This window comes from Massilia sp. (genome assembly GCF_046293535.1).
In the GTDB taxonomy this organism is placed as follows: Bacteria; Pseudomonadota; Gammaproteobacteria; order Burkholderiales; family Burkholderiaceae_D; genus Telluria.
In genome coordinates this window covers 29192-86862 of record NZ_JBKBOV010000005.1, presented here as the reverse complement: position 1 = coordinate 86862, position 57671 = coordinate 29192, and the positions used below count along the sequence as shown (strand labels likewise).

48 protein-coding genes and 1 pseudogene (1 of these 49 cut by a window edge) are annotated in these 57671 nt (G+C 66.5%); 30 read left to right on the top strand and 19 right to left on the bottom strand.

Annotated elements, in window-relative coordinates; genetic code table 11:
* On the bottom strand, positions 1-560 hold the beginning of the coding sequence (locus ACK4S9_RS04585) for a Do family serine endopeptidase (RefSeq protein ID WP_409722089.1). It extends 964 nt beyond the left edge of the window; the window shows 560 of its 1524 coding nt (coding positions 1-560); it begins with the start codon at positions 558-560; its stop codon lies beyond the left edge, outside the window.
* A 272-nt stretch (positions 561-832) separates the two neighbouring features.
* On the bottom strand, positions 833-1291 hold the full coding sequence (locus tag ACK4S9_RS04580) for an Hsp20 family protein (protein ID WP_409722087.1): 459 nt from the start codon (positions 1289-1291) through the stop codon (positions 833-835).
* A 259-nt stretch (positions 1292-1550) separates the two neighbouring features.
* Between ACK4S9_RS04580 and ACK4S9_RS04575 the strand changes: the two genes are divergently transcribed.
* Positions 1551-2666, top strand: a complete 1116-nt coding sequence (locus ACK4S9_RS04575; RefSeq protein ID WP_409722084.1) for a metallophosphoesterase — start codon at positions 1551-1553, stop codon at positions 2664-2666.
* Positions 2667-2820: 154 nt separating this feature from the next.
* On the opposite strand, the gene ACK4S9_RS04570 is transcribed toward ACK4S9_RS04575, so the two are convergent.
* Positions 2821-3189, bottom strand: a complete 369-nt coding sequence (locus ACK4S9_RS04570; protein ID WP_409722081.1) for a hypothetical protein — start codon at positions 3187-3189, stop codon at positions 2821-2823.
* Positions 3190-3234: 45 nt separating this feature from the next.
* Complete coding sequence (locus ACK4S9_RS04565) at positions 3235-5619, bottom strand: EAL domain-containing protein (protein ID WP_409722078.1); 2385 nt, start codon at positions 5617-5619, stop codon at positions 3235-3237.
* A gap of 190 nt (positions 5620-5809) precedes the next feature.
* Between ACK4S9_RS04565 and arfB the strand changes: the two genes are divergently transcribed.
* Positions 5810-6205 carry an alternative ribosome rescue aminoacyl-tRNA hydrolase ArfB gene (gene arfB / locus ACK4S9_RS04560; protein ID WP_409722300.1) on the top strand — a complete coding sequence of 132 codons (396 nt, stop codon included), beginning with the start codon at positions 5810-5812 and terminating at the stop codon, positions 6203-6205.
* A gap of 70 nt (positions 6206-6275) precedes the next feature.
* Positions 6276-6995 carry a GNAT family N-acetyltransferase gene (locus ACK4S9_RS04555; RefSeq protein WP_409722075.1) on the top strand — a complete coding sequence of 240 codons (720 nt, stop codon included), beginning with the start codon at positions 6276-6278 and terminating at the stop codon, positions 6993-6995.
* Between the two features lie 23 nt (positions 6996-7018).
* On the opposite strand, the gene ACK4S9_RS04550 is transcribed toward ACK4S9_RS04555, so the two are convergent.
* The 3 genes from ACK4S9_RS04550 to imuA form a co-directional block, all read right to left on the bottom strand.
* Positions 7019-7471, bottom strand: coding sequence for a response regulator (locus ACK4S9_RS04550; RefSeq protein ID WP_409722072.1), 453 nt, complete (start codon positions 7469-7471; stop codon positions 7019-7021).
* Positions 7472-7622: 151 nt separating this feature from the next.
* Positions 7623-9164, bottom strand: a complete 1542-nt coding sequence (locus tag ACK4S9_RS04545) for a Y-family DNA polymerase (protein WP_409722069.1) — start codon at positions 9162-9164, stop codon at positions 7623-7625.
* Positions 9094-9795 (bottom strand): translesion DNA synthesis-associated protein ImuA, encoded by a 702-nt coding sequence (imuA, locus tag ACK4S9_RS04540; protein WP_409722066.1) that lies wholly within the window; start codon positions 9793-9795, stop codon positions 9094-9096. The genes ACK4S9_RS04545 and imuA overlap by 71 nt, the downstream gene beginning before the upstream one ends.
* 263 nt (positions 9796-10058) lie before the next feature.
* Between imuA and ACK4S9_RS04535 the strand changes: the two genes are divergently transcribed.
* Entirely contained in the window at positions 10059-11297 is a 1239-nt protein-coding gene (locus ACK4S9_RS04535) for a putative Na+/H+ antiporter (protein WP_409722063.1), read from the top strand.
* Between the two features lie 13 nt (positions 11298-11310).
* Positions 11311-11727 carry a type VII toxin-antitoxin system HepT family RNase toxin gene (hepT, locus tag ACK4S9_RS04530; RefSeq protein WP_409722060.1) on the top strand — a complete coding sequence of 139 codons (417 nt, stop codon included), beginning with the start codon at positions 11311-11313 and terminating at the stop codon, positions 11725-11727.
* On the opposite strand, the gene ACK4S9_RS04525 is transcribed toward hepT, so the two are convergent.
* Entirely contained in the window at positions 11728-12816 is a 1089-nt protein-coding gene (locus ACK4S9_RS04525) for an endonuclease/exonuclease/phosphatase family protein (protein ID WP_409722057.1), read from the bottom strand. It abuts the gene before it with no gap.
* A gap of 224 nt (positions 12817-13040) precedes the next feature.
* Between ACK4S9_RS04525 and ACK4S9_RS04520 the strand changes: the two genes are divergently transcribed.
* The 3 genes from ACK4S9_RS04520 to ACK4S9_RS04510 all read left to right on the top strand — a co-directional run bounded on the left by ACK4S9_RS04520 (position 13041) and on the right by ACK4S9_RS04510 (position 14751).
* The gene (locus ACK4S9_RS04520; protein ID WP_409722054.1) at positions 13041-13193 is read left to right on the top strand and encodes a hypothetical protein; all 153 of its coding nucleotides are present in this window, start codon (positions 13041-13043) and stop codon (positions 13191-13193) included.
* Between the two features lie 175 nt (positions 13194-13368).
* Entirely contained in the window at positions 13369-13833 is a 465-nt protein-coding gene (locus ACK4S9_RS04515; protein ID WP_409722052.1) for a hypothetical protein, read from the top strand.
* Positions 13834-13836: 3 nt separating this feature from the next.
* Positions 13837-14751 (top strand): DUF2145 domain-containing protein, encoded by a 915-nt coding sequence (locus ACK4S9_RS04510; protein ID WP_409722049.1) that lies wholly within the window; start codon positions 13837-13839, stop codon positions 14749-14751.
* A gap of 180 nt (positions 14752-14931) precedes the next feature.
* On the opposite strand, the gene ACK4S9_RS04505 is transcribed toward ACK4S9_RS04510, so the two are convergent.
* Positions 14932-15180 (bottom strand): hypothetical protein, encoded by a 249-nt coding sequence (locus tag ACK4S9_RS04505; protein WP_409722046.1) that lies wholly within the window; start codon positions 15178-15180, stop codon positions 14932-14934.
* 313 nt (positions 15181-15493) lie between these two features.
* Here ACK4S9_RS04505 and ACK4S9_RS04500 point away from each other — a divergent pair, with 313 nt between their 5' ends.
* Entirely contained in the window at positions 15494-17011 is a 1518-nt protein-coding gene (locus tag ACK4S9_RS04500; protein ID WP_409722043.1) for a BCCT family transporter, read from the top strand.
* A 124-nt stretch (positions 17012-17135) separates the two neighbouring features.
* Here the strand turns inward: ACK4S9_RS04500 and ACK4S9_RS04495 are convergent, their stop codons facing one another.
* A complete protein-coding gene (locus tag ACK4S9_RS04495; RefSeq protein WP_409722040.1) occupies positions 17136-18329 on the bottom strand; it encodes an NYN domain-containing protein in 1194 nt (397 codons plus the stop codon).
* 334 nt (positions 18330-18663) lie between these two features.
* On the opposite strand from ACK4S9_RS04495, the gene ACK4S9_RS04490 reads away from it, so the two are divergent.
* From ACK4S9_RS04490 to ACK4S9_RS04480, 3 genes are read left to right on the top strand one after another with little or no spacing between them, the layout of a single operon-like run.
* The gene (locus ACK4S9_RS04490; RefSeq protein ID WP_409722038.1) at positions 18664-19272 is read left to right on the top strand and encodes a DUF2760 domain-containing protein; all 609 of its coding nucleotides are present in this window, start codon (positions 18664-18666) and stop codon (positions 19270-19272) included.
* On the top strand, positions 19269-21131 hold the full coding sequence (locus ACK4S9_RS04485) for an Hsp70 family protein (protein WP_409722035.1): 1863 nt from the start codon (positions 19269-19271) through the stop codon (positions 21129-21131). The genes ACK4S9_RS04490 and ACK4S9_RS04485 overlap by 4 nt, the downstream gene beginning before the upstream one ends.
* A gap of 7 nt (positions 21132-21138) precedes the next feature.
* Positions 21139-23943: an Hsp70 family protein gene (locus ACK4S9_RS04480; RefSeq protein WP_409722032.1), complete on the top strand. Its 2805-nt coding sequence runs from the start codon at positions 21139-21141 to the stop codon at positions 23941-23943.
* A 287-nt stretch (positions 23944-24230) separates the two neighbouring features.
* Here ACK4S9_RS04480 and ACK4S9_RS04475 read toward each other — a convergent pair whose 3' ends face one another.
* Positions 24231-24845 (bottom strand): TetR/AcrR family transcriptional regulator, encoded by a 615-nt coding sequence (locus ACK4S9_RS04475; protein WP_409722029.1) that lies wholly within the window; start codon positions 24843-24845, stop codon positions 24231-24233.
* 161 nt (positions 24846-25006) lie between these two features.
* Between ACK4S9_RS04475 and ACK4S9_RS04470 the strand changes: the two genes are divergently transcribed.
* Positions 25007-26041: an SDR family oxidoreductase gene (locus tag ACK4S9_RS04470; RefSeq protein ID WP_409722026.1), complete on the top strand. Its 1035-nt coding sequence runs from the start codon at positions 25007-25009 to the stop codon at positions 26039-26041.
* A gap of 355 nt (positions 26042-26396) precedes the next feature.
* Positions 26397-27071 carry a PRC-barrel domain-containing protein gene (locus ACK4S9_RS04465; protein ID WP_409722023.1) on the top strand — a complete coding sequence of 225 codons (675 nt, stop codon included), beginning with the start codon at positions 26397-26399 and terminating at the stop codon, positions 27069-27071.
* Positions 27072-27232: 161 nt separating this feature from the next.
* On the opposite strand, the gene hrpA is transcribed toward ACK4S9_RS04465, so the two are convergent.
* On the bottom strand, positions 27233-31399 hold the full coding sequence (gene hrpA, locus ACK4S9_RS04460; RefSeq protein ID WP_409722020.1) for an ATP-dependent RNA helicase HrpA: 4167 nt from the start codon (positions 31397-31399) through the stop codon (positions 27233-27235).
* A gap of 55 nt (positions 31400-31454) precedes the next feature.
* Here hrpA and argA point away from each other — a divergent pair, with 55 nt between their 5' ends.
* Together argA and ACK4S9_RS04450 are read left to right on the top strand one after the other, a co-directional pair.
* Positions 31455-32768, top strand: coding sequence for an amino-acid N-acetyltransferase (argA, locus tag ACK4S9_RS04455; RefSeq protein WP_409722017.1), 1314 nt, complete (start codon positions 31455-31457; stop codon positions 32766-32768).
* Between the two features lie 54 nt (positions 32769-32822).
* A complete protein-coding gene (locus tag ACK4S9_RS04450; protein WP_409722015.1) occupies positions 32823-33098 on the top strand; it encodes an oxidative damage protection protein in 276 nt (91 codons plus the stop codon).
* 136 nt (positions 33099-33234) lie between these two features.
* Here ACK4S9_RS04450 and ACK4S9_RS04445 read toward each other — a convergent pair whose 3' ends face one another.
* Both ACK4S9_RS04445 and rpiA read right to left on the bottom strand, forming a co-directional pair.
* Positions 33235-33567 carry a hypothetical protein gene (locus ACK4S9_RS04445; protein ID WP_409722013.1) on the bottom strand — a complete coding sequence of 111 codons (333 nt, stop codon included), beginning with the start codon at positions 33565-33567 and terminating at the stop codon, positions 33235-33237.
* Positions 33568-33582: 15 nt separating this feature from the next.
* Positions 33583-34260, bottom strand: a complete 678-nt coding sequence (rpiA, locus tag ACK4S9_RS04440; protein WP_409722011.1) for a ribose-5-phosphate isomerase RpiA — start codon at positions 34258-34260, stop codon at positions 33583-33585.
* A 166-nt stretch (positions 34261-34426) separates the two neighbouring features.
* Here rpiA and ACK4S9_RS04435 point away from each other — a divergent pair, with 166 nt between their 5' ends.
* From ACK4S9_RS04435 to ACK4S9_RS04415, 5 genes are all read left to right on the top strand, one after another.
* Entirely contained in the window at positions 34427-35656 is a 1230-nt protein-coding gene (locus ACK4S9_RS04435) for an efflux RND transporter periplasmic adaptor subunit (protein ID WP_409722008.1), read from the top strand.
* A complete protein-coding gene (locus ACK4S9_RS04430) occupies positions 35653-36411 on the top strand; it encodes an ABC transporter ATP-binding protein (RefSeq protein WP_409722005.1) in 759 nt (252 codons plus the stop codon). The genes ACK4S9_RS04435 and ACK4S9_RS04430 overlap by 4 nt, the downstream gene beginning before the upstream one ends.
* The gene (locus ACK4S9_RS04425) at positions 36408-37631 is read left to right on the top strand and encodes an ABC transporter permease (protein WP_409722002.1); all 1224 of its coding nucleotides are present in this window, start codon (positions 36408-36410) and stop codon (positions 37629-37631) included. The genes ACK4S9_RS04430 and ACK4S9_RS04425 overlap by 4 nt, the downstream gene beginning before the upstream one ends.
* A gap of 2 nt (positions 37632-37633) precedes the next feature.
* Complete coding sequence (locus tag ACK4S9_RS04420) at positions 37634-38443, top strand: hypothetical protein (RefSeq protein ID WP_409721999.1); 810 nt, start codon at positions 37634-37636, stop codon at positions 38441-38443.
* Positions 38444-38666: 223 nt separating this feature from the next.
* Positions 38667-40307: a methyl-accepting chemotaxis protein gene (locus ACK4S9_RS04415; RefSeq protein WP_409721996.1), complete on the top strand. Its 1641-nt coding sequence runs from the start codon at positions 38667-38669 to the stop codon at positions 40305-40307.
* A gap of 2 nt (positions 40308-40309) precedes the next feature.
* Here the strand turns inward: ACK4S9_RS04415 and ACK4S9_RS04410 are convergent, their stop codons facing one another.
* From ACK4S9_RS04410 to edd, 3 genes are read right to left on the bottom strand one after another with little or no spacing between them, the layout of a single operon-like run.
* Complete coding sequence (locus ACK4S9_RS04410; protein ID WP_409721993.1) at positions 40310-40822, bottom strand: Rhs element Vgr protein; 513 nt, start codon at positions 40820-40822, stop codon at positions 40310-40312.
* 55 nt (positions 40823-40877) lie between these two features.
* The gene (gene eda, locus ACK4S9_RS04405) at positions 40878-41501 is read right to left on the bottom strand and encodes a bifunctional 4-hydroxy-2-oxoglutarate aldolase/2-dehydro-3-deoxy-phosphogluconate aldolase (protein WP_409721990.1); all 624 of its coding nucleotides are present in this window, start codon (positions 41499-41501) and stop codon (positions 40878-40880) included.
* A complete protein-coding gene (edd, locus tag ACK4S9_RS04400; protein WP_409721987.1) occupies positions 41498-43417 on the bottom strand; it encodes a phosphogluconate dehydratase in 1920 nt (639 codons plus the stop codon). Before edd ends, eda begins: the two co-directional genes overlap by 4 nt.
* A 312-nt stretch (positions 43418-43729) precedes the next feature.
* Between edd and pgi the strand changes: the two genes are divergently transcribed.
* From pgi to tal, 6 genes are all read left to right on the top strand, one after another.
* Positions 43730-45385: a glucose-6-phosphate isomerase gene (pgi, locus tag ACK4S9_RS04395; protein WP_409721984.1), complete on the top strand. Its 1656-nt coding sequence runs from the start codon at positions 43730-43732 to the stop codon at positions 45383-45385.
* 18 nt (positions 45386-45403) lie between these two features.
* Positions 45404-46303, top strand: coding sequence for an SMP-30/gluconolactonase/LRE family protein (locus ACK4S9_RS04390; RefSeq protein WP_409721981.1), 900 nt, complete (start codon positions 45404-45406; stop codon positions 46301-46303).
* A 264-nt stretch (positions 46304-46567) separates the two neighbouring features.
* Positions 46568-48037, top strand: a complete 1470-nt coding sequence (zwf, locus tag ACK4S9_RS04385; protein ID WP_409721978.1) for a glucose-6-phosphate dehydrogenase — start codon at positions 46568-46570, stop codon at positions 48035-48037.
* Between the two features lie 15 nt (positions 48038-48052).
* Positions 48053-48907 (top strand): SIS domain-containing protein, encoded by an 855-nt coding sequence (locus ACK4S9_RS04380; protein WP_409721975.1) that lies wholly within the window; start codon positions 48053-48055, stop codon positions 48905-48907.
* Between the two features lie 178 nt (positions 48908-49085).
* Positions 49086-49586, top strand: coding sequence for a GAF domain-containing protein (locus tag ACK4S9_RS04375; RefSeq protein WP_409721973.1), 501 nt, complete (start codon positions 49086-49088; stop codon positions 49584-49586).
* Positions 49587-49740: 154 nt separating this feature from the next.
* The gene (gene tal / locus ACK4S9_RS04370; protein ID WP_409721970.1) at positions 49741-50673 is read left to right on the top strand and encodes a transaldolase; all 933 of its coding nucleotides are present in this window, start codon (positions 49741-49743) and stop codon (positions 50671-50673) included.
* A gap of 138 nt (positions 50674-50811) precedes the next feature.
* On the opposite strand, the gene ACK4S9_RS04365 is transcribed toward tal, so the two are convergent.
* Entirely contained in the window at positions 50812-51306 is a 495-nt protein-coding gene (locus ACK4S9_RS04365; protein ID WP_409722298.1) for a TetR family transcriptional regulator, read from the bottom strand.
* Positions 51307-51432, bottom strand: a pseudogene (locus tag ACK4S9_RS04360) (TetR family transcriptional regulator); the annotation flags it as partial.
* 153 nt (positions 51433-51585) lie between these two features.
* Here ACK4S9_RS04360 and ACK4S9_RS04355 point away from each other — a divergent pair.
* The 3 genes from ACK4S9_RS04355 to ACK4S9_RS04345 are packed head-to-tail and all read left to right on the top strand — an operon-like array spanning position 51586 to position 57515.
* The gene (locus ACK4S9_RS04355; RefSeq protein WP_409721967.1) at positions 51586-52896 is read left to right on the top strand and encodes an efflux RND transporter periplasmic adaptor subunit; all 1311 of its coding nucleotides are present in this window, start codon (positions 51586-51588) and stop codon (positions 52894-52896) included.
* A 30-nt stretch (positions 52897-52926) separates the two neighbouring features.
* A complete protein-coding gene (locus tag ACK4S9_RS04350) occupies positions 52927-56088 on the top strand; it encodes an efflux RND transporter permease subunit (RefSeq protein WP_409721963.1) in 3162 nt (1053 codons plus the stop codon).
* Positions 56089-56096: 8 nt separating this feature from the next.
* Positions 56097-57515, top strand: a complete 1419-nt coding sequence (locus ACK4S9_RS04345) for an efflux transporter outer membrane subunit (RefSeq protein WP_409721961.1) — start codon at positions 56097-56099, stop codon at positions 57513-57515.
* Positions 57516-57671: the final 156 nt, after the last annotated feature.

The window sequence follows — 57671 nt, the reverse complement described above, 5'->3', positions numbered from 1 at the left end:
ATCTTCAGCACGGCCACGTCGGTGCGCGGGTCGGCGCCCACGACCTTGGCGCGGAATTCGCGGCGGTCGTGCAGCTTGACGGTCACTTCGTCGGCGCCTTGCACGACGTGGGCGTTGGTCAGGATGACGCCGTCCGGGCTTACGATGAAGCCCGATCCGGCGCCGAAAACGGGCGCTCCACGACCGCTGCCGCGCGGGTCCTGGAACTGTCGGAAGAATTCGTAGAACGGGTGGCGCGGGTCGAGCTGGGGCACGCCGCCGCGGTTCGCGGTCTTGGTGCTGCCGACCACCTGGATGTTGACCACCGCCTTGCCGTTCTGGGCGGCGATGCGGGTGAAGTCGGGCAGGGTCACCGTGCCCGCAGGCTGAGGGGCGGCGGCAGGCGCGGGGGCGGCCACGGCTGCAGGCGCCGCCGCTGCTGCGGCAGCCGCGGTTTCGGCTGCCACGTTGTTATGGTTGACGGCAAGTGCACCGACCGCTCCGCCGACGACGCCCGCGGCACACAGGGCCAGCGTGAGGCGTTTGGCAGTGATGGCAGTGACGGCACCTTCGTTACGCATGTATGTGCTCCTGATGAAAATGGTTGACCGATGATGTGTCTTATCGATGGGCTTATCTTCCCAAAGCTGGCTTAGACCATGCTTAAGCAGGCAACTTCCGGCCTTACGCCACTCTTAAACATTAGTAGGGTGGACGGCTATGCCGTCCGCGCGTTCAGCTCCGGCATGATCCGACACGGCGCATCCGAAGAACAGAAGCCCATCGTCAAAAAGGGCGCCCCGCGGGACGCCCTTCCTTCAAACTACTACCTTGTACTCAGGCGTCCGGCACCTCAGGCAGCGCTACGCTGTTCCAGCTGCTGCACGTTGTGGGTGTTGCCGTTGGCGTCGCCAATGGCGATCTTGCGCGGCTTGAACGCTTCCGGCACTTCGCGCACCAGTTCGATGGTGAGCATGCCGTTGTCGAAGGATGCGCTGGTGACCTTCACGTGGTTCGCCAGCTGGAAGCGCTGCTCGAAATCGCGGGCGGCGATGCCACGGTGCAGGAAGGTACGCTGGGTCTCGTCCTTCTGCTTGCGGCCGGTGACGTGCAGGGTGTCGCGCTCGGTCACGATTTCCACTTCGTCGCGGGTGAAGCCGGCCAGCGCCATCACGATGCGGTAATTGTCTTCGCTCACCAGTTCGATGTTGTACGGCGGGTAGCTCGGCTCGGCGCGCTGCTCGAGCAGGCTGGCCAGGCGATCGAAGCCGATGGCGGAACGGTACAGGGGAGTCAGATCGAAAGTACGCATGATGAATATCCTTTCAAAATTAAGCGATATATGTTGCCGGACCTCATCGTGAGCATCCGGTGACTCCAATCTAGTGCCATGCCAAGCCAGTTTCAAGACATACGAAATACGGTTTTTAAAGCAATTTTGCAAATATTATTTGCAACTTGTTTTACCCCTGAAACCTTGTCTCGTTTACAAGTCCGGTCCGTGCCGCATGCGCACGGGTTTTGCCGATTTGCGCTAAGGTAAGCGCCTTCGGCCACCAGCACCCGCATCCATGTTTTCGATCGTCCTCAATATCGTCGGTACCCTCTTCCACCTGTACGTCGCCGCCCGCCTGTATTCGCTCGACGCGGTGCGTTCGCGCATCCCGCGGCGCGTCTGGTGGATCGGCGCCTTCCTGGTCTGGCTGTTGTACTTCGCCGGGGTACACATCGGCGACCAGGCCCTCGACTGGCGCTGGTGGCCGGGACAGTTCGCGCTGACCTGGCTGGGCATCACCTTCATCATGTCGCTATGCCTGCTGGCGGCGGACATCCTGGGCGGCTTCGGCCTGTGGTGGCGTGCGCATACGCAGAAGCTGCGCGCGCTGGGCGCCGCCGCCGGCGTGCTGTTAGCAAGCCTCGCCATCTTCCAAGGCATGCGTGCGCCCGTCGTCGTCGACCAGGAGGTCGTCATGAAGGACCTGCCGAAGGCGCTGGACGGCACCGCCATCGTGGCCGTCAGCGACATCCACCTGGGCGCCCAGCGCCGCTCCGAATGGCTGGCGGCGCGCGTCGAGCAGATCAACGCATTGCAGCCGGCCGCGGTCCTGCTGCTGGGCGACCAGGTCGAGGACGAGCCGATCGGCGAGCCGCAGTTGGCCCCTACCCTGCGCGCCTTGAAAGCGCCGTGGGGCGTGTGGGCGGTGACGGGCAACCACGAGTTCTATGGCGACCTTGACACCACCGTGCGCGAATTCGAGGAAGGCGGCGTGCGCTGGCTGCGCGACCGCCGGGTGGAGCTGGCCCCGGGCCTGGTGCTGGCAGGGATCGAGGACATCGGCCGGGCCATGCGCAACGGGGGCGAGATCACCGCCGGCCTGGCACGCACCATTCCGGCACCGACGGGCGCCGCCACCATCCTGATGTCGCACATTCCGGCCGCCCCGATCATCGAGGAGGCCAGCGCGCGCGGCGTCGACCTGATGCTGTCCGGGCACACCCACGGCGGCCAGATCTGGCCCTTCAGCTATGCGGTGCAGAAACGCTTCGCGAAGTACATCGGCGCCTACGACGTGGACGGCATGACGCTGTACGTGACGCGCGGCGCCGGCAGCTGGGGTCCGCGCATGCGCCTGTGGCGGCCGGGCGAGATCATCCGGCTGACGCTCAGATCTCCCACTGCAGCTTGAGCGTCAGCGACTTGCTGCGGTTTCCCCACCAGCGGCATCTTCTCGTCCACGTAGCCAGCCGAGACGACCCGGCCGTGGCGCCACTGGTAGCGGTACAGCAGCGAACGGTGCACCTGGCGCTCGTTCCACGCTTCCAGCAGGCCGACGTCGATCGTCACGTTGCCGCCGGGTCCGACGCGATCGGCATCGACAGCGGCCAGCGTACCTCCATGCTGTAGCCGTCGGGCAGGCGCACGACGGCGGCTTCGACCGGGAAATCCGGACCGAGGTCGGATTCGTCGTCGCTGGCGCGGTGCAGGCCGTCGCTGAGCGCGCCGGCCAGGTTGACCCGGACGAACTGGGCGGCGCGTCCGTGGCCGGCCGGTGCGCGCCGCGCGCAGGCCGCGGCGCTCGTCGGCAGCCGCGGCTTCGGCGCAAAACAGGGCGGACAGGAGCAAAGCGGGCAGGCGATACGGAAGGCAGGACACGATCGGGCAAGGGCGCGGTACGAAAGGCGCGCGAGTGCAGCATGCCATTCCGGCAAGGCAGCCGTTCTTCCGGTCTGCCATTGGGGAGAGTGTGCGCCGCCTCAATCAGGCAGGCGCGTGTCCCTGACGATCATTTCCTGCAGCAGGTCGCGCGGCAACGCCGGGCTGAAGTAAAAGCCCTGCATCTGGTCGCATTCGTGCTCGCGCAGGAAGGCGATCTGCTCGCGCGTCTCCACGCCTTCGGCCACGACCTTGAGCTTGAGGTTGTGGCCGAGCGCGATGATGGCGCGCGTGATGACCAGATGGCCGTCGTGGCCGACGTCGCCCAGGAAGGAGCGGTCGATCTTGATGGCGTCGACCGGGAATTTCTGCAGGTAGCTCAGGCTCGAATACCCGGTGCCGAAATCGTCGATCGACAGGCGCACTCCCAGGGCCTTGAGCTGGCCCAGCGCTTCCAGCGCGTCGTGAGGGTGGTCCATCAACTGGCTCTCGGTCACCTCGAGTTCGAGCGAACGCGGGTCGACGCCATGGCGGCGCAGGGTCGCGCCGAGGCGCTCGGCGAACTGGCGCTGGCGCAGCTGGCGCGCCGACAGGTTCACCGCGATGACGAAGTCCTTCGCGCCGAGTGCTTCCATGGCCTTGAGCGCGCCGCAGGCCTCGTCGATGACCCAGTCGCCCAGCGGCACGATCAGGCCGGTTTCCTCGGCGACGGGAATGAAGCGCTCGGGCGGAATCAGGCCGTCGACCGGATGGCGCCAGCGCACCAGGGCCTCGGCCCCCACCACTTTGCCGCTGCGCAGGTCCACCTTCGGCTGGTAGTCGAGCACCATCTCGTGCTCGCGGATCGCGCGGCTCAGGTTCGCCTCCAGCATCAGGTGCTCGTGCACGATCTGGTTCAGGTCGGCGGAATAGAACTGGAAGTTGTTCTTGCCGAGGGTCTTGGCGTGGTACATGGCGGCGTCGGCCGCGCGCATGATCTTCTCGGGATTGTCGCCGTCGTCGGGGAAGATGCTGACGCCGATGCTGGTGCCCGGCAGGATGTCCTGGTCCTTCACCTGTACCTTCGCCATGACGCTGCGGCGGATGCGCTCGATCAGTTCGGCGATGTGTTCGTGGCTGGCCGGCTTGCAGATGACGAGGACGAATTCGTCGCCGCCCATGCGTGCGATGGTGTCGTTCTCGCGCATGTTCTCGCGCAGGCGCTGGGCGACTTCGCGCAGCACCGCGTCGCCGGCGGCGTGGCCGAAGTTGTCGTTGATGTGCTTGAAGTTGTCGAGGTCGAGGAAGGCCAGCGCCACCATGCAGCCTTCGCGCCGGGCCGCGTCGATGGCCTGGCGCAGCCGCTCCTGCAGCAGCGTGCGGTTGGCCAGGCCGGTAAGCGGGTCGTGGTGGGCCATGTGGTGCAGGCGGCGCTCGTAGTGGCGGGCCTCGGTGATGTCGTTGATGACGCCGACAAAGTGCGTGATCTCGCCGTCGCCGTTCGAGACCGGATCGATGCGCAGGTCATTCCAGAACACCTCGCCGTTCTTGCGCTTGTTGCGCAGCACCACGCGCACGCCCTCCTTGCGCCGCAGCGCCGCGCGGATGCGGTCGCGCTCGTCCTCGTCGCAGCCCGGAATCGCCATGAAGCGCGGGTCCTGGCCCCGGATCTCGGCCAGCGGGTAGCCGGTGATGCGCTCGAAGGCCGGATTGACGTACTCGATGTGGTGCTCGCCCTCTTCGCAGCGGGTGATGACGATGGCGTTCAGGCTCGAGTAGATGGCGCGCTCGCGCACCCGCAGGCCGGTTTCGGCCTGCTTGCGCGCCGTGATGTCCATGCCGGTGCCGAACACGACCGGTACGTTGCCCAGGTGGGCAAGCGAGCAGCGGAACAGGTAGGGCGTGCGCTTGCCGTGCCTGCCGACCAGTTCGGCCTCGTGCGTGGAGCCGCCGCCGTCGAAGGCGGCGAGGATCTTGTCGACGATGAGGGGACGTTCCTTCTCGTCGAAGAAAGTCTTGACGTTGGAGGCGGGCAGCTCCTCGGCATCCATCTCGAGCGCTTCCTCGAGCTGGTGGTTCCACAGCAGCAGGTGGCCGCTCTGGTCGATCACGTAGAACACGCAGGGCAGCGACTCGAGGATGTCGGCCACCGGCAGGTCCTGGATCAGGGCATAGCGCGCCGGGAACTGGGCGGTGCGCGCGATCAGGATGACGCTGAAGCTGCCGGGCGACTCGGTGTCGAAGGACTGCGGCGCGACCGTGATGCGTACCGGCAGGCGCCGGCCATCGGCCGTGTGCAGGATGCCCGAATTCTCGGCGTCGGCGCGCTCGGCCATGCGGGGGCTGGCTCCGGAAGGGTCGTCGAACTCGACGATGCGCTCCAGGGTCATGCCCTGGATCTCGGCGGCGCCATAGCCGGCCAGTTTCTCGCAGGCCTTGTTCCAGCTCGTGACGGTGCCGGCTGCATCGACGACGAACACGGCAAGGGGCAGGGGCGACAGGTTCAAGGCTCCTCCGGGATGGCCGCGCAGCCGTGTGCGCGGCATGCAGCGGGCACGTAAATACATGATAGCGTAGCAAGCAATGCTGGGCCACACGAAATGTATGGCGTGCGGCAAGATCGCTGTGGAAGCAGCTCCCTTGCCCTTACAATGCCGCGTGGCCGCTGTGGCCGCGGCAATGCTTTACAGGTGGGACATGGCGGTCATCGATCCGGCGGAAGTCGAATTCAGCGCGATCCGGGCCCAGGGGCCGGGCGGACAGAATGTGAACAAGGTGTCGTGTGCGGTGCATGCGCGCTTCGACGTGGCGGCCTCGTCCCTGCCGGCCGCCGTCAAGGAACGCCTGCTGGCCCTGCGCGACGCCCGCATCACGCAGGAAGGCGTCATCGTCCTCAAGGCGCAGGGTTCGCGCAGCCTGGAACAGAACAAGCTGGACGCGCTGCAGCGCCTGCAGGCCCTGGTCGACCAGGCCGCCGTCGTCCCGCAGGTGCGCCGCCCGACCCGGCCGACGCGCGGATCGCAGCTGCGCCGGCTCGATGCCAAGGCGCGCAGCGGGCGGCTCAAGGCCCTGCGCGGCAAGGTCGGCGAGTAGGCGGGGAATCGCGACAGCACCGGCGGGGGGCGTTATCATCTTCTCATCTACCGAGCGAGAGACGCCAGCCATGTCCCTGTCCCCTGCCCTGCATGCCGCCCTCGACCGACCGGTCTGGTCGGCCCTCGAAGGCGGCCACCGCCCCCTGGCCCTCGGCGGCCCGCTGGCCAGGCGCTATCCGCGCGAGATCGGTCCGTTCGCGGCAATCGCCGACGAAGCGCTGGCCGCAAGCAGTCCTGCGGCCTGGGAGGCGCTGGCGGCGCTGCTGCAGCCCGGCGAGGCGATCATGCTGGTCACGCTAGAGGCGCCGTGCCCGGCCGGGGCGCAGGCCTGCGGGCTCATGTTGACGCCGCTCGACCCGGTGCTGCAGATGGTGGCCACGCGCCCGCCCGCGGCAGCCACGCTGCCCTTCGCGGTGCTGGGCGAGGCCGATGCCGAAGAGATGCGCCTGCTTGCCGGGCTGACCAATCCGGGGCCGTTCGCGCGGCGCACCCACGAGCTGGGCGAATTCCTCGGCATCCGTGACGGCGGGCAACTGGCGGCGATGGCGGGAGAACGGATGCGCCCGCATGGCGCGGTCGAGGTGAGCGCGGTGTGCGTCCACCCCGAGCATCGCGGCAAGGCCTATGCCCGCCACCTGCTGGCCGAACGCACGCGCCGCATCATGGCGGGCGGGCGCCAGCCCTTCCTGCACGTCTATCCCGCCAACACGGGGGCAATCGCCCTGTACGCATCGCTGGGCTACGTCGTGCGCCGCCAGTTGCACCTGACGCGCGTCGTGATGGCGTGAGGCGTGCCGCTGCGCTCAGGTGTTCATGTGCGCAGCAGCCGGAGTAGCTGGTCGATCCGATAAGGTTTGGCAATGAACAGCTGCTGTATCGCTTGTCCATTGAACATGGATGGGGCCATGTAGCCTGACGCCAGGATGATCTTGACCGCCGGGAAGCTCCCGGCGATGCGCTCGGCCAGTTCGAGTCCGTTCATGTCGGGCATCATGACGTCGGTAATGACGGCGTCGATGTCGGGATGGGCCGCCAGCATCTCGAGGGCCGCGGCGCCCGAATAGGCGACCATGGCCTCCATGCCGTGGGCCGACAGCAACATTTCGGCGAGGTCCGCAACGTCGGACTCGTCATCGACGACCAATACCTTGCGCACCGCTCCCACCGCGGCACGTGCATCCTGTCCACCCGCCTGCAAACTGCCGGGCGGGAATGCGGGCCGCTTCTTGTCGCTGCACCAGCGGCTGTTCATCAAGCCGGACACTCGGTCCTCCATGGGGTGAAATTGTTGGTAGCCAAAGCAGCCCGGGGGGGCCGCATGCGCCAGTATCGCGCAAGCGCGCCGAAGGAAGCGCCCGGTTAAGCTGATGCAGGACCTTCGATCTACCTGGAAATTCCTCCAGCTCGTGAGGCGCCTATCCGAACAGCCCGTGCAGGTACCAGCGCGGCTCGGCATCTTCGCCGGCGCCGACGATACGCTCGCGATAAATCCAGTACAGCGTATGGTCCTGCCCTTCGGCGATGAAGTAGTCGCGGGTTTGCGTTTCGCTCCACCAGCCGGCCTCGATGCGTTCGGGGGTCGAGGCGACCTTGAGCGGCGAGCCGTAGAAGGGCCGGTGGTTGCGCATGAGCAGTGCGATCGGCTTGGCCAGCAGCCAGCTCGGGCGCGGCAGGCTGGCCACGTCCGGCGGCAAGCGCGCCGCTCCCTGCGACGCGCGCTCGGTTCGCTGCTGCACCGGCACCCATTCGTTGGCCACCTCGGGCCGGTAATCGGCCTGCGGCAGCGCCTGCAGCACGTTCTCCGGCCCCAGCCGCGCCACCAGCAGCTCGAGCATGCGCATGCGGTCTTCCTCGCCGCCGCCCGGCTCAGGGAACAGCGATTCGGTCGGCGGCGCCATCGCCCTCACCTGCCGCGCTTCCAGCGCGAGGCCGATCACCGGCCCCGGCAGCTCCTGACGGGCCAGGCGTTCCCGCAGGAGGCGCACCAGGTGTTCGTCGTGCCAGGCGGGCTCGGCCAGGGTGATCTCGAGCGTCGTCGGCGGCATCGCCACCCGCCCGCGCTCGTGCTCCATCAGCAGGGTGAAACGCTCGACCGCGAGCTGGCGCGCGCACAGCCAGCCGACCAGCTGCAGCACCAGGTGGTGGGCGCCGGCCAGCAGCAGCTCGGCCTGCTCGACGCGGTCGAACAGTTCCAGCCGGGCCCGGAAACTCTCGGGCGGCGCCACCCATTCGAACAGCTCGGGACACATGCCGTAGGCGGCATCGAGCATGTCGAGCAGCTCGCGCCCGCAGCGCCGCTGCAGGCCCGGGCGCGGCAGGCGCCGCAGCTGGCCCAGCGCCTCGCAGCCGATGCCCTCGAACCAGGACATATAGGAGCGGGCCGGCGGCAACAGCGCCACCGGCAGGCGGTCGAGGCGACGCTCGAGCGAAGCCATGCGCAAGGAACGTCCGAGGACGCGCCTGCCGCCGTGCATATCACTGTGATTGCGGCCATGCACCATGCCATGCGCCGCGGCGCGCGCCAGCAGCCAGGCCGCGCGCGCCGTCGGCGCGCAGCTGACCGAGGCGGTAAAGCCGAGCGCGCGCAGGCTGGCGCGCACGCGGGCGCACAGGGCCCGGATGCCGCCGAACAGGCGCAGGCTGGCACCGATGTCGAGCAGCAAGGTCGCTTCCTCAAGCAGCGCGACCTGGGGCGTAAACTGCAGCATCGCCAGCGCGACCGCATCGAGCGCCTCGGCTTCGCGCGCTGGGTTGCGCTCGTACAGGCGCGCTTCGGGCAGGAGCATGAGCACGCCCGCGCGCCGCATGCCGTGGCCGATGCCGGCCGCGCGCGCCGCCCTGGAGGCGGCCAGCACGCGGTCCTGCTCGAGCACGACGCTGCCCGGGTCACTGCACCAGTTGGGGCTGAAGATGTCGAGCGCCAGCTGGGGTAGGGAGAGGCCGATCCACAAACGCATGTCGGTGCAGGAGAGAAGAAGTGAGAGGCAAGCCGAGGGGCAGGAACAGCGGCGCATCGCGCTGCGGCCCCCGGCGCTTGACGAAGTCGATGTGCAGGCCGCCCGCCGCCGGCCGCAGCCCCAGGCGCAGGGGCGCGGGCGAAGCGTCCTGCGCCGCGGCCAGCGGGCGCAGCATGAAGAACAGGGTTTCCCCCGCCTGGGCCGCCAGGTGCAGGCGGCGCAGGCTTTCGCCGCGCGCATGGTTGGCCCAGAACAGCAGCGCGCCGCAACTGCCGCTGCGCAGCACCTGCTCGGCCGCCCACAGCGCGTCGGCGCTGCGGCCCGTACGCAGCCACAGCAAGCGCGAGGGCGGCAGGCCGAGCGCGGCCAGCGCCAGGGCCTGGGGCGGATGGGGCGGCTGCAACAGGACGATGCGGCGCTCGGCGCAGGCTTGCAAGGCCGGGCGCAGCAGGCGCATCTCGCCGATGCCGGGCTGCTGTTGCAGCAGCTCGACCAGGGTGCCGGTCGGCCAACCGCCGCCGGGCAACTGGGAAGAGAGGGCGGCATGTCCGGTGTCGACGCAGCGCGTGCCGGCGCGCGCCAATTGCGAGGCGCGCCAGAGCGAAGGGTGTAAAGCCTCCGGCGCGACCATAGGGGAAGCGCCTGCGGTGGATGAGCAATTCATATGGGTTGGCAAAGAAGTACTGTATAAACGTACAGTACTCGTTGAGCCCGGATTTGGCAAGATGTATTCATTTCGGCCATACCAGTCGGGCGACTGGTATTGACAGAACTTAAAGGTGCGCCGTGCCCTGGAAAACCGCGCCGGGACGGCGAATCATGAAATAATGGCGGCTTGTCCATTTACAGCCAGACAATGAACAACCTGTCTCACGCACGCCACGGAGCCCATCCTTGAATACGCTCCAGCTCACCGGCGCCATCCTGTTTGCGATCGCCCTCGTCCACACCTTTTCCACCAAGCTGTTTCACTCGCTGGCCAAGCGCCACCCGCGCCATGCCGGGCTGTTCCATCTGCTGGGCGAAGTCGAAGTCGTGTTCGGCTTCTGGGCCTTCGTGCTGGTCCTTGCCATGGCCCTGCTGGCCGGCGGCAGCGAAGCCATTTCTTATGTCGAGTCGCGCCACTACACCGAACCGCTGTTCGTGTTCGTGGTGATGGTGATCGCGGCTTCGCAGCCGGTGCTCGACGCCGTGCGCGACCTGCTGGCCCTGCTGGCCCGGCTGGCGCCGGTGCGCACCGAAGTGGCCCTGTGCTGGCTCGGCCTGGCGCTGGTGCCCCTCTCCGGCTCCCTGATCACCGAACCGGCCGCGATGACGCTGGCCGCCCTGATGCTGGCGCCGCAGGTATTCCGGCCCGGCATTCCCGAATGGCTCAAGTACGGTGCGATCGGCGTCCTGTTCGTGAACGTCTCGATCGGCGGCACCCTCACCTCCTACGCCGCGCCGCCGGTGCTGATGGTGGCCGCCACCTGGGGCTGGGACAGCGCCTTCATGGCCTCCACCTTCGGCTGGCGCGCCGCGCTGGCGGTGCTCTTCAACGCGACCGTCATCACCCTGCTGCTGCGCCGCCACCTGACGCCGGGCAACGTGGTCGAGGACGTGCATCTGCCCTGGCTCGTCTCCATCGTCCACCTGGCCTTGCTGGCGGGGGTGGTGCTGCTGGCCCATCACCCGGTGCTGTTCATCGGCCTGTTCCTGCTCTTCCTCGGCTATACCCAGGCCTATCCGAAGCACCAGTCGCGCCTGATCATCAAGGAAGGCCTGCTGGTCGGCTTCTTCCTGGCCGGGCTGGTGGTGCTGGGCGGCATGCAGCAGTGGTGGCTGCAGCCCCTGGTGTCGAGCCTGGAGCCGACCGCGCTGTTCTTCGGCGCGCTGGGCCTGACGGCAATCACCGATAATGCGGCACTGACCTACCTCGGTTCGCTGATCGAGGGTTTGTCCGATCACGCGAAGTACATGCTGGTGGCCGGCGCGGTCGCCGGCGGCGGCCTGACCGTCATCGCCAATGCGCCCAATCCGGCCGGCGCCGCGCTGCTGCGCGAGGGCTTCGAGGACGGTTCGATCGGCATGGGCGGGCTGTTCCTGGGGGCGCTGGCGCCGACCTGCGTGGCGGCGGCGATGTTCCTGATTTAGCGGAGACAATGTGATGGACGACGACATCCTGGTGCAAAAAGCGGGGACCATCGAACGCTGCTGCCGGCGCGCGCGCGAGGAATACGACAAGGACCCGACCACGTTCGTGAGCGACCTCACGCGCCAGGATGCGGCCACCCTCAACGTGATCCGCGCCTGGGAAGCCGCCATCGAGATGGGCGACTACGTGATCGGCAACGCCCGGCTCGGCCTGCCGCAGGACGAACGCGAAGTGATCACCCTGCTGGCCGAACACGGCTGGATCGTCCCTACGCTGGCCGAAGACCTCAAGCGCACCGGCGAATTCTGCCGTGCCGAATGGGATTACCAGCAAGCCCCGCTGCCGGCGCTGGTGACCATCATCAAGCGCGGCCTGGACGATTTCACGGCCTATGCCCAGGCGCTGGTGAGCGGAGCGTCGAGCGCCTGATCAAGCCTGCGGCTCGTGCACATCTGACACTTCCACATCCTCCTCGGCGATCTTCTCGTCGGCCAGCTCCTGGTCTTCCTCGTCCGCCACCAGGCCCTCCTGGCCGGCGCCGCGCGCGCTGTCATAGGTGAGCTCGACCAGCATCGGGAAATGGTCCGAGCCGAAGGAAGGAAGGCGCTCGATGTGCGAGAGCGTGAAATGCTCGCTGTGGAACAGGTGATCGAGCGGCCAGCGGGCAAACCAGAAGCCCGCATGGAAGGTGTTGAACATGCCGCGCCCGATGCGCGGATCGAGCAGGCCGCTGATCTTGCGGAACAGCCGCGTCGTGGTCGACCACGCCACGTCGTTCAGGTCGCCCGCGACGATCACCGGCGTCTCCAGGCCGGCTTCGGCCACGCTCTTGGCGACCACCAGCAGCTCGGCGTCGCGCTGGGTCGACTCCATGTGTTCCGTCGGGCTGGGCGGTGTCGGATGCAGGAAATGCATGCGCACCTTGTGTCCGGACGGTAGGAGAACCAGGGTATGGATCGACGGGATGTCGTCTTCGACCAGGAACTGGATGGCGCTGTCTTCCAGCGGCAGCCGCGAATAGACGTGCATGCCATACAGATTGTCGAGCGGACACTTGATGGTATGAGGATAGTCCTTCTCGAGCACATCCAGCCTTTCCTGCCACCACGTATCGGTTTCCAGCGTGACGAAGATGTCGGGCTGGTGCTGGCGGATCAACGCGATCAAGCCCTCGGCATTCCGGTTCGGCATCAAGACATTGGCTGTGAGGATACGGAACTGGCGGTTCGCTCCGCCGATGACCGCATTTTTCACCTCATGGGGATAGGCCTTGGTATATGGAATGATCCACCAGGTCTGGTAGGCAAGGCAGGCGGCATTCGCCGCCAGCAGCAGGTGGGAATAGCCGTCGTGCCAGTCGAGGAACACGATTTGCCCGACCAGTACGGCGAGCGACAGGATGGCCAGTTGCAGGCGTGGAAAGTCGAGGTCGCGTATCCACCACCCCGTGCATCGCAACAAGGGCAGCAGCGTCGCGAGGACGATCACGGCAACCAGGGTTACGAAAGTCGGCAGCATGGTCTCTCGAAGGCTGCAAGTAACTCATCACAAAACTGAGGCTTGCAGTATGCGCCTTTTCAAACGCGGCCGTCTGTACGCTAGCGTGCACAAGCGGCAAGATAATCGCCGCGGCCCCACCCCTGCGCCGCATCGGCTGCCCGAAGTTTGCGCATACCGCTTGCAAATCCCGCCACCGAACCTATCTTTGAGCTTGAGGGCGACATTCGGGTCGCAAGCCAGACATGAACATCATCAGGCAAGTGCAGCAAGCAGACAAACGCGTCCGCGGCAAGAAGTCCAGATCCAGGTTCAACCCGTATCCGCTGCTGGGCATCGTGCTGGCCATCGTGCTGGCCGTGCTGACATACGGTGGCCTGTTCGCCTTCTTTTTCTAAGCCAGGCAAGCTCGTTGACGGCTGCCGGCTGCGCGCTTCTTCGGCACAAAGCCCATATCCTCGTCGACGATTACAAGAACTTACAGAAATCCGACCGGGGCCGCCTTCTCAACAGTTCTCCGCACTTGTACCATAGCCGTCATTCCCGTTTCATTACTCTTCACCGAAAAGCACCATGACCTCCACCACCCTGTCCCGCGCGCTGTGCCTGGCCGCCTTCGCCGCCGCGTGCGCCGCCCCCGTCCACGCCACCAGCTTCACCTCGTCCGCTTCCAGCGCGGGCTCGGCCTCGTCGGGCAGCATTTCCGACTCGATCGGTGCTTCCAGCAACAGCTCGAGCGGCGATGACCGCGTGGCCGCGGGCGAATACCGCGTGATCGACATCGCCCAGGCGCCGGGCAAGGCGGACACCACCCGCATGACCCTGCGCGCGCGGGCCGCCGGCCCGGTGCGCGAATTCACCCTCGACGTGCCGAACCGCGCGCTGGCCGAACGCGGCGTCGGCAAGGGCGAACTGGTGCAGGTGAGCGAACGCGTGTACGGCTTCGAGTTCGCCCACGCCGACACCAAACGCTCCTTCTTCCTGGCGCTGCAGGACGACTGGTACCGCGACCTGGCTTCGCGCAAGGTCACCATCTAAGCGATGCTCCGCAAGTTTGCCGCGGCCGCGCTCCTGCTGGGCGCGAGCGCGGCCGCGCAGGCCGGGCTGCCGGCATTCTGCCAGCAGTCGATCGACATCGGCGCCGCCGAGCAGGACCGCGTGCTGCGCTTCGCCGGCGCCGTCAAGAACGAGCTGGAACGTTCTGGCGCGCGCGTCGCCCTCATCGCACGCGCCGGGCTCGACCTGAGCCGCTTCGGCCAGCTGTATTCGCACGCCGGCATCGCCCTGCGCGACAATCCCGGCGGTCCCTGGGCCGTGCGCCAGCTCTATTACGCCTGCGACGAATCGCGACCGCGCCTGTTCGACCAGGGCGTGGCCGGCTTCGCGCTGGGGGCCGACGCGCCCACGCGCGGCCATATCTCGCTGGTCTTCCCACCTGGCGAAGACGCCGCCCTGCTCGAGGAAGCGGCGCTGGACAAGCGCCTGGCCCTGGCCCTGCTGGGCGGGCAGTACAGCGCCAACGCCTATGCCTACGGCACCCGCTACCAGAACTGCAACGGCTGGGTGGCCGAACTGCTTGCCAGCGCCTGGGGAGCGCGTGCGAATGCGCACGCGGATGGTGGCGGCACCCATGCGCGCGAGAAGGCGCAGGACTGGCTGCGTGCGCAGGGCTACACCGCCGGTCCGGTCCGGATTCCCTCGCACTGGCTGATGTTCGCCGGGCAGTTCGTGCCGCTGGTACACATGAACGACCACCCGGTCGACGACCTCCACGCGCTCGCGCTGCACACCAGCGTGCCGGCCTCGATCGAAGCCTTCGTGCGCCGCCGGGCGCCGCAGGCGCAGCGCGTCGAGCTGTGCCATACGCAGGACCGCATCGTGGTGCGCCGCGGCTGGGAGCCGCTGGGCGCCGCCTGCGAGCCGGCGGCGGGCGACGAAGTCATTCCGCTGAACTGAACCCCGCAGGTCTTTCAAACATGAGCAAACATGAGGGTCAGGTCTGACATTCAGACACGAACTCGAGCGTAACGCCTTTGTATTGCTCAGCCCGTGTCCAAATGTCAGACCTGACCCCGATGTATGCGCCAAACAAAAAGCCCTGCTCGCGGCAGGGCTTGTTGCAGAAACCGGTAGGGCTTACTTGGCCGCTTCGGCCAGCTTGCGCAGCACGGCGGGCGATACCGAGTCGCGGCCGCGGCTGAGCTGGTAGAGGGACCAGAGGTCGCCGCCGCTGTGGTGAGCCGTGATCGGGGCCGGGGTAAGGAAGAGGCTACGGACGAAGTTGATGATGGTGGCCATGATGTCATTTCCTGAGGTCGCTATCGAATGACACCAGTATGCGCCCTTTAAGATAGAAATCAAATTGAGATCCATGATGATCGTCATTCACCGATCATCTATCTTCGCACACATGATTATTTGCTCATACATTTGTGCAAATGCATGTCGTGTTACACTTCAGTCCGCCGGCCAGTGCCGGCGTCAACATTCCTCTCATCAGTCAGGGCCGCCAGCGCGGTGCGACAGTCTCGCAGCGATTGGTCCATACTGAACGCCTGTCATGCAGGCGATCCGTCAAGGTCAAGGTGGCAATGCGCGCCCGGCATCTCTCTGCCCGGGCGAAGCCTGCCCGACCCTGCCTGCGGCTGCGCCCCACCTCCCGGCGGTCGGCGCCCGCACGCATCAACAAGGAGAACTCATGCAATTGCTCTGCTCTGCGGGCTTCATTTTTCTGATCGTCCTGTGGGGCGTCATCGCCCCGGACAACATGGCGTCCGTCTTCTCGGCCATGCTGGCCATACTCACCCGCAACTTCGGCTGGTTCTACCTGTGGGTCGTGCTCGCCATGGTCCTGTTCGCCGCCTTCGTCGCCTTCAGCCGCTACGGCAACCTCAAGCTCGGCGGCGAGGACGACGAACCGGAATTCACGCTCGGCAGCTGGTTCTCCATGCTGTTCGCCGCCGGCATGGGCATCGGCCTGGTGTTCTGGGGCGTGGCGGAACCCATCTCGCACTATGTCACCGCGCCACCCGGCGTCACGCCCGGCACGCCGGAAGCGGCCAACGCCGCCATGCGCTACGTGTTCTTCCACTGGGGCGTGCATCCCTGGGCGGTGTACAGCGTGGTGGCGCTGGCGATCGCCTTCTTCCAGTACCGGCGCGGCGGCAATTCCCTGATCAGCACCGTCACCAGCTCGCTGCCCTGGCGCCCGATCCGCGCCATGTCCGGCCTGTTCAACGGCCTGGCGATCGTGGCCACGGCCTTCGGCGTCGCCGCCTCGCTCGGCGTCGGCGCGCTGCAGATCAACAGCGGCCTGAACGCCGTGTTCGGGATTGCCATCAGTCCTACCGCCCAGGTCGTCATCATCATCGTGACCGCCGCCCTGTTCATCACCTCCGCCGTGAGCGGCGTGGAAAAGGGCATCAAGCTGCTATCGAATACCAACATGCTCATGGCGGCCCTGCTCGCCCTTGCCGTGTTCCTGCTCGGCCCCACGATCGCGATCATCGATACCTTCAGCAATACCCTGGGCAGCTATGCCAGCGAACTGGTACGGATGAGCCTGCGCTCCACGCCCTTCCGCGACAGCAGCTGGGTCGGCAACTGGACCATCTTCTACTGGGCCTGGTGGATCTCGTGGTCCCCGTTCGTCGGCCTGTTCATCGCCCGTGTCTCGCGCGGCCGCACCATCCGCGAGTTCATCCTCGGCACCGTGCTGGCGCCCTCGCTGGCGGCCTTCGTCTGGTTCTCGATCTTCGGCGGCACCGCGCTCTACATGGAAATCTGGCAGCAGGTTCCGCTGGCCGAAGCCGTCAAAGCCGACCTGGCCACGGCACTGTTCGCGCTGTTCGACGCCATGCCCTTCGGCCAGATCATGTCGGTGGTGGCCACGCTGCTGGTGGTGATCTTCTTCGTCACCTCGGGCGACTCGGCCGTGCTGGTGCTGGGCATGATGAGCCAGGACGGCAATCCGAACCCGACCACCCGCGTCAAGCTGGTCTGGGGCGTGCTGATCGCCGGCATTGCCATGAGCCTGCTGCTGGCGGGCGGGATCGACGCCGTGCAGACCGCCACCATCCTGTTCGCCCTGCCCTTCGCGCTGGTGATCGTGCTGATGGTCATCGCCCTGTGGCGGGCCTTGCGTGACGACTGGGAAGAAGAAGCGCGCCGCGAACGCGCCCTGCGGCGCAAGATGCGCGAGATGGCGGCGCGCTAGCAGTAGTGCCAAGCCGGCGAGGCTTGGCACGGCAGTTCATGTTCCAAGCATGTTTTGGCTTGCCTGCAGATCGCCTGCTCGCCTGCACGACACAGGCCGCATCTGCCGGCAGCCTCAAACGATGTCAGGCTGTGGTGAACTGTTCGTTAATATCGAAATCGTGAACAATAATTCGCCGATTTACGATGGAATGGTTTACCAAGCGACCTTCCCGCACGACTGGCTTGTCGGGGAAGTCTCTGAACTTGTCGTTACTCAAGACATACGTGCCTGACTCACTGGCGGCATCCAGGATCGTTTCATCGGCACCTCTCCTGGAGGGAACGATGTGAACCTGCGCAAGCCGATGGAAGCGCGTTGTAATGGCTTGCCCCGTCATCTTCAACAAGGAGCAGATGCCCCCATCGAATACGACGACAACTTTGTATTTCTGCGCCAGGCGCCGGACTGCCGCTTCGAGCGCGCCGAGTCCGATCATTTGCCGGCTACGGTCCTGCCGCTCATAACACAGGTTGTTACCGTCGATAACAACAGCACGCACGACACGCGTCGCCAACTGGGCAATGCCGCGCAAGCGCGTTTCCAGCTTGTCGATACTCCGCCTCACACCATCCAGCTCCCCTTGTTTCTGCCGTGCCACCTTTCCCGGACTACCTTCACCAAACAATCTGGTGCATTCCTCGTGCAGGAGCCGCCGTGCATGACCGTTCGGTGCGTTCGACAGTCTTCTTTCAAGCTCGGCAGCGCGAGCGAGTTCATTCACCAGTTGCTTTTCGCGCCGCCGGCACTCGGCAAGGCTGGCTAGAGGTTCGGCCAGTTTTGCATCCACATTTGCCTTGTCGGCGAGCGCTTGCTGGAGCGACCGGCGCAAACTTGCGATCTGAACAGCATCGCTTTCGCGGATCGCCAGTTCACGCAGCCGATCAAACCCTCGATAACGGATTCGTTCCGTTTCAATCTCTTCAAGCAGATCCCGGTTGCCATTCAACTGCTTATCGATTGCCTCCAACTGCTTCTGCAGTCGTGCCTGCACACCGCGTTGCACTTCAAGGCGCTGCTTGTTTTGCTTGCGCTGATCGGAAAACCACTCCCTCGGATCAAAGCTGAAGGCTGTCAGCACTTCCAGCCGCACGACCTCCGCCTCGACCGGACGCAGTTCTGCCATCGACTGTGCACGCTGACGGTCCAGTGACGCGCACTCGCGTTTTGTCGCATTGAAGCGTGCCGACGCTGCATCGATGTCGAAACGGTCGTACCAACCGATTGCGGCCAGACGCTTGGTGTCCGCTGTTTCGAGTGCCGAGACCTGGTGCTGCAACTGCGTGCAGCGTCCGGCATGAGGGTTATATTCCAGAGAACCTCCTAAAAGAAGTGAGCAACGAAAAGTAGCATTCGATGCATGCCTACAATTCGGCGCTTACCATAAAGAAAAATATTCCCTGAAGCAATAGCTTGCAACTCAATTTATGCAGGTGGAGCGTCATGACAAGGAAATAGTTGATACCTGAGAGACGAACCCAGCCTTCAGAAGCCGCTTGTGATGCCCAGTTGTCTCTCTCACTTGTGATCGAACTGGTATCATTCGCGTTTTCCGGACCCTGGCCCGCACTTTTTCAGCGGCGCGCCCGTCCCCACCCTACAGAACATCAAGAATGAACACACAGCCTCCATTGCCTGGTTTCTTCGGCCGGCTTTCGATCGCCTTCGGCAGCTTCTTCAAATCGCTCGGCGATGCCGAGTTCGCCGCGCGCGTGCGCGATGACGGCGTCGGCCCTGCCGTGGTTCCCACGCCGGCGCCAACGCCTGCGCCGACGCCCGCGCCCACCATGGCGCCCACCCCGGCGCCGACGCCTGCGCCAACGCCTGCGCCGCTGCGCGCCCCGAGCGCCGAATCGGCCCTACAGCTGCTGAGCCTGCTCCAGCGCGAAGCCCGCCTGATCGACTTCACCCAGGAAGACCTGAGCGCCTATTCGGATGCCGACATCGGCGCCGCCGCCCGCGTCGTGCACGAAGGCTGCGCGCGCGTGCTGCGCGAGCACTTCACCATCGAGCCGGTGCGCAGCGAAGCCGAAGGCGCGCGCGTCACGCTGGAAGAAGGCTTCGACGCCGCCAGCGTGCGCCTGACCGGCAACGTGGTCGGCCAGGCCCCCTTCAAGGGCACCCTGTCGCACCGCGGCTGGCGCGCTACCAAGGTCCAGCTGCCGCAGCTGGCCGAGAAGCACGACGCGCGCGTGCTGGCACCGGCGGAGGTGGAACTGTGAGCGATCCACGCTATGCCATCGGCATCGACCTTGGCACCACCCATAGCGCCCTCTCGTATGTCGACCTGCAGGCCAGCGACGGCGAGAAGACCGTCGACGGCATCCTGCCCGTTCCCCAGCTGAGCGGCCCGGGCACCGTCGAGGCGCTGCCGCTGCTGCCCTCCTTCCTCTACCTGCCGCACCCGGACGAGCTGGCCGCGGGCGAAACCGCGCTGCCCTGGAGCGCGGGCGGCGAAGGCTTCATTGCCGGCGAAATGGCGCGCAGCCGCGGCGCCACCACCCCGATCCGCCTGGTGTCCTCGGCCAAGAGCTGGCTGAGCCACCCGAGCGTGGACCGCCGCGCCGCCATCCTGCCGCACGACGCGCCTGAAGAAGTCACGCGCGTCTCGCCTCTGGAAGCCTCGACCCGCTACCTGGCGCACCTGCGCCAGGCCTGGAACGCGGCGCACCCGGAGGCGCCCTTCGACCAGCAGCAGGTCACCGTCACGATTCCCGCTTCGTTCGACCCGGGCGCGCGCGAACTCACCGCCGAAGCGGCGCGCAACGCCGGCATCAACCCTACCCTGCTGGAAGAGCCGCAGGCCGCCCTGTACAGCTGGATCCAGGGAAGCAAGGGCAGCTGGCGCAAGCAGGTCAAGGCCGGCGACATCGTGCTGGTCGTCGACGTGGGCGGCGGCACCAGCGACTTCTCGCTGATCGCCATCCTCGAACGCGACGGCAAGCTGGAGCCGCACCGCGTGGCCGTGGGCGACCACATCCTGCTGGGCGGCGACAACATGGACCTGGCCCTGGCCCACTTCGTGGCGCGCAAGCTCCAGGCGAACGGCACCCAGCTCGATGCCTGGCAAATGCGCGCCCTCACCTACGGCTGCCGCAGCGCCAAGGAACACCTGCTGGCCGACGCCGACGCCACCGTGTGGCCGATCGTGGTGCCGAGCCGCGGCTCGAAACTCATCGGCGGTTCGATCCGCACCGAACTCACGCGCGACGAAGTGACCGCCTTCATCACCGACGGCTTCTTCCCGCGCGTGGAAGCGTCCGCACGTCCTGCCACCCGCACCCGCGCCGGCCTGACCCAGGTCGGCCTGCCCTACGCGCAGGATGCCGCCATCACCAAGCACCTGGCGGCCTTCCTGGCGCGCCAGGTCGGCGCCACCGCCGAGCTGGAAGGCTTCGCAGGACGCGTGAACGCCGAGCACCGCGACGGCGGACCGACTTTCCTGCACCCGAGCGCGGTGCTGTTCAACGGCGGCGCGTTCAAATCGAACATCCTGGCCCAGCGCGTGATGGACACCATCAACGACTGGCTCTACATGGAAGGCGCGGAACCGGCGCGCATGCTCGAAGGCGCCGACCTGGATCTTGCGGTGGCGCGCGGCGCCGCCTACTTCAGCTACGCGCGCCGTGGCGGCGGCGTGCGCATCCGCGGCGGCACGGCCCGTTCCTACTACGTCGGCGTGGAATCCTCGATGCCGGCCATCCCCGGCATGGAGCCGCCGATCGAAGCCCTGTGCGTGGCACCCTTCGGCATGGAAGAAGGCAGCGAACTCGAGCTGCCGGGCCAGGAATTCGGCCTGGTGGTGGGCGAGCCGGTCACCTTCCGCTTCTTCGGCTCCACCACGCGCCGCCAGGACCGCATCGGCGAGGTGCTCGAGTTCTGGGGGCCGGACGAGCTGCAGGAGATGAACGAAATCCAGGCCACGCTGCCGGCCGAGGGCCGCGTGGCGGGCGACGTGGTGCAGGTCAAGCTGCACGCGCTGGCCACCGACGCCGGCACGCTGGAACTGGCCGCGGTATCGCGCGAAGGCCAACGCTGGAAGATCGAGTTCGACGTCCGCAACGCGCCCGACCAGCAGTGACCCTGCGGTGAATCAGTACCTCGTCAGCATCGACCTGGGCACCACCAACACGGTGCTCGCTTACGCCCTGCCCGGCGCGGGGCAGGTCGAGCTGCTGGCCATCGAGCAGCTGGTGGCGCCCGGCGAAGTCGCCGGCTCGCCACTGCTGCCCTCGATGCGCTACCACCCCGCCGAGGGCGAACTGGCCCCCGGCGAACTCCAGCTCCCCTGGCTCCAGCAAGACCCGGCCGGCGTCGATCGCGTCGCCGTGGGTCGCCTGGCGCGCCTGCTCGGCGCGCAAACGCCAGGACGGCTGGTGGCCAGCGCCAAGAGCTGGCTGTCGCATGCGGGCGTGGACCGCATGGCCGCCATCCTGCCCTGGGGCGCCGAGGATGCCGACGTGGCGAAAGTGTCGCCGGTTGCGGCCAGCGCCAGCTACCTGGCGCACCTGCGCGCGGCCTGGAACGCGCGCTTCCCCGAGGCGCTACTGGAGCGCCAGCAGATCGTGCTTACCGTGCCTGCCTCGTTCGACGAAGGCGCGCGCGCGCTCACGCTCGAAGCGGCGCGCATGGCCGGCCTGCCGGAGCTGCGCCTGCTGGAAGAACCCCAGGCCGCCCTCTACGACTGGCTATACCGCCACCGCGCCAGCCTGGCCCGGGACCTGGCGGGCGCCCGCCTGGTGCTGGTGGCCGACGTCGGCGGCGGCACCACCGACTTCAGCCTGGTCAAGGTCGAACTGGAAGACGGCGGCCAGCCCAAGCTCACCCGTATCGGCGTCGGCAACCACCTGATCCTCGGCGGCGACAACATGGACCTGGCGCTGGCGCACCTGGCCGAGTCGCGCCTGGGCAATCCCGAACGCCTGTCCGCCAGCCGTCTGGCGCAGTTGACGGAACGCTGCCGCGCGGCGAAGGAACAGCTGCTGGCGCCCGACGCGCCGGGACAGGTGAACGTGACCCTGCTGGGCAGCGGCTCACGCCTGGTCGGCGGCAGCCGCTCGGCCACCATTACGCGCGAGGATGTGCAGCGCATCGTGCTCGACGGCTTCCTGCCGCCGAACGAGGCGCAGGAGCCGGCCAAGCGCGCCAGAACCGGCATCGTCGAATTCGGCCTGCCCTATGCGAGCGATCCGGCGATCACGCGCCACCTCGCCGGCTTCCTGCGCCAGCATGCGCAGGCGGCGCGCGAAGCGCTCGGCCTGGAAGACGACGGCAGCCTTCCGGTGCCCGACACCCTGCTGCTCAACGGCGGCGTGTTCCGCGGCGCGGCGCTGGCGCAGCGCCTGGCCGGCGTGCTCGCGCAGTGGCGCGGCGCGCCGGTAAACGTGCTGCACAGCGAGGACCCGGACGTGGCCGTCGCGCGCGGCGGCGTCGCCTATTCGCTGGCGCGCGCGGGCCAGGCGCCGAGCATCGAAAGCGGCTCGGCGCGCAACTACTACCTGCTGCTGGACGCGCAGCAGTCCGGCGACACGCTGCGCGCGGTCTGCCTGCTGCCGCGCGGCGCGCCCGCCGGTGAAGAAGTCCGCCTGGCGGGCCGCAGCTTCGCCCTGCGCCTGGGGCGGCCGGTTCGCTTCCACCTGGTTTCCATGACCGCCGACCCGGGCGGCGTCCTGCCGCGGCCGGGCGAGCTGTTCGACCTGCCTGCCGCCGACATCGTGCGCCTGCCCGCGATCTCGACGGTCCTGCGCAGCAAGCGCAGCACCGACATTCCAGTGCAGCTGGCCACGGTGCTGCTTGAAGTCGGCACGCTGGAGGTCTCCTGCGTGGCGGAAGACGATCCGTCGCAGCGCTGGCGCCTCGAATTCCAGCTGCGCGGGCACGACGACGAAGATACGGCCGAAGAAGCATCCTTGCCGGCGGAACTGGACGATGCCATCGCGCGCATCGACCGCATCTTCGGCAACCGTTCGCAGCAGGTCGACCCGCGCGAGGTGCGCCAGCTGCGCGCTTCGCTCGAACACCTGCTGGGCGGGCGCGAGCGCTGGACCACGCCGCTGCTGCGCCGCCTGTTCGACGCCCTGCTGGCGCGCGCCAAAGGCCGCCGCCGCTCCGCCGAGCACGAACGCGTCTGGCTGAACCTGGCTGGCTACTGCCTGCGTCCCGGTTTCGGCCACCCGCTCGACGAATGGCGCATCGAGCAGCTGTGGGCGATGTTCGAGACCGGGGTCCAGTACCACAAGGACAGCCAGGTGCGCGCCGAATGGTGGACGCTGTGGCGGCGCGTGGCCGGCGGCCTCTCGCTCGATGCGCAGCTGCGCCTGCTCGACGACTTCGCCTTCAACCTGCAGGCCGACGAAGCCGAGCGCGGCCGCCGTCCGCTCACGCTGGTGGACGGCAGCGAGGACGACATGCTGCGCGTCGGCGCCTCGCTGGAGCGCATCCCGTCCGCCTACAAGGCCGAGATCGGCGACTGGCTCGTGAAGCAGATCATGGAGATGCCGGGCGGCGCCAAGATCGACGCGCGCGCCGCGGCGCGCTACGGACGCTACCTGTGGGCCCTGGGACGCGTCGGCGCGCGCCAGTCCTTCCACGGCGCCGCCCACGAGGTGGCGCCCAGCGCTTCCGCCGAATCCTGGCTCGGCCGGCTCCTGCAGCTCGACTGGAAAAAGATCGAGCCGGCCGGCTTTGCCGCCGCCCACATCGCCCGCATGACCGGCGACCGCTCGCGCGACATCGGCCAGGCCGTGCGTGACGAGGTGCTGCGGCGCCTGTCGTCCAGCGGGGCGCCGGCCAGTTGGTCGGCCATGGTGCGCGAGGTGGTCGAACTCGACCAGGCGGTCGAAACCCGCATGCTGGGCGATGCGCTGCCGCCGGGCCTCAAGCTGCTGCGCTGAGCACATGCCTTTGTAGGGTGGGCGGCTCCACCCGCCCCGATGATCGGCCTGCGCCCATGCGCTTGCCCACCCTACGGGCGCGTCAACAAAACACGAAATCCTCATTCGACTTCGGCAGCGCGCACATCACACCGCGCAAGCCGACCCATGCAAACCCCACGACGGGAACCAGCAGCAACCAGAACGCAGACATGATCGACTCCTTCAGTTCAGCCTGATTTCGCACACCCGTGCGAAATTACTTCAAAAAAAGGGACAGGCCTGGCCCGTCCCGCTTCGCTACCGCATCACTCCAGATCGTTGAAGCTCTTGTACGTCGAGATCAGGCGGTTGAATGCCCGCTGCGCCCGCCGCGGCACCGCGTTCTCGCGCAGGAAGCGCGCGTCGTGCATCACGCCGATAGCCAGGCTGTAGATCTCGAACACCAGCTGCTCGGGTTCGGTGTCGGGCCGCAGGTGCCCGGCTTCCATCGCCTGCAGCACCGTTTTGCGCAGCGACCCGCGCCAACGCGTCACCCCGGCCTCGATGCGGTCGCGCAGCGGCCCGGGCACGTCGTCGAACTCGAAGGCGCCGGCCGTGTACAGGCAGCCCCCGCGCGCCGTCTCGTTGCCGATCTTCTTCAGCCACAGCTCGACCTGCATCGTCAGGCGTGGCAAGCCCTTGGCCACGCCCAGCGCCGGCGCGAACACCTCCTCGGAAAAACGGCGGTCGTACTCGTCCAGCACCGCCGCCTGCAAGGCTTCGAGCGAGCCGACGCGCGAGAACACGCCGCTCTTGCTGATGCCGGTGCGCTTGGACAGCTCGCCCAGCGACACCTTGCCGATGCCCTCGGCGGCCGCCATGTCGTAGGCGGCTGCGAGGATCGTCGCGTAGGTGGCTTCGCTTTTGGCAGTGGCATTCATGCGATCACTTTAGCACAGGTGTGCGAAACAACAAGAACTTTCTGCTCGAACGCCGTTTCTTTCCGTCGAGCTAGCGAATGCCCTTCCTTGCCAATCATGGCTACCATCGTTGCGCCAGATGAGGCCAGCAGGAGTAGAACCCTTACTTTCAGGAGAAAACGATGGATTCGGATAAGGAGCAAGCCGGTGAAACCGTGGAGCCTTCGCGGCGCCGCTTCGTGAGCACCGTTGCAACAAGCCTGGCGGCCGGCGCCGCCGCCGTTCCCGCGATGGCCCAGCAATCCGCTACGGCCGCCGCCAGCCAGCCGCCGCCCGGCCGCGCCCGCGAAGCCGCGATGCGCTATCCGGCGCCGCCCTTTCCCAAGCAGGAGCAGCCCTGGCCGGGCCTGGCCAGCAAGATGACGTCGCGGCCCGACCACGGCGAAACCAGCTACCGCGGCAGCGGACGCCTGGCAGGACGCAAGGCCCTGGTGACCGGCGGCGACTCCGGCATCGGCCGCGCCGCGGTGATCGCGTTTGCCCGCGAAGGCGCGGACGTGGCCATCAACTACCTGCCGGCCGAGGAGCCGGACGCCCAGGAAGTGCTGCAGCTGATCCGGCAGGCCGGCCGCAAGGCGGTCGCGATTCCTGGCGACATCCGCGACGAGGCCGTCTGCCGCAAGCTGGTGGACGAAGCCGCGCGCCAGCTGGGCGGGCTCGACATCCTGGTCAACAATGCCTCGCGCCAGAAGTCGGCGCAATCGATCCAGGACATCTCGACCGCCGATTTCGACTGGACCATGAAGACCAATGTGTATGCGATGTTCTGGATCACCAAGGCGGCCCTGCCCCACCTCAGGCCCGGCAGCTGCATCATCAACACCGCTTCGCAGCAGGCCTACGATCCGTCGGAGAACCTGCTGGACTATGCGATGAGCAAGGCGGCCGAGGTGGCGATGACCAAGTCGCTGGCCAAGCAGCTGGCCTCGAAAGGGATCCGGGTGAATGCGGTGGCGCCGGGGCCGGTATGGACGCCCCTGCAGGTGTCGGGCGGCCAGACGCAGGAGAACCTGAAGAGTTTTGGCGGCGATACGCCGATGAAGCGGCCGGGCCAGCCGGCCGAGCTGGCGGCGACCTACGTCGCGCTGGCCTCGGACGAGTCGAGCTACACCACCGCGCACGTCTACGGCGTGTCGGGCGGGGGCGGCAACCCCTGAAGGGGTCCTGAGACTGGCGCGCGGGCCGGGGCCAGCCCGCGCGCTGCGCCCCGGTTCAGCGGCGGCCGAACCAGCTCAGACGGGCGAAAAAGGAACTGAACGAACGAGTCGGAATGCGTTTGCTGAACAGGCCGGTGTAGTTGCAGCGCGAATTGACGGTCATTTGTTTTGTCTCCGAAACATTACTTGGCACAATAACCACGTTGCAATTACTGTTCTGTGCGCCAACTCGCTTAGCGCGCAGGCGCATCTTTCCATCCGCGCGCGCCCCTGCACGATTGCGCCATATCATGCGGCCAGCAGGGCGGCGTTCTACCCTGCTTCGTGGCCAACCAAGGACCCAAGGAGGTATGTGATGAGCTACGCAGATCGCGACAAATACGGCATGTACAGGAATACCCGCAGCACCGGTCCCGGGCCTGCGCTGATGGGCGCCGACACCTTGATCGGAGACAGCGTCGTCAACGCGCAGGAGGAAGACCTCGGCGACATCAAGGAAATCATGCTCGACATGCAGACCGGCCAGGTCGCCTATGCGGTGCTGGCCTTCGGCGGCTTTCTCGGCATGGGCGAAAAGCTGTTCGCCGTGCCGTGGCAGGCCCTGCACCTGGACACCGTGAACAAGCGCATGGTGCTCAACGTGGACAAGGAAAGGCTGAAGAACGCGCCCGGCTTCGACAAGGACGCCTGGCCGGACATGAGCGACGTGGGCTGGGCCGGCGGCATCCACAGCTTCTACGGCACCGACCCGCAGCGTTCCGGCGCGCCCAGCATGGGGCCGGGTGCGACGATGGGCGGCATGAGCGGCGGCACGACGGCCGGCTCGGCAATGGGCAGCGGCATGGGTTCCAGCATGGGCGCGGGGTCGGCCGGCAGTACCGGCGGCGCCGGCAGCAGCCTGGGCGCCAGCGTCGGCTCGGGCAGCCTGCATGGCGACTCCTACGGCGTCGGCGGCAGCGCCGACCCGCGGCCCGGGCATGATGGCGACGACAAGGACCTGAGCCGGATTCGCGGCAGCAATATCGGCTAACAGCTAGGGTGGACGGCTTTGCCGTCCGCGCGTCCAATGCACGTATGCATTCACGAAACGTGATTAATACCGGCTCGAGCCACTTGATTAATCACGCAATGTGAATATTCAAATGAAGTTCGAACGCGCGGTCGGCGGAGCCGACCACCCTGCTACTGCCCTTACCGGATCATCGACTCCCACACCTTCTGCAGGCGCTTGGCCGACACCGGCATCGGCGTCCTCAGCTCCTGCGCGAACAGCGACACCCGCAGTTCCTCCAGCATCCAGCGGAACTCCACCATGCGCGGATCGTTGTTCTTGCCGGCCTGGTTCTTGAGCGTGCGCTGGAACTGGCTGGCCGCGTTCTGCCACTCCGCCATCAGCTGCGCATCGCGCGACGGGTTACCGCGCAGCTTCTCGATGCGCACATTGATCGCCTTCAGGTAGCGCGGGAAGTGCGCCAGCTGGCTGTACTCGTTGTCGGCGATGAAGCGCTTGTGGATCAGGCCCTGCAGCTGCGACTGAATATCCTGCTGCACCGCCGGCGGCAGGCTCTGGATGCGCTTCGGCATGCCGTGGAATTCCGCCAGGATCGCCCCCGCCAGGCGCGCGATTTCGTTGATCAAGAGGCCGATGCGGCCCTTGCCTTCGTCCTTGCGCTTGTTGAATTCGCCCGAGTTGACCGGCAGCGGATCCTGCAGGCAGGCGATGTCGATCGCCTTGGCGATGATCTGGTCGCGCAGGTCTTCCTGCGTGCCCACGCTCATGAACTGCATGCCCATGCCCTGCAGGCCCGGGATGTTCTTCTCGGCGAACTTGAGCTGGTCCTTCAGCTGCAGCGCGAACAGGCGGCGCAGGCCGACGCGGTGGGTGCGCGCCGCCACGTTCGGGTCGTCGAAGACTTCCAGGTCGCAGTGCGTGCCCTTGTCCACTAGCGCCGGGAAGCCGATCAGGGTCAGCTTGCCCTGGGTGATCTCCAGCAGTTCCGGCAGCTCGCCGAAGCTCCAGGTGGTGAGGCCCGCGTGCTGCACCGCGCCCGCCGCGCCCGCCGCGGGAGCGGCAGCCGAGACGGCAGGCTTGGTCACCGGCGCATTGCCCTTGCCCTTGGCGGGAACGGGCGCGGGCGCGGCGGCGGCCTGCAGCTTGGCCGGCGCCGCCGCCGGCGTGGCTTCCGCCATCTTCTGGAAGCTCTGGCGCGCCTGGCCGCCCAGTTCGGCCTGCAGGGTCGCCAGGTTGCGGCCCATGTCGAGCTGGCGCCCGTGCTCGTCGATCACCTTGAAGTTCATGAATAGGTGCGCCGGCAGGGTCTCGAGCTTGAAGTCGGTGGTGAGCACGCGCGCGCTGGTGTGCGCGTGGATGTCGTCGATCAGGGCGTCGACCAGGTCGCCCTTGGCGAAGCGCAGCGGGTCCTGGTGGCGCTCGAAGAAGTTGGCCGCGTACTCCGGCAGCGGCACGCAATGGCGGCGCAGCTTCTGCGGCAGCGATTTGAGCAGCAGGTGCACCTTTTCCTTGAGCATGCCCGGCACCAGCCAGCCGGCGCGCTCCTGGGGAATCTGGTTGAGCGCGAACAGCGGCACCGTCAGCGTCACGCCGTCGCGCGGGCTGCCCGGCTCGAAGTGATAGGTCAGGCCCATCTCGATGCCGGTGACGTTCATCGCCTTCGGGAACAGCTCGGTGGTGACGCCGGCCGCCTCGTGGCGCATCAGCTCTTCGCGGTTCAGGAACAGGAGCTTGGGGTTGTCGCGCGCGGCGTCCTTGTACCACTTCTCGAACCCCGCGCCGTTCACCACCGTGTGCGGGATCTCCTTGTCGTAGAAGGCATGGATCAGCTGCTCGTCCACCAGCACGTCCAGGCGGCGCGACTTGTGCTCGAGGTTCTCGATCTCGCGCACCAGCTTGTGGTTGTGCGCATAGAACGGGGCGCGGGTCTCGTAGTCGCCGGCCACCAGAGCGTCGCGGATGAAGATCTCGCGTGCTTCAACCGGATTGTGCTGGCTGTAGTTGATGCGGCGGTTGCTGTACACGACGATGCCGTACAGGGTGGCGCGCTCGAGCGCCGTCACCTGGGCCTGGCGCTTCTCCCAGCGCGGTTCGCCCCAGGATTTCTTGAGCAGGTGCGCGCCGATCTTCTCCACCCATTCCGGCTGGATCTGCGCGATGGTGCGCGCGTACAGGCGCGCGGTCTCGACCAGTTCGGCCGCCATCACCCAGCGTCCCGGCTTCTTGGCCAGGTAGGAACCCGGCCAGATATGGAACTTGATGCCGCGCGCGCCCAGGAACACCGGCTCGTCCTCGGCCTTGAAGCCGATGTTCCCCAACAGGCCGGTAAGCAGGGCCATGTGCAGCTGGTCGTAGGTTGCGGGCGCGGCGTTCAGGCGCCAGCCCTGCTCGCGCGCCACCGTCAGCAGCTGCGAATGCACGTCGCGCCACTCGCGCAGGCGCAGCTGCGACAGGAAGTTGGCGCGGCAGTTCTCCTGCAGCTGGCGGTTCGACTTTTTATGCGCGATGGCGTCCTCGAACCAGGCCCAGATCTTGAGGTAGCTGAGGAATTCGGACTTCTCGTCGGCGAACTTCTTGTGCTTCTCGTCGGCCTGCTGCTGGTACTCGATCGGGCGGTCGCGCGGGTCTTGCGTCGACAGCGCCGAGGCCACGATCAGCATCTCGGTCAGGCAATCGTTGTCCACGGCCGCCAGGATCATGCGGCCCACGCGCGGGTCGAGCGGCAGCTTGGCCAGCTTCTTGCCGAGGGGAGTCAATGCATTGGTGTCGTCGACCGCCCCGACTTCCTGCAGCAACTGGTAGCCGTCGGCGATCGCGCGGCCCTGCGGCGGCTCGATGAAGGGGAAGGTCTCGACGTCGGTCAGGTGCAGCGACTTCATGCGCAGGATGACCGAGGCCAGCGAGGAACGCAGGATCTCCGGGTCCGCGAACTTCGGGCGCTTGTTGAAATCGTCTTCCTCGAACAGGCGGATGCAGACGCCGTCGGCCACGCGGCCGCAGCGGCCGGCGCGCTGGTTGGCCGAGGATTGCGCCACCGGCTCGATCTGCAGCTGCTCGACCTTGTTGCGGAAGCTGTAGCGCTTCACGCGCGCCAGGCCCGTGTCGACCACGTAGCGGATGCCCGGCACGGTCAGCGAGGTCTCGGCCACGTTGGTGGCCAGCACGATGCGGCGCGCGTTGGTGGTGCGGAACACGCGGTCCTGCTCCTCCACCGACAGGCGCGCGAACAGGGGCAGGATCTCGACGTGCGGCGGATGGTGCTTGCGCAGGCTTTCCGCGCAATCGCGGATCTCGCGCTCGCCGGGCAGGAACACCAGCACGTCACCCGGGCCGATGCGGCACAGCTCGTCGACCGCGTCGACCACCGCTTCCATCAGGTCGCGCTTTTCGCGCGCGACTTGCGCCTTACTTGACACATTCTGGGCCGGCTCGCCCGGCTTGGCATTGGCGCCCGTTACCGGATCCTTGTCGACCGGACGGTAGCGCACTTCCACCTTGTACAGGCGGCCCGAGACCTCGATGACGGGCGCGGGTTTGTCAAGCGTGCCGAAATGGCGCGCGAAGCGCTCGGCGTCGATGGTCGCCGAGGTGATGATCACCTTCAGGTCCGGACGGCGCGGCAGCAACTGCTTCAGGTAGCCGAGCAGGAAGTCGATGTTCAGGCTGCGCTCGTGCGCCTCGTCGATGATGATGGTGTCGTAGGCGCGCAGCAGCGGATCGGTTTGCGTCTCGGCCAGCAGGATACCGTCGGTCATCAGCTTGACCGAGGCGCCCTTCGAGAGCGTGTCGTTGAAGCGCACCTTGAAGCCCACGTGCTCGCCCAAGGGCGAACCGAGTTCGTGCGCGATGCGCTTGGCGGTGCTCGACGCGGCGATCCGGCGCGGCTGGGTGTGGCCGATCAGGCCCTGTTGACCGCGGCCCAGCTCCAGGCAGATCTTCGGCAGCTGGGTGGTCTTGCCGGAGCCGGTCTCGCCCGAGACGATCACCACCTGGTTCTCGCTCACCGCCTTCGCGATCTCGGCGCGGCGGCTTGAGACCGGCAGGTCTTCGGGGAAGGTGATGGGCGGGAGCGGGTTGCGCAAGGGCCTGCGCTCATCGTCGCGCGGCGCACGCTCGGCGCGCTCGCGCTGCGGCTTCGCGCCGCCCTGCTCCTGGCCGTTGTTGGTGCGCGGCGGCGGCGCGCGGCGCGGCCCGTTGTTCTCCCGCTTGGTCTGCAGTTCGCCGTCGCGCGTCTGCGTCATCGGTGCGCGCGTGTCGCCCTCCGGCTTGCGTGGCTTGGCGTCGGAAGGATTCTGGGAAGCGGCGCGCGCCTGCTGAGGCGAAGGCTTGTTACTGTGTTCAGACATTGATTTTTACAAGGTATTTGGTGCGCACAACGCGCAGCGAATTATAATGCGGCAAATGGAAAACCCTACCCAATTCGTCCAGTGGCTGCGCTCTGTCGCGCCATATATTCACACCTTCGGCGGCAAGACTTTCGTCGTCGCCTTCCCGGGCGAACTGGTCGCCGCCGGCGCCCTTCCGGTGCTGGCCCAGGACTTGTCCCTGCTGCTGGGACTCGGCATCCGCCTGGTGCTGGTGCACGGCTCGCGTCCGCAGGTGGCGGAGCAGCTCGCCCTGCGTAATGTCGAAGGCCGCTTCCATAACGGCGTCCGGATCACCGACCCCGCGGCGCTCGAGTGCGCGAAGGAAGCCGCCGGCGAATTGCGTCTCGACATCGAAGCCGCCTTCAGCCAGGGCTTGCCGAACACCCCGATGTCGCACGCCCAGATCAGCATCGTCTCGGGCAACTTCGTCGTGGCCCGTCCGCTCGGCGTGATCGACGGCGTCGACTTCGAACTCACCGGCGTGACCCGCAAGATCATGGCCGAGAAGATGCATCCGATCCTGCAGACCGAGGACAGCCTGGTGCTGCTGTCGCCGCTGGGTTTCTCGCCCACCGGCGAGATCTTCAACCTGACCATGGAAGACGTGGCCGCCTCGGCCGCGATCGCCCTGAAGGCCGACAAGCTGATCTTCATCACCGAGACCGGCATGATGAGCGACGTGGCCGGCACCGAGATCCGCGAACTGTCCTCGCACCAGGCCGAAGCCGTGCTGCAGGCCGGTTTCCTGCCGCCCGATTCCGCCTTTTACCTGCGCCACGCCATCAAGGCCTGCAACAGCGGCGTGGACCGCGCCCACATCGTGCCTTTCGAGATGGACGGCTCGGCCCTGCTCGAACTGTTCACCCACGACGGCGTCGGCACCATGATCAGCCACGAGAACCTGGAGAGCCTGCGCCAGGCCACAATTGAGGACGTCGGCGGAATTATCAAGCTCATCGAACCGCTGGAAGCCGACGGCACCCTGGTGTACCGCGGCCGCGAGCTGATCGAGCGCGAGATCGACCAGTTCTCGGTGATCGACCACGACGGCGTGATCTTCGGCTGCGCCGCGCTCTACCCCTTCCCGGAAGCGAAGATGGGCGAGATGGCCTGCCTGACGGTGAGCCCGGACGCCCAGACCCAGGGCGACGGCGAGCGCATCCTCAAGCACATCGAGAACCGCGCCCGTGCGGCCGGCCTCACCAAGCTGTTCGTGCTGACCACCCGCACAGCGCACTGGTTCAAGAAGCGCGGCTTCGTGCCGGCCTCGGTGGACGACCTGCCCAAGGACCGCCAGCACATGTATAACTGGCAGCGCCGGTCACAGGTTTTCATCAAGACTCTATAATGACGGCCTGACCCGCTTTCAGAGCACACTTAACAGGATTACAGGAGCAATACCATGGCCCGCACCGTCCAATGCATCAAACTGAACAAGGAAGCCGAAGGACTGGACTTCCCGCCGGTACCAGGCGAAATGGGCAAGAAGCTGTACCAGTCGGTCTCGAAAGAGGCCTGGCAGGCATGGCTGAAGCACCAGACCATGCTGATCAACGAAAACCGCCTGAACCTGGCGGACGACCGCGCGCGCAAGTACCTGGCGGCGCAGATGGAGCGTCACTTCTTCGGTGACGGCGCTGCCGACCAGGCGCAGGGCTACGTGCCGCCGGCGGCCTAAACGTATCGCTAAGCGTGCAGTCGTAGGGTGGGCAGGTTCCCTGCCCACGCGTTCAACAGTCGCCAGAACTACCGCGATATTTCAAGCGTCAGCTATCACCGCGTGGGCAGGAGACCTGCCCACCCTACGTAAGACATCACATCTTCACGCACTGGCGCAATTCGCAGCGCGCCATGAACACCTTCCCATCCTCGCAGCGCATCCGGTAAACCTCCACCGGCCCCGGCTCGGTCACCAGACCGGCGCCCTGCCCGCTCGTGCAGCCCTGCCCCTTCGCCAGCTTCTCGACCGTCGCCGACGATACGCCGACCCTGAAGGGCACGCGCTCGATCGGCGTGCCGTTCGGATCGAGCAAACCAGGGGCCGCCGGCTTCACGGCCGCCACAGGCGCCGGCGCCGGTTCCACCTTGCTCTCGAACAGCGTACAGCCGCCCAGCAGGACGGCCACCAGCAGCAGCGCGTGCTTCATCGTGCGTTTCTCCGCTTAGAAAGTCAGGGTCTTGACGCCTTCGGACGTGCCCAGCAGGCAGACGTTCGCGCCGGCCTTGGCGAACAGGCCGACCGCGATCACGCCGACGATCTGGTTGATCTGCTCTTCCATCGCGACCGGATCGGTGATCGACAGGCCGACCACGTCGATGATCTCGCCGCCGTTGTCGGTGATGAAGGCTTCCTCGCTGCCCGGTTTCAGGCGCAGACGCGGCTGGCCGCCCAGCGCCGCCAGCTGGCGCATCACCGAAGCGCGCGCCATCGGGATCACTTCCACCGGCAGCGGGAATTTGCCCAACGTTTCGACAAGTTTCGAACCGTCCGCGATGCACACGAATTTCTTCGCGACGGACGCCACGATCTTCTCGCGGGTCAGCGCCGCGCCGCCGCCCTTGATCATTGCGCCGCTGGCGGTGATCTCGTCCGCGCCGTCGATGTAGACCGCCATCGAGGTGACCTCGTTCAGGTCGAACACGGGGATGCCATGGCCGCGCAGGCGGCTGGCGGTGGCTTCGGACGAGGCCACGGCGCCCTTGATGCGGTCCTTGATCCTGGCCAGTTCATCGATGAAGAAGTTGGCCGTCGAGCCGGTGCCGACGCCGATGATTTCGCCGTCCACCACGTAATCGATCGCGGCGCGCGCCACGGCTTGCTTGAGTTCGTCCTGGGTCATGATACTGTCAGAGAGATGAAAAGGAAGCCGCCATTTTAACGGATCGCTCCGTTCACCCCTCGAAAACGACGCTTCGTCGCACGGTTTTACCAGTCAATGCATCATGCATTGCCAAGCTGATATTTGTAGCACACACTAACTGTTTCCGTAGGCAAAGAACTGCACAATGAAACTCTCGACGAAGAAGCGCTTGGCGATCGCCGCCGCGGTGATCGTGGTCGGCGGCGCGGCCGCCGCATGGTGGATGCCCAAGGGCGAGCCGAAAGTGCCGCCCTCGAAGTACCGCACCGCGCAAGTGGACGTGGGCGCCATCAACCAGACCGTCACCGCCACCGGGACCATCAACCCGGTCGCGCTGGTGAACGTCGGCTCGCAGGTGTCCGGCACCGTGGTCGAGCTCAATGCGGACTTCAACGACCGTGTGACCAAGGGCCAGGTGCTGCTCAAGCTCGACCCGACCATTTTCAACGCCCAGATCCGCCAGTACGAAGCCAGCCGCGCGTCCGCCATGGCCAACCTGAAGCTGGCCGAGGCCAACTACCAGCGCAACCAGCAACTGGTCACCCAGAGCTTCGTGTCCAGCACCGCGCTCGACCAGAGCCGGCGCGAGATGGACGTGGCCCGCGCCAACGTGCAGCTGGCCCAGGCCCAGCTCGACCGCGCCCGCGCGGACCTGAACAACAGCGTGATCCGCTCGCCGATCGACGGCGTGATCATCAAGCGCACCATCGATCTGGGCCAGACCGTGGCGGCCTCGTTCAACACGCCGAACCTGTTCCAGATCGCGCGCGACCTCACCAAGATGCAGATCGACACCAGCGTGTCGGAAGCCGACGTCGGCGCCCTCAAGGACGGCCTGCCGGCGCGCTTCGTCGTCGACGCCTACCCGGACCGCGAATTCCACGCCACCATGCGCCAGTTCCGCCTGGCCGCCAACGTGGTACAGAACGTCGTCACCTACAACGTCGTGCTCGACGTCGACAACCAGGACGAGATGCTCAAGCCCGGCATGACGGCCCAGGTGCGCCTGGTCGTGGCCAACCGCCCGAACGTGCTGCGCATCCCGACCACCGCCCTGCGCTTCCAGCTGCCGGAAGAGGAACAGGAAAAGCTGCGCAAGCAGGAACAGGAAAAGGCGGCCAAGGACGGCAAGGTCCGGCAAGTGGCGCAAAAAGCCGCGGCCCCGAGCCAGGACGACGACCTGGCCTTCCGCACCGCGAGCGAGACCGCGCGCCAGTACAAGGTGTACCGCCTGGATGCGAAGAACCAGCCGCAGCCGGTCGACATCCGCGTCGGCCTGTCGAACTTCCGCTATACCGAAGTGGTGTCCGGCGGCCTGAAGGCGGGCGACCAGGTCGTCACGCGCACGCTGGCGCAGCCGAAAGAGGACATGTGAGCACGAACCTGACTTCTTCGTTGATCGATATTCGCGGCGTCACCAAGACCTACGTCAGCGGCAGCGTCGAGACCCGCGTGCTGCACGGGATCGACCTGCAGGTGGCGCGCGGCGACTTCGTCTCCATCATGGGCCAGTCCGGTTCCGGCAAGTCGACCCTGATGAACATCCTCGGCTGCCTCGACCAGGCCACCGGCGGCACCTACCTGCTCGACGGCGCCGACACCCGTTCGCTGTCGCGCGCCCAGCTGGCCGACATCCGCAACCGCGCGATCGGCTTCGTGTTCCAGAGCTTTAACCTGATCAAGCGGATGAGCGTGGCCGAGAACGTGGCGCTGCCGCTGATCTACGCCGGCTGGAGCCGCGGCAAGGCGCGTGCGCGCGCCCTGCAGGAACTCGAGCGCGTCGGCCTCGGCGAATTGGGCAAGCGCACCCCGAGCCAGCTCTCCGGCGGGCAGCAGCAGCGCGTGGCGATCGCCCGTGCCCTGGCCACCGATCCGCCGCTGCTGCTGGCGGACGAACCGACCGGCAACCTCGACACCCAGACCAGCGACGACATCATGAACAGCTTCCGTGAGCTGAACAAGGAGCGTGGCATCACCATCGTGCTCGTCACCCACGAGGCCGACGTCGCCGCCTACAGCCACCGGCTGGTGCGCCTGAAGGATGGCCGGGTGCTGTACGACGGCCCGTCGCTGGATGGCCTGCGCCAGCTGAACGCCGCGCACATGAATCAACCCGAGGTGCCGGCATGAACTTCGTCCAGGTACTGATCGAATCCTTCCGCTCGATGGCGGCCAACCGCCTGCGCACCGCCCTGACCATGCTCGGCATCGTCATCGGCATCGCCTCGGTGGTCCTGCTGCTGGCCATCGGCGACAGCATGCAGCGCTTCATCGGCAAGGAACTGCAGCAGCTCGGCACCAACATGCTGTACGTGTTCCCCGGCGGCGACCGCACCACCGCCCAGCGCGCCCGCGCCGGCGCGGTGCCTTCGCTGTCGATCCAGGACGCCGCGGCGCTCAACGACTTGCCCAGCCTGACCGGCGCGGCGCCTGCGCTGCAGGGCAGCTTCAAGCTCAGCGCGGGCAACGAAAGCCTGAACAGCCAGGTGCACGGCGTGACCCCGGCCATGTTCAAGATCCGCAACTGGAAGCTCGACCAGGGCAACCTGTTCAGCGAGGCGGACGTGCGCGCATCGAGCCGCATGGTGGTGATCGGCCAGAAGGTGGCGGACCAGTTCTTCTACAAGGCCGACCCGCTCGGGCAATACATCCGCATCGAGAACGTCGCCTTCCAGGTGATCGGCGTGCTGGCCGGCGAAGGCAAGCAGATCGACGGCTCGGACATCTCGGAATTCGTGCTGATCCCGATCACGGCGGCCAGCGCCAACCTGATCAAGATGCCCTTCCCGCAGAACGTGCACTACATCGCGGCCCAGGGACGGCCCGACATGTCGCTCAAGGAGGCGGAAGAAGACGTCAAGGAAACCCTGCGCGCGCGCCACCGCATTCGCCTGGACAGCCCGGACGACTTCAAGGTGCAGAACATGGCCTCGTTCGCGGAAACCGCCAACACGATCAGTGGCGGCGTCGCCATGCTGCTCGGCCTGATCGGCGCGATCTCGCTGCTGGTGGGCGGGATCGGCATCATGAACATCATGCTGGTGTCGGTGACCGAGCGCACCCGGGAAATCGGCATCCGCATGGCGATCGGCGCGCGGCCGGGAGCGGTGCTGCTGCAGTTCCTGGCCGAGTCGGTGGTGATCTGCGTGGCCGGCGGCCTGGTGGGCGTGGCGATCGCGGCGGCCGGCGCGGCGGCGATCACCGCGACCGGCAAGTTCGACGTGTACCTGACCTTCCAGGGCGTGCTGGTGGCCTGCGGCTTTGCCACGGCGGTGGGGGTGTTCTTCGGTTTCTATCCGGCGCGCCGGGCTTCGCGGCTGTTGCCCGTGGATTGCCTGCGTTACGAGTAGCCATGAAGAAGTCGTACGTCCCCACCATGCGGCCTGGCGCGGCATTGGCGGCGCTGGTGGCGCTTGCCGCCAGTACCGCTGTCCCGGTGGCTGCGCGCGAACCGGCACCCGGAAAGGAGGGGCCGCCGGGCCTGCGACTGGACGAGCAGGCCCCGGTCCACGTCCATCGCAAGACCAACCGTGGCGACCTGCCCTACAAGCCCTTCTTCCTCATCCAGACCTATCTGCAATCGCTGCTGCCGCCGGAACCGCGCGTGATCGACTTGCTGGGCCGGGTCGAGTTCGTCGCCAAGAGCGAAGCGGAGAAAGACCTGTTCGCGCCGGATTCCTGGGCCGTCGCCATCGTCGGCGACGAACTCGACCAGGTGGTGCCGGTCCGCCGCGGCGGCTACTTCCTGCTGCCGAAGGTCAAGCTGGGCATGCTCGAACTGGGCACCATCATGTTCAACACCCAGACGCAAAAAGGGAAGATGAGCGTGGCGTGGAAGATCCGGGTGCCGGCCGCGCAAACGCTTGCCTATACCGAGTTCGGCAAGGCGCTCGAGGAAGTCGCCTCCGTCCAACGCGCCATTCCCACCTACCGCTACGACCTGCGCGAGATCCGGCGCCACGGCCACAACGCCCTGCGGGCCTGCTTCGTGGGCGGCCCGGGGCGCATCGAGGTCGATGGCCGGCCGGCCACGACGATTCCCGACGGCGCCTGCCAGGTCCTGAAGTACGATGCCGCCACCGCGCGCGCAGGCAAGGCGCAGATCGCCTTCGTGGGAAAACTGGACATTGTCACGCTCAAGGAAGTGATCAGGGGAGATTAGCCGCCCGGCCTCTTCCCCCGGGCTTGTCGTCCCTTCTGCTGCGATCGACAGCCCTCCCAGCCCGCGAAAACTTAGTTCATCGGCAAGTTTTCGTTTCCTCAATGCAACAATGTTCAAGATAATTTGATGCCCGATGTGCCGGCATGGCCCTTTAACGTTTATTCTTGAAGAAAAGTTCTGGAATACTTATTCTATAAATAAAACGTTTTCTGACTAGGGCATCATGAAAATCAACAATCTCAAGATCGGCATCCGGCTGGGCGGCGCTTTTGCCGCGGTGATTCTCCTCATGGCGGTCATGCTCGCGGGCATGCTGTGGCAACTCGAACGAATCGCCGATGCGAAGGACGTCATGGCGCAGACCAGCCGCAAGACGGCGCTCGCCAAGGACTGGCTCGAAGGCGTGTCCGCCAACAGCGTCCGCTTCGTCGCCAAACTCAGGAGCAACGTGCCGGGCGACGACCAGTATTACGACGAGCGGATCGCGACCGCCCGCACGAAGGTGACTCGGGTGCAGGAACAACTGCAGGCCATGGTCGATACGCCGGAAGGCAAGGCCCTGCTGGACCGGGCGCTCGAGAACGACCGCAGCTGGTATGCCCTGGGCGACGCCGGCTTCGCGCGCAAGGCCGAGCTCGGCAGCGAGCACCCCGAGGTCCAGGCCTTCTTCAAGGACAAGGTCGCTCCCCAGATGCGCGCCTACATCGCCTCGCTGGATGAGATGGTGGCCTACCAGACCAGGCAATCCGAACGCGTCCAGGCCGACATCGACGCCTTGCAGCGTACGGGATTCAGGCTCCTGCTCGGCGTCGGCGCCTTCGCGCTGATCAGCGCGGCCGTGTTCGGCTGGCTGCTCACGCGCAGCATCACGCACCCGCTGGCGGGCGCCGTGCGTGTGGCGCGGCGCGTCGCCTCGGGCGACCTGAGCGCGGACATCCGGGTCGAATCGCGCGACGAGATCGGTGAGCTGATGGGGGCGCTGCATGCGATGAACGCCAGCCTGCTCAAGACCGTCAGCGCGGTACGCGACGGCACCGAAACCATCGTCGGCGCTTCGCAGGAGATCGCGGCCGGCAACCTCGACTTGTCGAGCCGCACCGAGCAGCAGGCCGCGTCGCTGGAGGAAACCGCCTCCTCGATGGAAGAGCTGACCGGCACCGTGCGCCTGAACGCCGACAATGCGCAGCAGGCCAACCTGCTGGCCCGCCAGGCGTCCCAGCTGGCTACCCGCGGCGGCGAGGTGGTGGCGCAGGTGGTGAGCACCATGGCATCGATCAGCGCCTCCTCGAAGAAGATCGCCGACATCATCGGCGTCATCGACGGCATCGCCTTCCAGACGAATATCCTGGCGCTGAACGCGGCGGTCGAAGCGGCGCGCGCCGGCGAACAGGGCCGCGGTTTCGCGGTGGTGGCAAGCGAGGTGCGCAACCTGGCGCAGCGCTCGGCGGCGGCGGCCAAGGAAATCCGTCTCCTCATCGCCGATTCGGTGGACAAGGTCGGCGCCGGCGGGCGCCTGGTCGACGAGGCCGGCGACACCATGCAGGACATCGTGGACGGCATCGCGCGCGTGACCGACATCATGTCCGAGATCGCCGGCGCCAGCGGCGAACAGACGGTCGGCATCGAGCAGGTCAATGCCGCCATCGTCCAGATGGACGGCGTGACCCAGCAGAACGCCGCGCTGGTCGAGCAAGCCGCGGCGGCGGCGGCCTCGATGCAGGAGCAGGCCCTGGCCCTGGCCGAACTGGTGCGCGCCTTCGATATCGGCGATGGCGCGAACGGCATCGAGAAGGCGCCGGCGCCGGCGGGCGCCGCGCGCGTGCCGGCACCCGTGGCCCTGGGCTACGAACGGGCTGCCGCCTGAACTCAGCTCGCCCGCTTGCCGGCCGGCACCAGCCAGCGGGCTGGCCCGCGGTGCAGGCTGCGCCTATCGGAAGGATCGGCGAGAAAATTCGCCAGCACGCGCTCGTACAGCGCCAGGCTGCCGCGGTAGCGCCCCTGGCGCATGGCGCCCGGCTTGCCCAGGAACTTGAGCACGAAGTAGTCGGCCAGCAGGTCGCCCTGGGCTTCCATGTTGTAGTCGGCCAGGCTCGCATCCTCGCGCAGCGTGTAGGAATACGATAGCCCGATGCGCACCGCGCCGCGCAACCTCACCGGATACCCCAACTGGTGCTGCCACACGTGCACCATCTCGTGCATGAACCAGTGGATGGCGCCGGGATCGCCGCGCGTGTAATCGGGAAGAAAGCAGGACCAGTGAAAGTACATGCTGCCGTTCGGCGTCATGCAGCAGTTCTTCGGCTGGAAGGGCATGTAGCGCCGGCTGTGGATACGGACGCGGCTGTAGTCGATGGCGTCGCGGAACAGCAGCGACGCCATCGCGATCTCGCTACCGGTCAGGGGCCGGGAGCGAGGCCTTTGCTTGATGAGAGGCTCAGCCCGCACGCAGCGCGGAAGCCGCTTTCGCCAGTTCGGTGATGCCGGCCCAGTCGCCGCTGGCGATCAGGTCCTTCGGCGTCAGCCAGGAACCACCCACGCACGCCACGTTCTTACAGGCGAGGAACTTCGGCGCGGTCTCGATCGAGATGCCGCCGGTCGGGCAGAAGGTCACGTCCGGTAGCGGGCCGGCGATGGCGTTCAGCATGCCGACGCCGCCCGCCGGCACCGCCGGGAACAGCTTCAACTGCTTGAAGCCATGCTCGCGCGCCGCCATCACTTCGGACGGGGTCATCACGCCCGGCAGCAGCGGCAGGCCACTCTTCTTGGCCGCCTCGATCATGGCCGCGGTCAGGCCCGGCGAGACGCCGAACACGGCGCCCGCATCGCGCGCCGCGTCGAACTCGTGCGGCTGGGTCAGGGTGCCGACGCCGACGATCGCGCCTTCGACGCCGCTCATGTCGCGGATCGCCTGCAGGCCGTGCTCGGTGCGCAGGGTCACTTCCAGCACGCGGATGCCGCCCGCCACCAGGGCCTTGGCCAGCGGGACCGCGTGGCTTGGGTCGTCGATGGCGATGACAGGGATCACGCTCGCCGAGCGCATGATTTCAAGTAGATTCATTTCTGCGTCCTAAAGAGATAGTCTTCGTCGGAACCGGGCTGGACTTCATCGGTCTGGATGCCGTCGTGCAGCGGTACGGTGGTTTCGATTGGCGACGGCAGCGGGAACGTGGCCGCCCCCTCCTCCGCCGGGCTGGAATGGGAGCGGAACATCGCAAACAGTTCGCGGCCCATGCCGATGTGGCTCTTCGACAGGTCGGCGGTGGCCATGCTGCGCGCGGCCCACACGGTGTCGGTCACCAATGCTTCCAGGGTGCCGGTGGTGGCGTCGACGCGGATGATGTCGCCGTCGCGCACCAGGCCGAGCGGGCCGCCGGCCAGGATCTCGGGCGACACGTGGATCGCCGCCGGCACCTTGCCGGAGGCACCCGACATGCGGCCGTCGGTCACCATCGCCACCTTGAAGCCGGCATCCTGCAGGTTCGCCAGCGCCGGGGTCAGCGCGTGCAGTTCCGGCATGCCGTTGGCGCGCGGGCCCTGGAAGCGGATCACGGCCACGAAGTCGCGCTCGAGCTCCTTGTCCTTGTAGCGCTGCATGAAGTCTTCCTGCGAGTCGAAGGTGATGGCCGGGGCTTCGATCGTGTGGTACTCGGGCTTGACCGCCGAGATCTTCATCACCGCGCGGCCCAGGTTACCCTGCACCAGCACCATGCCGCCGTTGTTGGCGAACGGATTGCTGGCCGGGCGCAGCACCGCTTCGTCGCCGCTTCTCTCCGGCACGTCGCGGAACACGACCTTGCCGTCTTCGCCCAGGAAAGGCTCCTTGCAGTGCGCGCGCAGGCCGCGGCCCAGGATGGTGTTGACGTCTTCGTGCGCCAGGCCGGCATCGAGCAGTTCGCGGATGATGAAGCCGGGGCCGCCGGCGGCCTGGAAGTGGTTCACGTCCGCTTCGCCGTTCGGGTAGATGCGGGTCAGCGAAGGCACCACTTTCGACAGCTCGTCGAAGTCGTTCCAGTCGACCACGATGCCGGCGGCGCGCGCGATGGCGATCAGGTGCAGCGTATGGTTGGTCGAGCCGCCGGTCGCATGCAGCGCGACGATGGCGTTGACGATGCTCTTCTCGTCGACGATGTGGCCGATCGGCATGTACTGGCCGCCCTGCTGGGAGATCGCGACCGCCTGGTGGGCGGCGGCTTTCGTCAGCGCGTCGCGCAGCGGGGTGCCCGGCGTGATGAAGGCGGCGCCCGGCATGTGCAGGCCCATCATCTCCATCAGCATCTGGTTGCTGTTGGCGGTGCCGTAGAAGGTGCAGGTGCCGGCGCCGTGGTAGGAGGCCGATTCGCCTTCCAGCAGTTCCTCGCGGGTGGCTTCGCCCTTGGCGTAGCGCTGGCGGATGGCCGCCTTTTCCTTGTTCGAGATACCGGTGGTCATGGGGCCGCCCGGCACGAAGATGCCCGGGATGTGGCCGAAGTGCAGCGCGCCGATCAAGAGGCCCGGCACGATCTTGTCGCAGATGCCGAGGTACAGGGCCGAGTCGAACATGTTGTGCGACATCGCTACCGCGGTCGCCATGGCGATGGTGTCGCGCGAGAACAGCGACAGTTCCATGCCCGGCTGGCCCTGGGTCACGCCGTCGCACATGGCCGGCACGCCGCCCGCGAACTGGGCCACGGCGTCGACTTCGCGCACGGCGTCCTTGATCACCTTCGGGAAATACTCGAAGGGCTGGTGCGCAGACAGCATGTCGTTATAGGACGAGACGATCGCCACCGACGGCTTCTTGTACTCCTTGAGCTTGAGCTTGTCGTTGGCCGGGAAGGCGGCGAAGCCGTGCGCCAGGTTGGTGCACGACAATGCCCCGCGCTGCACGCCCTGCACCCGGGCCGCTTCCATGTGCGCGAGGTAGGCCGCACGCGAGGGACGGCTTCGCTTGATGATCCGGTTCGTTACCTGTTCGACTACGGGGTGCAGCGCCATGATCGTTCCTTCGTAAATTGGGTATCTGAAATTTTACTACAGATTGGGAAGGGGTGCAGGGGTAGGGACTTTGCCAACTTGGCCGGATGGAATCACCTCCGAAGCCGGCTCTCGTAGGGTGGACGGCTCTGCCGTCCGCGCGTTCAAATCCCCTTTGCCTATTGAAAATACATGCCAGAAGCGCAATCGATTGTTGAACGCGCGGACGGCGAAGCCGTCCACCCTACGGTATTTATGTAGTGAATTTACGCACGCATCCTGTATTATTCGCTAATCTGCTATTGACAACATTGTGCCATCGACACTGACCTTATGCGCCAGCCAACCCTCACCAGCACCGCCAGCTTCCAGGCCCTCGAAAACCATGCTCAAGATGCCGAAGACTGGCAGATGCGCGAGCTCTTCGCCGCCGACCCTCAGCGCTTCGAGCGCATGTCCGTCGAGGCGGCAGGGCTGTTCCTAGACTATTCAAAAAATCGCCTCGACGGGCGCACGCTTGAACTGCTGGCGGCGCTGGCGCGCGAGCGCGGCGTGGAAGCGCGCCGCGACGCGATGTTCGCGGGCGAACGCATCAACAACACCGAGAACCGCGCCGTCCTCCACACCGCCCTGCGCGCCCCGCGCGGCAGCCAGCTGGTGGTCGACGGCCAGGACGTGAACGCCGAGGTTCACGCCGTGCTCGACCGCATCCGGACCTTCACCGATGCCGTGCGCAGCGGCGAATGGCTGGGCCATACCGGCAAGCCGATCACGGACATCGTCAACATCGGCATCGGCGGCTCGGACCTGGGCCCGAAGATGGTCGTGCTGGCACTGCGCCACTACACCCATCCGCGCCTGCGCATGCACTTCGTGTCGAACGTGGACGGCCACGACATGGACGCCGCCCTGTCCCAGGTCGATCCGGAAACCACGCTGTTCATCGTCGCCTCGAAGACCTTCACCACCGCCGAGACCATGATGAACGCGCAGACCGCGCGCAACTGGTTCCTCGAGCGCGCGCCCGCTGAGTCGGCTGATTCTGCGCTGGCGAAGCACTTCGTCGCCGTTTCGACAAATGTCGAAGCGATCAAGACCTTCGGCATCGACCCGGCCAACATGTTCCCCTTCTGGGACTGGGTGGGCGGGCGCTATTCGGTGTGGTCGGCGATCGGCCTGTCGGTGGCGCTGGCGGTGGGTTACGGTTACTTTGCCGACTTCCTGGCCGGCGCCCATGACATGGACGAGCATTTCCGCACCGCGCCGGTCGAGCGGAACATGCCGATGCTGCTGGCCCTGGTCGGTTTCTGGAACCGCGAGTTCCTCGATGCGCACTCGGTCACGATCGCGCCCTACCACCAGGACCTGAACCGCTTCCCGGCCTACCTGCAGCAGCTCGACATGGAGAGCAACGGCAAGTGCGTCACGCGCGACGGCGACCCGGTCGACACCCCGACCTGCCCGGCGATCTGGGGCGAACCCGGCACCAACGGCCAGCATGCCTACTTCCAGCTGCTGCACCAGGGCACCGACCTGACGCCGATCGACTTCATCGCCGCCCTGCGTCCGGCCCACGAGATGGAGCATCACCATACGGCCCTGCTGGCGAACTGCTTCGCCCAGTCGGAAGCCTTCATGAAGGGCAAGACCATCGAGGAGGTGCGCGCCGACCTGCAGGCGCAGGGCCTGGCCGCCGAGGAAGTCGAACGCCTGGCGCCGCACAAGACCTTCCCGGGCAACCGTCCGAGCAATACCATCCTGATGGAACGCCTGACGCCGTCCACCCTGGGCGCCCTGATCGCGCTGTACGAGCACAAGACCTTCGTGCAAGGGGTGATCTGGAACGTCAACAGTTTCGACCAGTGGGGCGTCGAGCTGGGCAAGGTGCTGGCGAAGAAGATCGAAGCCGAGCTGGCGGGCGAGCCGCAACCGGCGAACCATGACAGCTCTACCAACGGCCTGATCGCCCGCGCCAAGGCCGCGTTCTGAACCTGATCACGACAATACATGGCAAGCGATAAATTCGAAGTGGTACACGACGCCCCGATGCTGGTGGGCGAAGCGGCGACCTGGCACGAGGTCGAGTCGGCGCTGTACTGGGTGGACATCAACGGTTACACGGTCAACCGCGTGCATCCGGCCAGCGGCAAGTACTCTTACTGGAAGATGGGCTCGGAGCCCTCGGCGCTGGCGATCGACGGCGACAACAACCTCATCGTCTCGCTGCGCTCGGGCCTGATCTGCCTGAACACGACCAGCGGCAAGGAAACCCCGGTCGCCGATGCGCCCTACGACCCGGCGATCGTCCGTTTCAACGACGGCCGCGTGGACCCGGCGGGCCGCTTCTGGATCGGCACCATGTACGAGCCGCGCGACAAGCCGGCGGCCGAGATGTACGTGCTCGAGCGCGGCCTGCTGCGCCGCGCTTGGGCTGGCGGCATGACCAACTCGAACGGCCTGGCCTGGAGCCTGGATGGCCGCACGATGTTCCATGCCGACACCACCACGCACCGGATCGACTGCTACGACTACGATCCGGCCACCGGCGCGCATGCCAATGGGCGCACGATCAAGACCTTCTCGGCCGACAAATCCGCGCCGGACTACGGCGGCCGCCCGGACGGCGCGACGGTCGACAGCGAAGGCGCCTACTGGGTCGCGATGTTCGAAGGCGGGCGCGTGCTGCGCATCGCGCCCTCGGGCGAAATCCTGCGCGAGATCGCACTGCCGGTGCGCTGCCCGACCTCGGTGGCCTTCGGCGGCCCCGGCCTGCGCACGCTCTACATCACCAGCGCCAGCCATGGCCGCTCGGCCGAGGAGCTGGCGCGCTATCCGCTCAGCGGCAAGCTGCTGTCGATCCGGGTCGACGTGGCGGGGCGCGAAGAGCCGGAATACGTCCACCGCTGATTCGTAGGGTGGGCGGCTCTACCGGGCCCGTGGATTTGCCGATAGCGCTTGCGCCGCCCACGCGGTGATCGTTGGCGGCGCCGATCCCGTACCGGATGATCTTGCTGCTAACAATCACCGCGTGGGCGGCATATGCGGCTGCACTGCTCACAGACAGCAGTGCAGCCGCCCACCCTACGGGCCTTTCCGTAGTAGATTTTCTTGCTAAGCGAATATTCGTGTAGTAAATTTACACATCGCTGATCACTCCTTCCAGACATTCCCATGGCTCTTTCCGATTTCGACCTCGTTTTCTTTGGCGGCAGCGGCGACCTTGCGATGCGCAAGCTGCTTCCCGCGATGTATGCGCGCGACGTCTGCAACGACCTGCCCGACACCGCCCGCATCATCTGCGTGGGCCGCGACGACTTCTCGCAGGAAGACTTCCTGCAGTTCATCGAGAAGAACTCGAAGCCGCATATCAAGGAAACGCCGCAGGACGAGACCTGGGCCCGCTTCCTCAAGCGCATCGTCTACGTGGCGCTGAACGCCACCGACGTGTCCACCTTCGCCCCCCTGGTCGAGGCCCTGCGCAAGGACGAAGCGCTGACCCGCGTCTACTACCTCGCGACGCCGCCGCATCTGTTCGCGACCATCTGCGACAACCTGGCCGAGACGAAGCTGGTCTCGCCGAACTCGCGCGTGGTGCTGGAAAAGCCTCTGGGACGCGACCTGGCTTCGGCCAAGCGGATCAACCTCGACGTCGGCAAGGTCTTTGCCGAGTCGCAGATCTACCGGATCGACCACTACCTGGGCAAGGAGACCGTGCAGAACCTGCTGGCCCTGCGCTTCGGCAACATCCTGTTCGAGCCGCTGTGGCGCCGCGAATGGATCTCGGACGTGCAGATCACCATCGCCGAGAAGATCGGCGTGGGCAACCGCCTGGGCTACTACGACACCTCGGGCGCCCTGCGCGACATGCTGCAGAACCACCTGCTGCAGCTGCTGTGCATCGTGGCGATGGAGCCGCCCACCTCGATCGCGCCGGACGCCGTGCGCGACGCCAAGCTGCAGGTGCTGCGTTCGCTGAAGCGCTTCACCCCGACCACGCTGGCGCAGAACATCGTGCGCGGCCAGTACCGCTCCGGCCACATCGACGGCCAGGCGGTGCCGGGCTACCGCGAGGAGCCGGAAGCGCCAAAGGGCTCGAAGACCGAGACCTTCGTCGCCATGAAGGCCGAGATCGACACCTGGCGCTGGGCCGGCGTGCCCTTCTACCTGCGCACCGGCAAGCGCATGGCCGACCGCCTGGCCGAGATCGTGGTGCGCTTCAAGCAGATCCCGCATTCGATCTTCAACCAGCCGACCTCGAGCTTCCAGCCGAACAGCCTGGTGATCCGCCTGCAGCCGGACGAAGGCCTGTCGATGAACCTGATGGCCAAGACCCCGGGCGACTCGATGCGCCTGAAGCAGGCCGAGCTCGAACTCGACTTCCGCGAGCAGTTCACCAGCCCGCGCATGGAAGCCTACGAGCGCCTGCTGGTCGACGTGCTGCGCGGCCAGCTGACCCTGTTCATGCGCGGCGACGAGCTGGAAGCGGCCTGGGAATGGGTCGAACCGATCCTGGAATACTGGGAACAGAACGACAGCTCACCGGTGCCCTACACTTCCGGCACCTGGGGCCCTGCCGCCGCGAGCGCGCTGATCGGGCGCGACGGCCTGCAGTGGCGCGAAGAAGTCCTTCCGGAAGACTGATCGGACCACAAGACCATGCTGCTCGATTCCATCCGCACCCAGCTCGACTCGCTCTCGAAATCCGAGCGCAAGGTGGCGCTCGCCGTGCTGGCCGCGCCGTCCAGCACGGTCAGCCAGAACATCACGGCCCTGGCCAAGAGCGCCCAGGTGTCGGAACCGACCGTGGTGCGCTTCTGCCGTACCCTCGGCTACGACGGCTGGCACGAGTTCAAGCTCAAGCTGGCGCAAGGCCTGGCGCTGGCCCTGCCGGGCGCGAACGAGCAGCCGGCGCCGGACGACCTGGCGGCCGACCTGGTGAACAAGATCTGCAGCCGTTCGATCAACACCCTGCTGGACCTGCGCAACAACCTCAAGCCGGAACTGGTCCAGAAGGCGCTCGATATCCTGTCGCGCGCCAACAAGATCGAGTTCTACGGCCAGGGCTCGTCGGGTTTTGTCGCCGCCGACGCCCAGCACAAGTTCTTCCGCTCGGGCGTGCCGACGGTGGCCTACACCGATCCGGCGATCCACTCGATCGCCGCGGCCCTGCTGCGCGAGGGCGATGCGGTGGTGGCGATTTCGCAGCGCGGCAACAACCCGGCCCTGACGCGCTCGGCCAAGCTGGCGCGCCGCGGCGGCGCCGACGTGATCGTGCTGGCGCCATCCGGCACGCCGCTGGCGGAAATCGCGACCCTGTTCATCCCGATCGACCTGGTGTTCGCAATCGACCCCTACACGCCGATCTCGGCGCGCCTGGCCTACCTGGTGGTGATCGACGTGCTGGCCGTGGGGCTGGCGCTGCAGCGCGGGCCGGAGTTCCGCAAGAAGATGCAGAATGCGCAGAAGGCGCTGCAGGAATTCGACATGCAGTTCGATTCCTTCATCGGCTAGCGCTGGGCATATGAACCTGGGTACCGGCCTTCGCCGGTACGACGTTTCGAAGTCGCCAGCCCAGATACCGTCGCCCCGGCGCAGGCCGGGGCCCAAGTTTTGCCGAGGGACCACGAACGCGCGTAACCCACCACAGGTGTAAAATACCCGCTTTCCATAGCACTGCGGGTCCACGCCAATGCACATCAATCCCGAACGCAGCTCCCGTCCCGACTATCCCCTGCTGGAGCGTCAGGTCGAGAGCGTCCTCGAAGGCGAACGCAACCTGATGGCGAACGCCGCGCAGTTTTCCGCGCTCGTCTACGACACCCTGGCCGACCTGAACTGGGCCGGCTTCTATTTCACCGTTCCGGCGCGCAAGGGCGATGGCAAGGACCTGCTGGTCGGCGCCTTCCAGGGCAAGCCGGCCTGCGCCCGCATTCCCTTCGGCCGTGGCGTCTGCGGCACCGCCGCCGCCGAGCGCAAGACCATCGTGGTGCCGGACGTGCATGCCTTCCCGGGCCACATCGCCTGCGATTCGGCCTCGAACTCGGAAATCGTGATCCCGCTGATCAAGAACGGCGAGGTCGTCGGCGTGTTCGACATCGACAGCCCATCGCTCAACCGCTTCTCCGACGAAGACCGTGAAGGACTGGAGCGCATGCTCGCCGCTTTCATGGACGGCACCGACTTCGTTTAGTTTGTTGAACCTGGATTCCCGCCTTCGCGGGAATGACGGTTTTTGGTACACGCTTCGTGAGCACGTCGTTCCCGCGCAGGCGGGAATCCAATTTCCTGACCGAAGCCGCAACAACAGAATCCCAGTTTCACTGATCAACATCGAGATCCCAAACATGAACCAACTCGAACAACTCAAGCAGTACACCACCGTCGTCGCCGACACCGGCGACTTCCAGTCGATCAAGGCCTATGCGCCGCAGGATGCGACCACCAACCCGTCGCTGATCCTGAAGGCTGTGCAGAAGCCGGAATACCGTCCGCTGCTGGAAAAGGCCGTCGCCGATGCCAACGGCGCGTCGGTCGACGCCATCGTCGACAGCCTCCTGATCGCCTTCGGCGTCGAGATCCTGAAGTACGTGCCGGGCCGTGTCTCGACCGAGATCGATGCCGCCCTTTCGTTTGATACCGACGCCACCGTCGCCAAGGGCCGCGAGCTGATCGCCCTGTACGAAAAGGCCGGCGTGTCGCGCGAGCGCGTCCTGATCAAGATCGCCTCGACCTGGGAAGGCATCCGCGCCGCCGAGATCCTGGAAAAGGAAGGCATCCACTGCAACCTGACCCTGCTGTTCTCGCTGTGCCAGGCCGTCGCCTGCGCCGAAGCCGGCGTCAAGCTGATCTCGCCCTTTGTCGGCCGCATCTACGACTGGTACAAGAAGTCGACCGGCACCGACTACACCGGCGCAGACGATCCGGGCGTACAGTCGGTCAAGCGCATCTACCAGTACTACCGCAAGTTCGGCTACCAGACCGAAGTGATGGGCGCGAGCTTCCGCAACACCTCGCAGATCCTGGAGCTGGCCGGCTGCGACCTCCTGACCATCTCGCCGGACCTGCTGCAGAAGCTGGCCGACACCGATGCGCCGGTCGAGCGCAAGCTGGTGGCGGACGCCAATGCCGACATCCAGAAGATCGCGATCGACGAGAAGAGCTTCCGCTTCATGCTGAACGAAGACGCGATGGGGACCGAGAAACTGGCCGAAGGCATCCGCGCCTTCGTGGCGGATTCGATCAAGCTGAAGAAGATGATCGAAGAACTGCTGAAGTAAAAAGAAAACGCGCTCTCAAGAGCGCGTTTTTTGTAGGGTGGTCGGCTTTCGCCGACCGCGCGTCCAAATCACATATGAATTGACGCGGCACGGGCATTCAGCAGTAGGTTGAACGCGCGGACGGCAGAGCCGTCCACCCTACGAAACCCGCAGTCCGGCCAGGTAGGTATCGATCACCGTCCCGCCCAGTTCCCGCAGGTCGAACAGGGTCGGCTCGAAGATCCAGTTGCGGATCAGGCCGTCGACCAGGATCCAGCCGCCCTGGGCAGCCGCCAGCGTCGAGACGCCCGGCCGCAGCATGCCCTTCTCCTGCGCCTGTTTCAGCTGGCCTTCCATCCGCTCCTGCCACAGGGCGATCGACTCGCGCCGGCGCGCGCGCACCGCATCCACCTCGTCGATGAATTCCGTCTTCAGGGTGGCGATCTCGAACACGCGGCGCGCCTTCTCGTCCTCGACCACGATGCGCAGCACCGTCATCATGTCGTCGCGCAGGCATTGCAGCGGATCCGTGACGTCACGGTCGTTGTCGAGCTGCTGCAAGGCTTCGTCCATCGGCAGTTTCGCGCGATCGAACATGGCGTTGAACAGCGCGGCTTTGTCCAGGAAATGCCAGTAAATCGCACCGCGCGTCACGCCCGCAGCACTTGCAATATGCTGTAAAGTCGTTCTTGAAACGCCTTGTTCAGCGAACAATCTTTCAGCAGCATCCAGGATGCTGTCGCGGGTCGCCGCAGCTTCCGCCTTGGTTTTACGTGCCATTTTTTTGTGCCCTCCCATTAGAAGGGGCTCTCCAGCAATAAACATACAGCCGTGATAGTATATAAAACTGTCCGTAAAATCCAGTGACAATTCCTGCGTGATCGAAAGGTGAGCGCCGGATATCGAAACAACAATGAGAAGGAAGCACACGTAATGCGCTCAGACCACTCCTCCCACTCCCTGACCCGCATTGCCGCAGGCACGCTGGTGGCCATTGCCCTGTTATCGGGCTGCGGCAAGAAAGATGCTCCGGCGGCCGGCGGGCCGGGCGGTGGCATGCCGGCGCCGGAAGTCGGCGTCATCACCACCAAATACGAACCCGTGGCGCTGCTGACCGAACTGCCGGCGCGCGCCGAACCCGTGCGTACCGCCCAGGTCCGCGCGCGGGTCGACGGCGTGGTGCTCAAGCGCCTGTTTACCGAAGGCAGCATCGTCAAGCAAGGCCAGTCGCTGTTCCAGATCGACCCGGCGCCCTACCAGGCGCGCCTGGCGGCGGCCCAGGCCGACGTCGGCAGCGCCCAGGCAACCCTGAACCAGGCCACTGCCCAGGCCGAGCGCTACAAGCCGCTGGTCGAAGCCAACGCCATCAGCAAGCAGGAATACACCAACGCCGTCGCCGCCCAGAAGCAGGCGGAAGCGGCCCTGGCGGCGGCCCGCGCCCAGGTGCGCATCGCCCAGATCAACTCCAGCTATGCCAACGTCTACGCGCCGATTTCGGGCCGCATCGGCCGCGCGCTGGTCACCGAGGGCGCGCTGGTGTCGGCGGCCCAGGCGACCGAGCTGGCGCTGATCCAGCAGACCGACACGATGTACCTGAACATCACCCAGTCGGCCAGCGAACTGCAGCGCCTGCGCAAGCAGGCCGGCAATAACGCCAAGGACGCATCGGTCAGCGTGATCCTCGACGACGGCACCGAAATGGCGAACAAGGGCCGCCTGCAGTTCTCGGACATCACCGTCGACCCGAGCACCGGCCAGGTCACCCTGCGCGCGACCGTGGCCAACCCCGACAACGCCCTGCTCCCGGGCCAGTACGTGCGCGTACGCCTGGCCCAGGCCGAAATCCCGAACGGCATCGTGGTGCCGCAGCAGGCCGTCACCCGCGGCGGCCAGCAGGGCGACACCCTGATGGTCGTCGGCGCGGACAACAAGCCGGCCCAGCGCGTCGTCAAGATCGGCTCGCAGCAGGGTTCCAACTGGATCGTCACCGACGGCCTGAAGGAAGGCGAACGCGTGATGGTCGACGGCTTCCAGAAGCTGCAGATGCTGCCGCCGGGCACGCCGGTCAAGGCAGTGCCATGGCAGGCTGCGTCGGCAGCGGCAAGCGCCGCAGCGCCGGCGCCGGCGCCGGCCACCGCCAATGCCGGCCAGGCCGCTGCCGACAACGCGCGCCAGATGCCTGCTTCGGCCCCGTCGGGTTCCACCGCCGGCGCCGCGCCGGCAGCCGCCTCGACGCGTAACTGAGCTGCTGCAGGAAAAGAACAGGACTAATTCATGGCACGTTTCTTCATTGACCGCCCAATTTTCGCGTGGGTGATCGCGCTGTTCATCATGGTGATCGGCGCGGTCTCGATCACCCAGCTGCCGGTTGCTCAGTATCCGAACGTGGCTCCGCCATCGATCGTGATCAATGCCGCCTACCCGGGCGCCTCCGCACAGACCCTGGAAGACTCGGTCATCTCCGTCATCGAACGCGAGATGAACGGTTCGCCGGGCCTCGTCTACATGGAATCGAGCAGCACCGCCAACGGCAGCGGCTCGATCACCCTGACCTTTGAAACCGGCACCGACCCCGAGCTTGCCCAGGTGGACGTGCAGAACCGCCTGTCGCGCGCGGCCCCGCGCCTGCCGGCGGCGGTGAACCAGCAGGGCGTGCGCGTCGACAAGGTGCGCGCGAACTTCCTGCTGTTTACCATCCTCTCGTCGGACGATCCGAAGTGGGACCCGATCGCGCTGGGCGACTACGCCTCGCGCACGGTCCTGCCTGAAATCCAGCGCATCAAGGGCGTCGGCACCGCGCAGCTGTTCGGTACCGAGCGCGCCATGCGCGTCTGGATCGACCCGGCCAAGCTGGTGGGCTTCCGCCTGTCCCCGGCCGACGTCAACAACGCGATCCGCAGCCAGAACGCCCAGGTGGCCTCGGGCACCATCGGCGAACTGCCGCTGGCGAAAGGCCAGGAAATCACCGCGACCGTGGTCGTCACCGGCCAGCTCTCCACCGTCGAACAGTTCGGCAACATCGTGCTGCGCGCAAATCCGGATGGCTCGACCGTGCGCCTGAAGGACGTGGCCCGCATCGAGATCGGCGCCCAGGCCTATGGCACTTCGGCGCGCCTGAACGGCAAGCCGTCCACCGGTATCGGCGTGCAGCTGGCGCCGTCCGGCAATGCGCTGGAAACCGCGCGCCTGGTGAAGGCGCGCGTGGACGAACTGTCGAAGTTCTTCCCGCCCGGCGTGAAGGCCACCGTGCCCTTCGACAGCTCGAAGTTCATCGACATCTCGATCGAGCAGGTGCTGCATACCCTGGTCGAAGCGCTGGTGCTGGTGTTCCTGGTGATGTACCTGTTCCTGCAAAACTTCCGCTACACGATCATTCCGACCATCGTGGTGCCGGTCGCCCTGCTGGGTTCGCTCGGCACGCTGCTGGCGCTGGGCTACTCGATCAACGTGCTGACCATGTTCGGCATGGTGCTGGTGATCGGTATCGTGGTCGACGACGCCATCGTGGTCGTCGAGAACGTCGAGCGCATCATGTCCGAAGAGGGTCTGCCGCCGCTTGAAGCGACCCGCAAGGCCATGGGCCAGATCTCCGGCGCCATCATCGGCGTGACCGTGGTCCTGATGTCGGTGTTCGTGCCGCTGGCCTTCTTCGGCGGCGCGGTGGGCAACATCTACCGCCAGTTCTCGGTCGTCATGGTGTCCTCGATCGCCTTCTCGGCTTTCCTGGCGCTGTCGCTGACGCCGGCACTGTGCGCGCACTTCCTGAAACCGGTTGAAGCGGGCCACCACCACGAGAAGCGCGGCTTCTTCGGCTGGTTCAACCGCAAGTTCGGCGCCACCGCCAAGGGCTATGAAGGCTGGGTCGGCAAGCTGATCCGCAATTCCGGCCGCGGGCTGATCGCCTTCGTGCTGGTCTGCGGCCTGGTGACGCTGTTCTTCACCCGCATGCCGAATTCCTTCCTGCCGAACGAAGACCAGGGCTACGTGATCGCCAACATCCAGCTGCCGCCGGGCGCGACGCTGGAGCGCACCAGCGAAGTGATGACCACTGCCGAGAACTTCATCATGAAGCAGCCGGAAGTGGCCAACATGGTCAGCGTGCTGGGCTTCTCGTTCTCGGGCGCCGGCCAGAACATGGCGCTGGCCTTCATCCCGCTGAAGGACTGGGACGAGCGCAAGGCCGACGGTTCGGATGCCCAGTCGGTGGCCAACCGCATCATCGGCGGCCTGTCGGGCATCCGCGACGCCTTCATCTTCGCGCTGTCGCCGCCGCCGATTCCCGAACTGGGCCGCGGCACCGGCTTCAGCTTCCGCCTGCAGGACCGCGGCGGCAACGGTCACGAGGCCCTGCTGGCGGCCCGCAACCAGCTGCTCGGCATGGCCGCGCAGAGCCCGGTCCTGGCCGGCGTGCGTCCGGAAGGCCTGGAAGACGCGCCGCAGGTTCGCCTGGACATCGACCGCGACAAGGCGCTGGCGCTGGGCGTCACCTTCGACGCGATCAACACCGCGATCTCGACCTCGCTGGGATCGAGCTACGTGAACGACTTCCCGAACGCCGGCCGCCTGCAGCGCGTCGTGGTGCAGGCCGACGCCAAGGACCGCATGCAGCCGGACGACCTGCTGCGCATCAACGCGCTCAACGTCCAGGGACAGCCGGTGCCGCTGTCCGCGTTCGCCACCACCCGCTGGGTGACCGGTCCGATGCAGACCCTGCGCTACAACGGCTACCCGGCGATGAGCATCTCGGGCGACGCCAAGCCGGGCTATTCGACCGGCGACGCGCTGGCCGAGATGGAGCGCCTGGCGGGCCAACTGCCGGCGGGCTTCGCGTTCGAGTGGACCGGCCAGTCGCGCGAGGAACAGCTCTCCGCCGGTACCATGGGCATCCTGATGGCCTTCTCGCTGCTGGCGATCTTCCTGGCCCTGGCGGCGCTGTATGAAAGCTGGTCGATCCCGGTGTCGGTGCTGCTGGTGGTGCCTTTCGGTATCCTGGGCGCTGTGCTGGCGGCGATGATGCGCGGTTACCCGAACGACGTGTACTTCAAGATCGGCCTGGTGACCATCGTCGGCCTGGCGGCGAAGAACGCGGTCCTGATCATCGAGTTCGCAAAAGACCTGCAGGCGCAGGGCAAGTCGCCGATGGAAGCGGCGATCGAGGCGGCGCACCTGCGCTTCCGTCCGATCATCATGACCTCGCTGGCCTTCATCCTCGGCGTGCTGCCGCTGGTGATCGCGGGCGGCGCCGGCTCGGCATCGCAGCGCGCCATCGGTACCGGCGTGATGGGCGGTATGATTACGGCTTCCACCCTGGGCGTGCTGTTCGTGCCGCTGTTCTTCGTCGTGGTGCGCAAGCTGTTCAAGGGCAGCAAGCGCCAGGAGAACAAGTACGCGCAGCATGCTGACGCGGCCACGGTCGTCGAAGGAAAACAACCATGATCCACACAATGAAAAAACTGACTCCGCTGGCCTTCGCGATGATGCTGGCAGGCTGCATGTCGCTGGCGCCGAAGTACGAGCGGCCGCAAGCGCCGGTGGCCGGAGCCTTCCCTGAATTGCCGAAGCCGGCCAGCGCCCCGGCCGCCCAGGTGGCGGACGAGGCGCCCGCCAGCATCGCGTGGCAGCGCTTCTTCCCCGACGCGCGCCTGCGCGGCCTGATCGAGCAGGCGCTGGTGAACAACCGCGACCTGCGCGTCTCGATCGCCAACATCGAGCAGGCCAGGGCGCAGTACCGCATCAGCCGCGCCGACCGCCTGCCGACCGTGGGTCTGGGTGTCAGCGGCCAACGCCAGACCACCGGCGAAGACCAGCCGATCAACAGCCTGTACCAGTCGGGCTTCTCGGTGTCCGCCTTCGAGCTGGACCTGTTCGGCCGCGTGCGCAACCTGTCGGAAGCGGCGCTGGCGCAGTTCCTGGCAACCGAAGAGGCGCGCAAGTCGGCCCAGATCAGCCTGATCTCGTCGGTGGCCAACGTTTACCTGCAGCTGCTGGCCGACGAGGAGCTGCTGGGGATCACCCAGCAGACCCTGGGCACGCGCCAGGAATCGTTGCGCCTGACCCAGCTGCGTTTCGACAACGGCGTGGCCTCGCGCTTCGAGCTGCAGCAGGCGCGCTCGCTGGTGGAAACCGCGCTCGCCACGCTCGCGGCGCAGCAGCGCCAGCGCGCCCAGAGCCTGAACCTGCTCACGCTGCTGGTGGGCACCCCGGTACCGCCGACCGCGGCCGCCGGCGCCACCCTGGCCTCGACCGAACTGCCCGACCTGCCGGCCGGGCTGCCCTCGGACCTGCTGGCCAACCGCCCGGACATCCGCGCGGCCGAGCAGCAGCTGATCGCAGCCAACGCCAACATCGGCGCGGCGCGCGCCAACTTCTTCCCGCGCATCACCCTGACGGGCAGCGTGGGCAGCGCCAGCACTGAACTGTCGGGCCTGTTCAAATCCGGCACCTACGGCTGGAGCTTCGCGCCGCAGGCGATCCTGCCGATCTTCGACTACGGCCGCAATACTGCGGTGCTGGGTTCGGCCCGCGCCGGACGCGACATCGCGGTGGCGCAGTACGAGCGCTCGATCCAGACCGCATTCCGCGAAGTGGCGGACGCACTAGCGGGGCAGTCGACCTTCAGCGAGCAGCTGCGTGCGCAACGCGCCGTGGCCGAGGCGGAAGCCGACCGCTTCAACCTGGCCGACCTGCGCTACCGTAACGGCGCGGCCAGCTACCTCGAGCTGCTCGACGCCCAGCGCGCGCTGTTCCAGGCCCAGCAGGCGGCGGTGCAGGCCAACCTGCAGCGCCTGCAGAACCAGGTCACGCTGTACAGCGTGCTGGGCGGCGGCTGGACCGAGCCGGCCGCGCCGGTGGCGGCGCGCTGAACGCTTCCTGCGTCATTCAAGATCGGGCCTTCGCGGCCCGATTTTTTTTCGCCCGGTACGCCCGGGGTCAGGTGTGTAAATAGGACACCCACAGGGGCAGTAGGGTGGTGTATTTATGAGCCCGGGTGAGAGTGTGAGGCCAGACCCCCCAGGGTT

What these genes read in the sequence shown, in the direction of transcription:
- rpiA (WP_409722011.1), bottom strand. Translation starts at nt 34,260, where the DNA reads ATGACCCAGGACGAACTCAAGCAAGCCGTGGCGCGCGCCGCGATCGAT.
- eda (WP_409721990.1), bottom strand. Translation starts at nt 41,501, where the DNA reads ATGAATCTACTTGAAATCATGCGCTCGGCGAGCGTGATCCCTGTCATC.
- pgi (WP_409721984.1), top strand. Translation starts at nt 43,730, where the DNA reads ATGCGCCAGCCAACCCTCACCAGCACCGCCAGCTTCCAGGCCCTCGAA.
- ACK4S9_RS04545 (WP_409722069.1), bottom strand. Translation starts at nt 9,164, where the DNA reads ATGCGTTTGTGGATCGGCCTCTCCCTACCCCAGCTGGCGCTCGACATC.
- ACK4S9_RS04345 (WP_409721961.1), top strand. Translation starts at nt 56,097, where the DNA reads ATGAAAAAACTGACTCCGCTGGCCTTCGCGATGATGCTGGCAGGCTGC.
- ACK4S9_RS04390 (WP_409721981.1), top strand. Translation starts at nt 45,404, where the DNA reads ATGGCAAGCGATAAATTCGAAGTGGTACACGACGCCCCGATGCTGGTG.
- argA (WP_409722017.1), top strand. Translation starts at nt 31,455, where the DNA reads ATGGAAAACCCTACCCAATTCGTCCAGTGGCTGCGCTCTGTCGCGCCA.
- ACK4S9_RS04580 (WP_409722087.1), bottom strand. Translation starts at nt 1,291, where the DNA reads ATGCGTACTTTCGATCTGACTCCCCTGTACCGTTCCGCCATCGGCTTC.
- ACK4S9_RS04510 (WP_409722049.1), top strand. Translation starts at nt 13,837, where the DNA reads ATGCTCCGCAAGTTTGCCGCGGCCGCGCTCCTGCTGGGCGCGAGCGCG.
- ACK4S9_RS04375 (WP_409721973.1), top strand. Translation starts at nt 49,086, where the DNA reads ATGCACATCAATCCCGAACGCAGCTCCCGTCCCGACTATCCCCTGCTG.
- ACK4S9_RS04490 (WP_409722038.1), top strand. Translation starts at nt 18,664, where the DNA reads ATGAACACACAGCCTCCATTGCCTGGTTTCTTCGGCCGGCTTTCGATC.
- ACK4S9_RS04355 (WP_409721967.1), top strand. Translation starts at nt 51,586, where the DNA reads ATGCGCTCAGACCACTCCTCCCACTCCCTGACCCGCATTGCCGCAGGC.
- ACK4S9_RS04500 (WP_409722043.1), top strand. Translation starts at nt 15,494, where the DNA reads ATGCAATTGCTCTGCTCTGCGGGCTTCATTTTTCTGATCGTCCTGTGG.
- hepT (WP_409722060.1), top strand. Translation starts at nt 11,311, where the DNA reads ATGGACGACGACATCCTGGTGCAAAAAGCGGGGACCATCGAACGCTGC.
- ACK4S9_RS04465 (WP_409722023.1), top strand. Translation starts at nt 26,397, where the DNA reads ATGAGCTACGCAGATCGCGACAAATACGGCATGTACAGGAATACCCGC.
- ACK4S9_RS04575 (WP_409722084.1), top strand. Translation starts at nt 1,551, where the DNA reads ATGTTTTCGATCGTCCTCAATATCGTCGGTACCCTCTTCCACCTGTAC.
- ACK4S9_RS04435 (WP_409722008.1), top strand. Translation starts at nt 34,427, where the DNA reads ATGAAACTCTCGACGAAGAAGCGCTTGGCGATCGCCGCCGCGGTGATC.
- ACK4S9_RS04515 (WP_409722052.1), top strand. Translation starts at nt 13,369, where the DNA reads ATGACCTCCACCACCCTGTCCCGCGCGCTGTGCCTGGCCGCCTTCGCC.
- ACK4S9_RS04420 (WP_409721999.1), top strand. Translation starts at nt 37,634, where the DNA reads ATGAAGAAGTCGTACGTCCCCACCATGCGGCCTGGCGCGGCATTGGCG.
- imuA (WP_409722066.1), bottom strand. Translation starts at nt 9,795, where the DNA reads ATGGTCGCGCCGGAGGCTTTACACCCTTCGCTCTGGCGCGCCTCGCAA.
- ACK4S9_RS04410 (WP_409721993.1), bottom strand. Translation starts at nt 40,822, where the DNA reads ATGGCGTCGCTGCTGTTCCGCGACGCCATCGACTACAGCCGCGTCCGT.
- ACK4S9_RS04475 (WP_409722029.1), bottom strand. Translation starts at nt 24,845, where the DNA reads ATGAATGCCACTGCCAAAAGCGAAGCCACCTACGCGACGATCCTCGCA.
- ACK4S9_RS04470 (WP_409722026.1), top strand. Translation starts at nt 25,007, where the DNA reads ATGGATTCGGATAAGGAGCAAGCCGGTGAAACCGTGGAGCCTTCGCGG.
- ACK4S9_RS04415 (WP_409721996.1), top strand. Translation starts at nt 38,667, where the DNA reads ATGAAAATCAACAATCTCAAGATCGGCATCCGGCTGGGCGGCGCTTTT.
- ACK4S9_RS04525 (WP_409722057.1), bottom strand. Translation starts at nt 12,816, where the DNA reads ATGCTGCCGACTTTCGTAACCCTGGTTGCCGTGATCGTCCTCGCGACG.
- arfB (WP_409722300.1), top strand. Translation starts at nt 5,810, where the DNA reads ATGGCGGTCATCGATCCGGCGGAAGTCGAATTCAGCGCGATCCGGGCC.
- ACK4S9_RS04350 (WP_409721963.1), top strand. Translation starts at nt 52,927, where the DNA reads ATGGCACGTTTCTTCATTGACCGCCCAATTTTCGCGTGGGTGATCGCG.
- ACK4S9_RS04505 (WP_409722046.1), bottom strand. Translation starts at nt 15,180, where the DNA reads ATGACGATCATCATGGATCTCAATTTGATTTCTATCTTAAAGGGCGCA.
- ACK4S9_RS04380 (WP_409721975.1), top strand. Translation starts at nt 48,053, where the DNA reads ATGCTGCTCGATTCCATCCGCACCCAGCTCGACTCGCTCTCGAAATCC.
- ACK4S9_RS04520 (WP_409722054.1), top strand. Translation starts at nt 13,041, where the DNA reads ATGAACATCATCAGGCAAGTGCAGCAAGCAGACAAACGCGTCCGCGGC.
- ACK4S9_RS04450 (WP_409722015.1), top strand. Translation starts at nt 32,823, where the DNA reads ATGGCCCGCACCGTCCAATGCATCAAACTGAACAAGGAAGCCGAAGGA.
- ACK4S9_RS04425 (WP_409722002.1), top strand. Translation starts at nt 36,408, where the DNA reads ATGAACTTCGTCCAGGTACTGATCGAATCCTTCCGCTCGATGGCGGCC.
- hrpA (WP_409722020.1), bottom strand. Translation starts at nt 31,399, where the DNA reads ATGTCTGAACACAGTAACAAGCCTTCGCCTCAGCAGGCGCGCGCCGCT.
- zwf (WP_409721978.1), top strand. Translation starts at nt 46,568, where the DNA reads ATGGCTCTTTCCGATTTCGACCTCGTTTTCTTTGGCGGCAGCGGCGAC.
- ACK4S9_RS04555 (WP_409722075.1), top strand. Translation starts at nt 6,276, where the DNA reads ATGTCCCTGTCCCCTGCCCTGCATGCCGCCCTCGACCGACCGGTCTGG.
- tal (WP_409721970.1), top strand. Translation starts at nt 49,741, where the DNA reads ATGAACCAACTCGAACAACTCAAGCAGTACACCACCGTCGTCGCCGAC.
- edd (WP_409721987.1), bottom strand. Translation starts at nt 43,417, where the DNA reads ATGGCGCTGCACCCCGTAGTCGAACAGGTAACGAACCGGATCATCAAG.
- ACK4S9_RS04445 (WP_409722013.1), bottom strand. Translation starts at nt 33,567, where the DNA reads ATGAAGCACGCGCTGCTGCTGGTGGCCGTCCTGCTGGGCGGCTGTACG.